This is a genomic window from Micromonospora sp. NPDC049662, from assembly GCF_040675055.1.
GTDB lineage: Bacteria > Actinomycetota > Actinomycetes > Mycobacteriales > Micromonosporaceae > Micromonospora.
In genome coordinates this window covers 32,377-90,047 of sequence record NZ_JBFAOC010000025.1, presented here as the reverse complement: position 1 = coordinate 90,047, position 57,671 = coordinate 32,377, and the positions used below count along the sequence as shown (strand labels likewise).

Here is a 57,671-nt window from a genome sequence, read left to right as displayed (position 1 = left end):
ACGGGGTCACCGAACTCCAGTAGGCGTGACCGCCGAGGCCGCGAGGGAGGAAGACGGCGCGTTGCTGGTAGCGGCTGTGGCCGTTCTCGGCCGGCAGCGCCCGCATCTCCAGCCAGGCGCGGCCGGGCAGCCGCATCTCCGCGCGCAGCCGCAACAACTCGCCCGGAATGATCTCCTCGACCCGCCAGAAGTCCAGCGCCTCGCCGACCTGGAGGCGGTGCGGGTCGCGCCGGCCCCGGCGCAGCCCCACACCACCGACCAGCCGGTCCAGCCAGCCGCGTACCGACCAGGCGAGGGGGAACGAGTACCAGCCGTGCTCGCCGCCCACGCCCTCGATGACCCGCCAGAGCGCGGCCGGCGACGCGTCCACCGCCCGTTCCCGTACGTCCGTGTACACCGTTCCGCCGGACCAGTCCGGGTCGCTGGGCAGCGGCTCGGCGGGCGCGTCGGTGCCGCTCGCGGTGGACCAGCGCGTCTCCACCTGGGCGTCGCGCACCTTGGCCAGCGCCAACCGCACGGCGTCGTCGAAGCCGGTGAGGCCGCCGGGCGGATCGGGCACGTACCGGGCGATGTCGTGTTCGTGGGCCACGGCCTCGTGGATCAGGCTCTCCACCAGCGGCCGGGCGATCTTGTTCGGTACCGGGGTGATGAGGCCGACCCAGTGCGACGAGAGCGACGGGGTGAGGGGCCGGACCGGCACGATGATCCGTCGTCGTAACCCGGCCACCCGGGCGTAGCGGTCCATCATGTCGCGGAAGGTCAGCACGTCCGGTCCGCCGATGTCGAAGCCGCGGTTGACCTCGGGCGGCAGGGTGGCACAGCCGGCCAGGTAGCGCAGCACGTCGCGGACCGCGATCGGCTGGATCCGGTTGCGGACCCACCGTGGCGTGACCATGGCGGGCAGCCGCTCGGTCAGGTAGCGCAGCATCTCGAACGACGCCGAGCCGGAGCCGATGATCACCGCGGCGCGGAGCACCGCCGTGGGCACGCCGCTGGCGAGCAGGATCCGGCCCACTTCGGCCCGGGACCGCAGGTGCGGCGACGGGACCTCCGCGTCGGCCGCCGGCTCCGGACCACCGAGGTAGACGATCCGGCGTACGCCGGCCGCGCGGGCCGCCGCCGCGAAGTTCGTCGCCGCCGTCCGGTCGGCCGCCTCGAAGTCCGCCCGGCCGAGCGAGTGCACCAGGAAGTACGCGACGTCCACGTCGGCGAAGGCGGCGGGCAGTGTCTCCGGCCGGCTCAGGTCACCCTCGACGATCTCGGCCGCCGCCGCCCACGGAACATCGCGCAGGCGTACGGCCTTGCGGGCGAGGCAGCGCACGGTGTGCCCGTCGGCGAGTAGCAGCGGCGTCAGTCGCCCGCCGATGTATCCGGTGGCTCCGGTGACGAGGCATCTCACGGGTCCCAGTGTGCGGCCCCGGAGGGCCTGTCGCACAGGAACTGGCCGGCCGCCCTTGTGCGACAGGCCCTAGACTCGTTCGCTGTGGAGACCGAGACGAGCACCTTCTGGGGGCCGGATTTCGCCCAGCTCAGGGCCACCGATCCGGAGATCGCCGGGGTGGTCCTCGGTGAGCTGGACCGGTTGCGGGGTGGCCTGCAACTGATCGCGAGCGAGAACCTGACCTCGCCGGCGGTGCTGGCCGCGCTCGGCTCGACGTTGACCAACAAGTACGCCGAGGGGTACCCGGGTCGGCGCTACTACGGCGGCTGCGCCGAGGTGGACCGGGCCGAGGAGATCGGCATCGCCCGGGCCAAGGAGCTGTTCGGGGCCGAGCACGCCAACCTCCAGCCGCACTCCGGGGCGAGCGCCAACCTGGCCGCGTACGCCGCGCTGGTGCAGCCGGGGGACACGGTGCTGGCGATGGACCTGCCGCACGGCGGGCACCTCACCCACGGCAGCCGGGTGAACTTCTCCGGCAAGTGGTTCCACCCGGTGGGCTACCCGGTCCGGCCGGACACCGAGCTGATCGACTACGACGAGGTACGCGATCTGGCCCGCGCGCACCGGCCCAAGCTGATCATCTGTGGGGCCACCGCGTACCCCCGGCTGATCGACTTCGCCCGGTTCCGGGAGATCGCCGACGAGGTCGGGGCGTACCTGATGGTGGACGCCGCGCACTTCATCGGCCTGGTGGCCGGTCGGGCCATCCCGTCGCCGGTGCCGTACGCCGACGTCGTCTGCACCACCACCCACAAGGTGCTGCGCGGCCCCCGGGGCGGCATGATCCTCTGCCGCGAGTCGCTGGCCCAGCGGATCGACAAGGCGGTCTTCCCGTTCACCCAGGGCGGCCCGCTGATGCACGCGGTCGCGGCCAAGGCGGTCGCGCTGCGTGAGGCGGCCCAGCCCGAGTTCCAGACGTACGCCGCCCAGGTGGTGCGCAACGCGCAGGCGCTCGCCGCCGGGCTGGCCGACGAGGGCATGCGCCCGGTGTCCGGTGGCACCGACACCCACCTCGCGCTGATCGACCTGCGGGAGCTGGGGGTGACCGGCGCGGAGGCCGAGGCCCGCTGCGACGCCGCCTCGATCACCCTGAACAAGAACGCCATTCCGTACGACCCGCAGCCGCCGTTGGTGGCCTCCGGTATCCGGGTGGGCACACCGAGCGTCACCACGCAGGGCCTGCGCGAGGGTGAGCTGCGGCAGGTGGCCGCCCTGATCGCCCGCGCGGTACGCACGAACCCGGGTGAACCGGGTGGCGCCGACGCGCTGAGCACGATCGGCGCCGAGGTGGCCGAACTGGTCGCGGCTTTCCCGGCGTACCCCCGTGGCTGAGCCCGGGGTGGTCGAGCCCGCGAGCGACGGGCGGTGGCGGCTGCGGCACCTGCCGGTGCTGCTGGCCGCGTCGGCGGCGCTGGCCGTGGTCGCGGCCGTGGTGGGCGGGGTGACCGGTGGCGCGACGGGCGCGCTCGGCGCGGCGGCCGGGGTGGGCGTGACGGTGCTCAGCTACACCCTCACGACGGTGGTGCTGGCGCGGGCCGACCAGGTCAACCCGCAGTTGCTGCTGCCGCTCGGGCTGGGGCTGTACGTGCTGAAGTTCACCCTGTTGGGTGTCGTCCTGGTGGCGGTGGCGTCGACCGGTTGGGCGGGGTTGGTCCCGCTCTGCCTCGGCATCGTCGCCGGGGTGGCAGTGTGGACAGCGGCGCACCTCTGGTGGCTGACCACGGTGCACGCCCGCCGCTCCGGCTGACCTGGTCGTCGACACGGGTGTCCCACCTAGCGGACGCGCGGCAATGTGTCGGCCTCCGGTCATTTTCCGACGGGCGGAAGGGGAGTAGCGTGCCCACAGACGACGGCGCCCACGAGAAGCCCACACAACGACGGTTGTGCGGGGGGTGAGGCACAGCCTCGTCTTCCCGGCTGATATCGTTCGCCCCGTCATGGCTGATGACCAAACCCCCCGTCCCGCCGGTCAACCGGACGACTATCCGTCCGGCGCCGGTCAGGGTTGGACCGCGCTCAGCTACCTCATCGGAGGCATGCTCGTGTGGGGTTTCATCGGCTGGCTGGTCGACCAGTGGCTCGACACCGGTGGCGTCGCCACCGGGATCGGCTTCGTGCTCGGCATGGCTGGGGGCGTCATCCTGGTCATCCGCCGACTCGGCACGCCTACTTAGGAAGGGACGCGGTGTTCGGACAGGCGAACGTCCTGGCAGCGGGCCAGGCGGCATTCCCACCCAGTGTGGAGGACTTCTACCTGCCCGCGATCGTGCCCTGGGGCGCGGAGAACGCTCCGTGGTTCACCAAGTTCACCTTGATGATCTGGATCGCGGTCGGCGCCTTGATCATCTTCTTCCTGGCGACCTACCGGAACCCGAAGCTGGTGCCGACCAAGAAGCAGTGGTTCGCCGAGTCGATCTACGGCTTCGTGCGCAACAACATCTCGGTCGACATGATCGGGCACCAGGGCGTGCGGTTCGCCCCGTACTTCACGACGCTGTTCTGCTTCGTGCTGGTGACGAACGCCTTCGCGATCATCCCGTTCTTCCAGATCTCGCCGAACTCGCACATCGCCTTCCCGGCGATCCTCGCGGTGATCAGCTACGTGCTGTTCAACTACATCGGCATCCGGCACCACGGCTTCGGCAAGTACTTCAAGCACGCCCTGATCCCGCCGGCACCCTGGTACATCCTGCCGCTGCTGATCCCGATCGAGGCGTTCTCGACCTTCATCATTCGGCCGTTCTCGCTGGCCGTTCGTCTCTTCGCGAACATGTTCGCCGGCCACATGCTCCTGCTGGTCTTCACGCTCGGCGGCTTCGCGATGCTCAACGCCAACGCCTGGTTGGCGCCGGTCTCGGTGGTCTCCTGGGTGATGACCGTGGCGCTGACCCTCCTCGAGGCGCTCGTCATCGTCCTGCAGGCCTACGTCTTCACGGTCCTGAGCGCCAGCTACATCCAGGGCGCTCTCGCCGAAGAGCACTGATCCACGCACCAACCGTTGTCGTCCCGCGTGAGAGTCACGCGTGATAACCAGGAGGAACCACACCAATGGACGTTAGCGTTCTCGCCGCGGTCAACGGCAGCACCGCCGCCATCGGCTACGGCCTCGCGGCCATCGGCCCGGGCATCGGCGTTGGCCTGGTCTTCGCCGCCTACATCCAGTCGACCGCCCGGCAGCCCGAGTCGTCGCGCATGACCCTGCCGTACGTCTGGATCGGCTTCGCCGTCATCGAGGCGCTCGCCCTGTTCGGCATCGCCTTCGGCTTCATCTGGGCCAAGTAGTACCCGCCCCTTCCGACCGGGAGGTCACCCATGTTGTTCCTCCTCGCCGCCGAGGGTGGTGAGTCAGACCACAACCCGATCATTCCGATCTGGCAGGAGATCGTGGTCGGCACGGTCGCCTTCGCCGTGCTCTGCTTCGTGCTGATGAAGTTCGTCTTCCCGCGTATGGAGCAGACGTTCCAGGCTCGGGTCGACGCGATCGAGGGCGGCATCAAGCGCGCCGAGGCCGCCCAGGCCGAGGCGAACCAGCTGCTTGAGCAGTACCGCGCCCAGCTCGCCGAGGCGCGGACCGACGCCGCCAAGATCCGTGACGACGCGCGGGCCGACGCCGAGGGCATCCGGCAGGACATCCTCGCCAAGGCGCGGGAAGAGTCCGACCGGGTCATCCAGGCCGGCAAGGACGCGCTCGCCGCCGAGCGGGCCACCATCGTGCGCGAGCTGCGCGCGGAGGTCGGCACCATCGCGGTGGACCTGGCCAGCAAGATCGTCGGCGAGTCGCTGGCCGACGAGGCGCGGCGCAAGGGCACCGTCGACCGGTTCCTGAGCGGCCTCGAGAGCACGGGGGCCCGCTGATGCAGGCCGCCAGCCGGGAGTCGTACAAGGTCGCGGCCGAGGGCCTCGACGCGTACGTCCGCGGCGCGGAGCCGTCGGCGGTGGCCTCCACCGCCGACGCCATCCTCTCCGTGGCGACCCTGCTGCGGCGTGAGCCGCGGCTGCGTCGGGCGCTGTCCGACCCGGCTCGTTCCGGCGCGGACCGCGGCGCGCTGCTCGGCGACATGCTGGGTGGGCGGATCGGCGCGGACGCGCTCGACCTGCTCGTCACGCTGGTCTCGGGCCGCTGGTCGGCACCGTCGGAGTTGCTCGACGGCACCGAGCGCCTCGGCGTGGAGGCGCTGCTGGCCAGCGCCGACTCCGCCGGTGAGCTGGGCGAGGTGGAGGACGAGCTGTTCCGCTTCGGTCAGGTCGTGTCCGGTCAGTCGGCGCTGAGCAACGCTCTCGCCGACCCGGTCGCCCCGGTCGAGCAGCGGGCCACCCTGGCTCGCGAGCTGCTCGCCGGCAAGGCCCGGCCGGTCACCGTCAGCCTCGTCGAGGCTGCGCTCGCCGGCTTCGGCGGGCGTTCCTTCACCGGAGCGCTCACCCGGCTGGTCGAGCTGGCCGCCGACCGGCGTGACCGGCAGGTGGCGTACGTGACCGTCGCGGCCCCGTTGAGTGACGAGGACGAGCGTCGACTGGGTGCGAGCCTCGCCGCGATATACGGTCGGGAGGTGTCCGTCAAGCAGACGGTCGACCCCGCCGTTCTCGGTGGCGTGAGCGTCCGGGTCGGTTCCGACCTGTACGACGGCACCATCCTGCGCCGCCTCAACGAGACACGCAACGCGCTCGCGAAGCGCTGAACGGCTCACCGCCAGCAATGCGGTGGTTCCGCCGCCTCACGTTGGGGCGGCTCCGCCGCCGCAGCGCCTGGATTGACAGACGCCATTCGGACCGGTTGGTACTAGGTATCCCGGGCCCCTGAATTTTAAGGAAGCAGAGGATGGCCGAGCTGACCATCTCGACGGAGGAGATCCGCGGCGCCCTGGAGCGCTACGTCTCCTCCTACTCGTCCGACGTCTCCCGCGAGGAGGTCGGCACCGTCGCCGACACCGGCGACGGCATCGCCCACGTCGAGGGCCTGCCCTCGACCAAGACCAACGAGCTCCTGGAGTTCGAGGACGGCACGCTCGGCGTGGCGCTGAACCTCGACGTGCGGGAGATCGGCGTGGTCGTCCTCGGTGACTCCGCCAAGCTGGAGGAGGGGCAGCGGGTCAAGCGCACCGACCGCGTGCTCTCGGTTCCGGTCGGCGACGCGTTCCTCGGCCGCGTGGTCAACGCGCTCGGCCAGCCGATCGACGGCCTCGGCGACATCGCCGACGAGGGCTACCGCGAGCTGGAGCTGCAGGCTCCGAACGTGATGTCCCGGCAGTCGGTGTTCGAGCCGCTGCAGACCGGCATCAAGGCGATCGACGCGATGACCCCGATCGGTCGGGGCCAGCGGCAGCTGATCATCGGTGACCGCAAGACCGGCAAGACCACCGTCGCCCTGGACGCCATCCTCAACCAGCGCGACAACTGGCGCACCGGCGACCCGAAGAAGCAGGTCCGCTGCATCTACGTCGCCATCGGCCAGAAGGCCTCCACCATCGCCTCGATCAAGGGGCAGCTGGAGGAGGCGGGCGCGCTGGAATACACCACCATCGTCGCCTCGCCGGCGTCCGACCCGGCCGGCTTCAAGTACCTCGCCCCGTACACCGGCTCGTCCATCGGACAGCACTGGATGTACGGCGGCAAGCACGTTCTGATCGTCTTCGACGACCTGAGCAAGCAGGCCGAGGCGTACCGTGCCGTGTCGCTGCTGCTGCGTCGCCCGCCGGGCCGTGAGGCGTACCCGGGTGACGTCTTCTACCTGCACTCCCGCCTGCTGGAGCGCTGCGCGAAGCTCTCCGACGAGCTGGGTGGCGGCTCGATGACCGGTCTGCCGATCATCGAGACGAAGGCCAACGACATCTCGGCCTTCATCCCGACCAACGTCATCTCGATCACCGACGGCCAGATCTTCCTGGAGACCGACCTGTTCAACCAGGGCGTTCGTCCGGCGATCAACGTCGGTACCTCGGTCTCCCGGGTCGGCGGCGCCGCCCAGGTGAAGCCGATGCGCAAGGTCGCCGGCTCGCTGCGGCTCAACCTGGCCCAGTACCGCGAGCTGGAGGCGTTCGCCGCCTTCGCCTCCGACCTGGACAAGGCCTCGCAGAACCAGCTGAACCGGGGTTCGCGTCTGGTGGAGCTGCTCAAGCAGCCGAACTACTCGCCGTACCCGGTGCAGGAAGAGGTCGTCTCGGTCTGGTCCGGCGTCGAGGGCAAGCTCGACGACATCCCGGTCGGCGAGGTGCGGCGCTTCGAGGCGGAGTTCCTCCAGTACCTGCGGCACAAGCACGAGGGTGTCCTCGCGTCGATCGCCGACAACCAGTGGGGCGATGACATCATCAACTCCCTGGACACCGCGATCGGCGAGTTCAAGCAGGTCTTCCTCAACAAGGAGGATGAGCGCAAGGTCAACGACGCGCCGGCCGCTCCGCTCGAGGGTGACGAGAACCGCGAGACGGTGACCCGCTTCCGCGACGGCGCGACCGACCGCCCGGCCGAGAGCTGATCTGATGGCGGCCCAGGTACGCGTTCTTCGTCAACGAATCCGCTCGGCGAAGTCGATGAAGAAGATCACCAAGGCGATGGAGCTCGTGGCGACGAGCCGGATCGCCAAGGCCCAGGCGCGGGTGCAGGCGTCCCTGCCGTACGCCGAGGCCATCACCGGTGTGCTCACGGCGCTGGCGTCCAACGCGCGGATCGACCACCCGCTGCTCACCCCGCGCGAGCGGGTGCGGCGGGCGGGCGTCCTGTTGGTCACCAGCGACCGTGGCCTGGCCGGCGGTTACAGCTCCAACGCGATCAGGATGGCCGAGTCGCTGATCGCCCGCCTCAGGGCGGACGGCAAGGAGCCGGTGCTCTACGTCATCGGACGTAAGGGTGTCGGGTTCTACCGGTTCCGCGACCGGCCGATCGAGGCGAACTGGACCGGGTTCAGCGAGCAGCCGTCGTTCGAGGACGCCCGCGCCGTGGGTGAGACGCTGATCAAGGCGTTCACGGCCGGCGCGGACGACGTCGACGGTGGCGCTGGCGCGGACGGGGTGCGGGGCGTGGACGAGTTGCACATCGTCTACACCGAGTTCCACTCACTGATGACGCAGAACCCGGTTACCAAGGTCATCGGTCCGATGCAGGTCGAGGACCGGCCGCGCTCCGAGGGGCTGCTGCCGGCGTACGAGTTCGAGCCGGAGGCGGAGGCGCTGCTCGACGCGCTCCTGCCGAGGTACATCAACACGCGGATCTACGCGGCGTTGCTGGAGTCGGCGGCGAGTGAGTCGGCGGCACGGCGGCGGGCGATGAAGAGCGCCACCGACAACGCCGAAGAGATGATCGAGAAGTACACGCGTGAGATGAACTCGGCCCGTCAGGCCGGGATCACCCAGGAGATCAGCGAGATCGTCGGCGGCGCCAACGCGCTTGCCGCGTCGGGAAGTGAAGTGTGATGACTGCACCAGTAGAGACCAAGACGGCCACGGGTCGCGTGGTCCGGGTCATCGGCCCGGTCGTCGACGCCGAGTTCCCGCGCGACGGCATGCCGGCCCTGTTCAACGCCCTGAACGTCACCGTGAGCCTGTCCGGCGGTGAGAAGACGCTGACCCTGGAGGTCGCCCAGCACCTGGGTGACAACCTGGTCCGCGCGATCTCGATGCAGCCGACGGACGGTCTGGTTCGCGGCGCCGAGGTTCGCGACTCCGGTAAGCCGATCACCGTTCCGGTGGGCGACGCGGTCAAGGGCCACGTGTTCAACGCGATCGGCGAGGTGCTCAACCTCAAGGAGGGCGAGACCCTCAACCCGGACGACCACTGGGGTATCCACCGCAAGGCCCCGGCCTTCGCGGACCTGGAGCCGAAGACCGAGATGCTGGAGACCGGCATCAAGGTCATCGACCTGCTCGCCCCGTACGTCAAGGGCGGCAAGATCGGTCTGTTCGGCGGCGCGGGCGTGGGCAAGACGGTGCTCATCCAGGAGATGATCACCCGGGTTGCCCGTAACTTCGGTGGTACCTCGGTCTTCGCCGGCGTGGGTGAGCGCACCCGTGAGGGCAACGACCTGATCGCCGAGATGACCGAGTCCGGCGTCATCGACAAGACCGCGCTGGTCTACGGCCAGATGGACGAGCCGCCGGGCACGCGTCTGCGGGTCGCGCTCTCCGCGCTCACCATGGCGGAGTACTTCCGCGACGTGAAGAAGCAGGAGGTGCTGCTCTTCATCGACAACATCTTCCGCTTCACGCAGGCGGGTTCGGAGGTCTCCACCCTGCTCGGCCGGATGCCGAGTGCCGTGGGTTACCAGCCGACCCTGGCCGACGAGATGGGCGAGCTCCAGGAGCGGATCACCTCCGTCCGGGGCCAGGCCATCACCTCGATGCAGGCGATCTACGTGCCGGCGGACGACTACACCGACCCCGCCCCGGCCACCACGTTCGCCCACCTCGACGCGACCACCAACCTGGAGCGGTCGATCTCCGACAAGGGCATCTACCCGGCCGTGGACCCGCTGGCGTCCTCGTCCCGGATCCTCGCCCCGGAGTTCGTCGGCCAGGAGCACTTCCAGGTCGCCACCGAGGTGAAGCGGATCCTGCAGCGCTACAAGGACCTGCAGGACATCATCGCCATCCTCGGTATCGAGGAGCTCTCCGAGGAAGACAAGATCACCGTGGCCCGGGCCCGGCGGATCGAGCGCTTCCTCTCGCAGAACACCTACGCGGCGGAGCAGTTCACCGGCGTGCCGGGCTCGACGGTCCCGATCAAGGAGACCATCGAGGCGTTCCGCAAGATCAGCGAGGGTGAGTACGATCACTTCCCCGAGCAGGCGTTCTTCATGTGCGGCGGTCTCGAGGACCTGGAAGCCAAGGCTGAGGAGCTGATGAAGGCCTGACAGCCCTCGTCGTACCTGTACCGCAAAAGACTGCCCCGGCAATGTCGGGGCAGTCTTTTGTTCATCTTCACGTCTTACCATCGTCGCGGTCCGTTACTCGTGGTCGTCACTCACGTGGCAGCCGAGATACGGTCGGTCCGCGCGTTCGCCATCACGAGCGCGGACGAGTGCAACCTTTCGACGACGTGAGCCCGTCTCCTCTGCGTGGGCGTAGCGAACGGAGATGAGTGTGGGTAAGGCCGGCAAGAAGGGCCGCAAGTCGTCCATGTGGCGGGGCGTGCCGCGCTGGGCCAAGGTGTGCACCGTGTTCGGCCTGGTGCTGACCATGCTCAGCGGCGGTGTGCTGGTCGGCACCGAGGTGCTGATGGCCCGCTACGAGGGCGCCGTCGGCAAGGCCGACCTCTTCGGTGACCAGGCGGCGGGCGCCAAGGAGAAGAAGAGCGACATCAAGGGCCCGCTCAACCTCCTGCTGGTCGGCATCGACCCGCGTACGCCGACGGCGGCGCCGCTGGCCGACTCGATCATGGTGCTGCACGTCCCGGCGTCGATGGACCGGGCCTACCTCTTCTCGCTGCCGCGGGACCTCTACGTCGACATTCCGGCCTTCAAGAAAGCCAACTTCAACGGCGAGTCGACGAAGATCAACGCAGCCATGTCGTTCGGCAGTCAGGTGCCCGGCAAGAACCCCGACGCGGCGCGGGGGTTCGAGCTGCTGGCCACGACGGTGCAGAACGTGACCGGCATCAAGCGGTTCGACGCCGGTGCCATCATCAACTTCACCGGCTTCCAGAAGATCGTCGACGCGATGGGCGGCGTCGACATGTACGTCGAGCGGGACGTGAAGTCGGAGCACAAGCAGCCGGACGGCAAGCCCCGGCCGGGCAACCCGCACGGCTACGGCTACATCGGCCCGCAGGCGGTCTACAAGAAGGGCAACCACCACCTCAGCGGGTGGCAGGCTCTGGACTACGTCCGGCAGCGCTACGAGCGCAACGGTGTCCCGGACGCCGACTACGGCCGGCAGCGGCACCAGCAGCAGTTCGTCAAGGCGATGGTCGGGCAGGCATTCAGCGCCGACGTGGTCGCCAACCCGATCAAGCTGGACAAGGTGCTGCGCGCCGCCGGCCAGTCCCTGATCTTCAACGGTCGGGGCAACAGCGTTGTCGACTTCGGGCTCGCCCTCAAGAACATCCGCCCGAACACCATCCAGATGATCAAGCTTCCCGGTGGCGGGCTCTTCGAGGGCAAGACCTACAAGGGTGAGCAGTTCCAGGCAGGCGTCCCGGACTTCTTCACCGCCCTGCACAATGAACAACTGGACCCGTTCCTGCTCGAGCACCCGGAATTCCAGAACAAGACCAAGTAGCCGTGGCGCAGCTCTCGCCACCCGCGTTGGGGGCGGCGCGGCGGCACGACTAGACTTTCGGCAATCCGCCGCCGCAGCAAGGAGACAGCGTGGCAAAGCAGCTTCACGTCGAGCTCGTCGCCGTCGAGGAGAAGGTCTGGTCCGGTGAGGCCGAGATGGTCGTCGCCCGGACCACCGAGGGCGAGCTCGGTGTCCTGCCGGGTCACGCGCCGCTGCTCGGCCAGCTCGCCGAGCCCGGTCAGGTCCGCATCAAGCTGGCCGGCGGCGAGCAGGTCTCGTACGAGGTGGCCGGCGGCTTCCTCTCGGTGAGCGCCGAGGGCGTCACCGTGCTGGCCGAGAGCGCGACCCCGGTTTCCGCGCAGAGCCGCTGAGTCACACCGGGGATGGAGATCGTCGAAGGGATCGGGGTCGGCGTCGCCGTCATACTCGTCGCGCTTCTCGTGCTCTTCGTCCGGCGGGCCCTCGTGACCCGCAGCGGTGGCATCATCCGGCTCAGCGTCCGGGTCACCACCGTGCTCGACGGGCGTGGCTGGTCGCCCGGCTTCGGCCGGTTCGCCGCTGACGAGCTGCGCTGGTATCGAATGTTCAGCTTCGCGATCCGCCCCAAGCGGGTTCTCTCCCGCAAGGATCTCGCGGTCGAGCGCCGACGGTTGCCCGAAGGGCAGGAACGGCTCTCCATGCCGGCCGACTGGGTGATCCTCCGCTGTACGAGTCACCACGCACCGGTGGAGATCGCCATGGCGCGATCGACCGTGACCGGTTTCCTCTCCTGGCTCGAGGCCGCCCCTCCGGGGGCGGTCTCGCCGCGTCTGGCCTCCCAGGACTGGCCGGCTGCCTGAGCCGTGCCGGCTGTCGGTGTCCCGCTCGAATGGATCCCGGAACGAAAAATTGGGCCACGGCAAGCCGTGGCCCAATTTGTTGCTGCGTGACTAGCAGCTCGAGGTCCGCCAGCGGTGCGATCGCAGGTTCTCGTAGATGTCGTTCATGAACTGGTCGTTCTGTCCGAGGCATCCGTACGTGCCGGTGTAGTTCGCGCCGGAGTAGAAGTACACGGACCGGTAGCTCGTGCTCCGGCCCCGGTTCTCGGCCGAGCGGACCACCTGGTTGTCCGCCCAGGAACACACGACGGGCGCGTTGAACCAGTCATTGTCTGCGTTGCTCCAGCTACACATCGAGCCGGTGGCGTTGCTGCCGCTCCAGACGCAGAAGTCCCCGACCGGGCACGTGGCGGCTGCCTGTGCCGGCAGGGCCATTCCGAAGACGAGTAGCGACATCATTCCGAGCGTGGCGACGAGCCTGCGTGCGATCCTCACAAATCTCCCCGTTCATCGGCAGTTCGCGGCAGCCGATCGATGCCGCCCCCCAGACCCTATACATAGGACAGTTGGACGTCGATAAATATCGAGTGACGGCGAAGCGAACCGGGCGTGATTCCACGCCTGGCCGGGTCAGGTGGGAGTGAGAGAACCGCCCCGACGTCGGCAAGTCGGCCGGCGTGCCGACGACGGTGGCGGGCCGGGTCGGAGGGGGCTGGTTGGGAATTCGCCGGGACCACGCGTGGTAGCCGCGAGATCGGGAACCCCACACCCGTACGACGCAGACGGTCAGCGGTTGCCGCCCGGCACCCATAGCACATCGCCCGCCGGATTTGCCGTTCTTGACAGGATAAAGAGCAGATCGGAGAGCCGGTTGAGATACTTTGCCGGGAGCGGGCTGGTCCGGTCCGGATCGTGGCTGACCAGCGCCCACGCTGCCCGCTCGGCGCGCCGGGCGATGGTCCGCGCCACGTGCAGCAGCGCCGCGCCGGCGGTGCCGCCGGGGAGGATGAAGGAGTCGAGCTTGCTCAGGCGCGCGTTGTACTCGTCGCACCAGCCCTCCAGGCGCTCGACGTACTCCTCGGTTACCCGCAGCGGCGGGTACTTCGGCTCCGGCTCGACGGGCGTGGACAGGTCGGCGCCGACATCGAACAGGTCGTTCTGTACCGACGCCAGGACGGCCCGCAGCTCCTCGTCGAGCTGGCCCAGGGCGAGTGCGACCCCGATCGCCGCGTTGCACTCGTCGACATCCGCGTACGCGGCGATCCGTGGATCGGTCTTCGGGACCTGCTCGTTGTTGCTCAGCCTGGTCATGCCGGCGTCGCCGGCCTTGGTGTAGATGCGCGTGAGGTGGACGGCCATGACGCACAGCCTACGGATACCGGAACTGACGATCCCCGCTCGGCCGGACACGACAGCCGGCTGGCCAGCGGTGGTGGGTCCGGGCGACGCCGGTGACACGGCGGTCAACGACGTCGACGTCATCCGGGTCTGCGGTGCGGCCCGGCTGGCGGGCACCGTGCACGTCGTCGGCGCCAAGAACTCGGCACTGAAGTTGATGGCCGCCGCGCTGCTCGCTCCCGGCCGCAGCGTGATCACCAACGTTCCGCGGATCACCGATATCGCGATCATGGGGGAGGTCCTGCGGCGGCTGGGCTGTGACGTCCGGTTCGACACGGACCACCCCGTCGATCCGATGGTGGCGCGGGGCGGCGTCGCCCGGTCCCGCTCGGTCACCATCGACGTACCCGAGCAGCCGGGCGCGGAGGCCGACTACGACCTGGTCCGGCGGCTGCGCGCGTCGATCTGCGTGCTCGGCCCCCTGCTGGCCCGTCGTGGCTACGTGCGGGTGGCCCACCCGGGCGGCGACGCGATCGGCTCACGTGGCCTGGACATGCACATCTCCGGGCTGACCCGGATGGGCGCGGAGATCTCCGGTGAGCACGGGTTCGTCATCGCCGAGGCCCCGCACGGGCTGCGCGGCGCCGACATCGTGCTGGACTTCCCGAGCGTGGGGGCGACCGAGAACCTGGTCATGGCAGCGGTGCTGGCCCAGGGCGCCACGACGATCGACAACGCGGCCCGGGAGCCGGAGATCGTCGACATCTGCACGATGCTCAACCAGATGGGCGCGCGGATCTCCGGCGCCGGCACGTCCACCCTGCGGATCACCGGCGTGCCCGGCCTGCAGCCGGTGCGGCACGCCACAGTGGGGGACCGGATCGTCGCCGGCACCTGGGCGTTCGGCGCCGCGATGACGCGTGGCGACGTGACGGTCACCGGCCTGGACCCGGCCTACCTGGAGGTCGCGCTGGACAAGGTCGTCGCGGCCGGCGGCCTGGTCGAGACGCGGGGCGACGGCTTCCGGGTACGCATGGACGACCGGCCCCGCGCGGTGGACGTGGTGACCCTGCCGTACCCCGGCTTCGCCACCGATCTGCTGCCGATGGCGATCGGGCTGGCCTCGGTCAGCGACGGCGCATCCCTGATCACGGAGAACATCTTCGACGGCCGGTTCATGTTCGCCAACGAGATGATGCGGCTCGGCGCGGACATCAAGACCGACGGGCACCACGCCGTGGTCCGGGGTCGGGAGCGGCTGTCCGGGGCGCCGGTACGCGCCACCGACATCCGCGCCGGCGCCGGGCTGATCATCGCCGGACTCTGCGCGGACGGACCCACCGAGGTCTCGCACGTGCACCACGTCGACCGGGGTTACCCGGACTTCGTGGCCGACCTGCGTGCGCTCGGCGTGGCGGTGGAGCGGGGCACCGCGCCCGAGGAGCCGTCGCTGGAGATCTGAGACCCCGCTGCGCCTCTCGCGGTCTCAGGTGGCCTGCAGCGAGGCGCGCACGTGCCGTCGGGCGTCGTGGATGCGTGACTTCAGGGTGCCGACCGGGATGGAGAGGTGGTCGGCGATCTGGTCGTAGGTCAACTGGCACAGGTCGCGCAGTACGAGCGGGGCGACCAGTTCGGGTCGGTGCGCCTCCAGCCGTTCCAGCGCGTCGAGCAGGTCGAGCCGGGAACCGGCGATCACGCTCGTGGTGCGGGGGTCGGCGGTGTCGAGCGGGAGCTGGGGCGTGGACTGCTCCTCGGCCCGACGCTTGAGGCTCCGATACGTCTGCCGGGCGCAGTTGGCGGTGACGATGTGCAGCCAGGTGGAGAACTTCGACCGGCCGGCGAAGCTGTCAATCTTGCGGGCGACCTGTAGAAGGGCGTCCTGGCACGCCTCCTCGGCGTCCTGCCGGCAGGGCAGGAGGCGTAGGCACTGCCGCATGACCTGCGGGCCGATCCTGATCAGCAACGCGTCGAGTGCGGCAGCGTCCCCTTTGGCGGCACGATCGGCCAGCTCCTCGATATCAAGATCGTCTGGCATGCTCAGGCCCCGTTCCTCAGCGTTTAGTCGGCCATAATACGGGCGTGTCAGTACCCGGCAGGATCGGCCGATACCGCGTTGTAGGGCGTATCGGATCCGGAGCGTTCGCCACCGTGTGGCTCGGCGCCGACGATGCTCTGGACGCCTCCGTCGCGATCAAGGTGCTGGCCGACAACTGGTCGTACCACTCCGATCTGCGGGAGCGGTTCGAGCAGGAGGCGCGGATCATGCGCCGGACGGACTCGAGCCTGCTCGTGCGTGTGCTCGACGTCGGTGAGCTGCCGGACGGACGCCCGTACCTGGTGATGCCGTACGCGGCCGGTGGCACCCTCGCGGATCGACTCGCTGCGGGACCGATGTCCGTCCGGGAGGCGCTGCTCGTCGCCTCCGACATCACCCGCGCCGTCATGGTGCTGCACGAGGCCGGCGTGCTGCACCGGGATCTCAAGCCGTCCAACGTGTTGTTTCAACCGGCGGCGGGTCGGGATCGGGTGCTCGTCGCCGACCTTGGCCTGGCCAAGGCGCTCGCCAACGCGTCCGGCTTCACGATCGCGGCCGGCACACCCGGCTACATGCCGCCCGAGCAGGCCACCGCCGGTGGCGGTCTGGACATCCGCGCGGACGTGTACGCGATCGGCGCGACGACCTACCACATGGTGACCGGCCGCCCGCCCGACCCGGCATGGTCCGCTGGCAGCCGATCGGGCCGGGCCGGACGTTCTCTCCCCCGTCCGTCCCAGCTTCGGCCCGGAGTCCCCTCCGAAGTGGACGACCTGGTGCGGCGTGCGCTGCATCCCGACCCGCGGCAACGCTGGGCGTCCGCCGCGGTGATGCTCGAGGAACTCCAGCGGGTCATCGCGTCGACGGAGCGGGAGGCCGGCCGTGGTCGGTTCGTGCGGCAGTTGGGGAGGGTCGTCGGCGTCGGGGTCGCCCTGGGCGCCCTGCTGGCGACGACCGGTTCCAGCTCCACCTTGTCGGAACGGTCCGGGTGGGTTCGCGTACACGATGTCTCCGGCGCCCTTTCGGTCGCGGTGCCGGCGAACTGGGCCGGCCAGGTGAAGGACGCCGGCTGGGACCCTTCGGTGCTGCGCCTCGCGGCCGGCCAGGCGCCGGGTCTCGTGGTGGCCCCGGATCTCGCCGTCTGGCCGGATCCGGCGAGTGGGATGCCCGGTGTGTTCGTCGGGGTGAGCAGGGCCCTGCTCGGCGGCGACCTGGCGCCGGCGTTACCCAGCCACGCCTCCTGTGTCCAGCAGCCCGACCGGACCTTGGACGTGGGCGGCGACCGGGCGCTGGTACGGCGGTGGACCTCGTGTGCCGCCTCCGTCTCGTTCAGCGAGGTCGTGATCGCCGTGCCGCAGCGTCGCTACGGCGTCTACCTGCAGATCAAGCAGGTCGGCGACGCGGACCTGACCGACGAGATCCTGGCCGGCCTGCGGTTGTCCAGCGCGCTGGCGCCGCAGGCCGGCCGTTTCGGGTCCGTCTACTCGTAGCAGTCCTGGTTCGCGTACTGGAGGGTCAACTGGACGACCTTGCCCTTGATCGTCTCGATGCGGTAGACGGCCTTGCTGTTGCCGGGGGTCTTCGCGAAGCCACGACCGTTCGTCGCGTCTCCGTCGGCCGCCGTCCAGGCCGGGTAGATCCGCAGCATCTCGGCGCTCGACATGCCGATGCGTGCTCCCTCGGGCGTCTTGATCCCCTCGTACGCGTCGATGGTCGCGATACCCAGCGTCGACGAGAGAAGGACGGCCCCCTCCTCGCTGCGGGCGGCGCGCAGGTACGACGGCGTGCAGCCGCCCGTGTTGCTGGCGAACGCCCGCAGCAGTCCCGTCCCGGTGGCCTGCTGGCGGGTCATGCCGAGCTTGAGTGAACCGATGCCGTTCGGACCCAGGACGAGCGACGTGGGGCGGGTCGCGGTGCTGGACGGCCGGGCGGACGGCGTCGAGGAGGGAGAGGTCGAGGAGGGAGAGATAGGCGGCGGGATGGGGCTGCCGGTGGTGACCGCGCTGGTCGTCGGTTCGGGCGAGCCGGCCGGCGCGGCGTTGCCGTCCTGGTGTGCGGGCGACGAGCACGCCGCGACGAGCAGGAGGCAGGTGAGGGTTCCGACCATGGACGTTGCGCGCATCATGAGCTCCAGGCTGTTGCCACTTGTTGGTTGTCGTAGGGTTCGATGCACCCACTCGGGAGTTTGTTCGCTCCGGCGAGTCGCGAATTCGTCACCTGCCCTTAGTCATCGTTCAGGCTCGCCGACTAGGGTGCAGGCAGGCACTCAATCGCAGTGAGGGAGAAGCAGATGGCGGGTCGACTCGCGGTCGTCGGGGCCGGGCTGATGGGCTCCGGCATCGCCCAGGTGGCGGCGCAGGCGGGCTGGCAGGTGACGCTGCGCGACCTGGACGACGCGGCCACCACCCGGGGGCTCGGCGGCATCCGGAAGTCGCTGGAGAAGTTCGCCGAGAAGGGCAAGATCGAGGCGTCCGACGTCGAGGCGACCCTCGCGCGGATCACCCCGACCACCGACCTGGAGGCGGCGGCGGACGCGGACATCGTGGTCGAGGCGGTCTTCGAGCGGCTGGAGATCAAGCACGAGGTGTTCCGGGCGCTGGACAAGATCTGCAAGTCCGACGCGGTGCTCGCCACCAACACGTCGGCCATTCCGGTCACCCAGATCGCGGCGGTCACCGAGCGGCCGGAGGCCGTCGTCGGCACCCACTTCTTCTCCCCGGTGCCGATGATGCAGCTCTGCGAGCTGGTGCGCGGCTACAAGACCAGCGACGCCACGCTCGACACGGCGCGCGCCTTCGCCGAGGAGATCGGCAAGACCGTCGTCGTGGTCAACCGCGACATCGCCGGCTTCGTCACCACGCGGCTGATCTCCGCCCTGGTCATGGAGGCGGTCAAGCTGGTCGAGTCGGGCGTGGTGTCCGCCGAGGACCTGGACACCGCCTGCCGGCTCGGCTTCGGGCACGCCATGGGTCCGCTGGCCACCACCGACCTGACCGGCGTGGACGTGCTGCTGCACGCCTCGAAGAACATCTACACCGACACGGCCGACGAGAAGTTCTTCCCGCCGGAGCTGCTCCAGCGCATGGTCACCGCCGGTGACCTGGGCCGCAAGACCGGCAAGGGCTTCTACACGTACTGAGCGGGTGACGACCGGGGCGGGGCTGCCCGCCCCGGTCGGCCCGCTCAGCCGTCGCGCTTGGTGGTCCAGCGGAAGGTGGTCAGGCAGAGCACGAGCCCGATCACACACCACAGGGCCAGTACCAGGGCGACCCGCCCCAGCTCGAACGAGCCGCCCGGCTCCTGCGCCCCGAAGCTCTCCGGCAGGAACACCGACCGCAGGCCCTGGCACATCCACTTGAGCGGGAAGAACGCGGCGACCTGCTGCATCCAGGTGGGCAGGTCGGTGAAGACGAAGAACACCCCGGAGATGAACTGGAGCACCAGCGCGACCGGAGTCACCACCGCCGAACCGCTGCGGGCGGTGCGGGCCAGCGACGAGATGGCGATGCCGCACAGGGTGCAGGCGGTCACCCCGAGCACGGAGACCCAGCCGAAGGTGAACCACTTCCCGGCGGTGCCCGGCAGGTTCAGGTCGAACAGCGCCACCGCGACGGCCAGCAGCAGCGCGGTCTCGGCGATCCCGATCGCCACCACCATGATCACCTTGCCGGCGAACCAGACCCACTTCGGCATCGGCGTGCCCCGGTAGCGCTTGAGCACCCCCCGGTCCCGCTCGATCGGGATCCAGATGCCCAGGTTCTGGAAGCTCACCGTCATCAGGCCGGTGGCGATCATGCCGGTGATGAAGTACTGGGTGAACCGGACCCCGCCGCCGATCGTCCCGTGGAAGATCGACGCGAAGATCAGGATCATGATGATGGGGAAGCCCATCGTGAAGACCACGGACTCCCGGCTGCGCAGGAACTGGGTGATCTCCAGTCGGCCCTGGCGCAGGGCGAGCGTGCCGACGCCCGGCCGTCGGCCCGGGGTCGCGGCGACCGGCGTCGCCGGCTTCGTCGTGGTCGTCATCGCGAATGTCCGATCATCGTGAGGTAGACGTCCTCCAGGGTCGGCCGGGTCACCGTGAGCCCGGGGACCTCGCCGCCGTAGCGCGCGGCCAGGTCGGCCACGAGGGCCGTCGGCGTCGCGCTCTGCGCTCTCTCCCACGTCCCTTCCGGGGTACGCCAGGAGACCGTCGCGAGCGCATCCTGGCGGTTGCCCAGCCGGTTGGGCGCGGCTACCTCGACCAGCCGGCCGCCGGCGATCACGCCGACCCGGTCGGCGAGCGCCTCCGCCTCGTCCAGGTAGTGCGTGGTGAGCACGATCGTGGTGCCGGCTGCGGCGAGGTCGCGGATCAGCTCCCAGAACTCGCGGCGGGCCTCCGGGTCGAAGCCGGTGGTCGGCTCGTCGAGGAAGAGCAGCTCGGGGCGGCCGATGATGCCCAGCGCCACGTCGAGGCGGCGCTTCTGCCCGCCGGAGAGGGTGTGCGTACGAGCCTTCGCCTTCGCCGCCAGCCCGACCCGTTCGATCACCTTGGCGGGGTCGTCCGCGTCCGGATAGAACCCGGAGAAGTGCCGGACCACCTCGGCCACGGTCAGCTCGTCGAACTCGCCGGTGCCCTGGAGCACGATGCCGACCCGGGAGCGCCAGTCGGCGTCCGGTCGGGCCGGGTCAACGCCGAGCACGGACACCTCACCGGCGTCCCGGTGCCGGTAGCCCTCCAGGATCTCCACGGTCGTGGTCTTGCCCGCGCCGTTCGGGCCGAGCAACGCGAACACCTCGCCCCGGTGGACGTCGAGGTCCACGCCCGCCACCGCCACGTTGTCGCCGTACGCCTTGCGCAGCCCTCGGACGGAGATGGCCAGCTCGTCATCCATGCGTCCAGTGTGCGTCCTGGTGGCCACCGGTCGACGCCCGGGGTGTGGCGGTGCCGGCCACGGCGGGCGCTTCGCACCCGGCCGTCCTCGACATGGACCTGTGTGGTTTTCCACAACGTCTTCTACTGAACGGTAACTTAGACTCCGGCCATGGATGAGACGCCGACCCGGCTGCCCGAGCGGGACCGCCCGTGGGTCATGCGCACGTACGCCGGCCACTCGTCGGCCGCCGCGACCAACGCGCTCTTCCGCCGCAACCTCGCCAAGGGGCAGACCGGCCTGTCGGTCGCCTTCGACCTGCCCACCCAGACCGGCTACGACCCCGACCACGAGCTGGCCGCCGGTGAGGTGGGCCGGGTCGGCGTGCCGGTGGCCCACCTCGGCGACATGCGGGCGCTCTTCGACGGCATCCCGCTCGCCGGGACGAACACCTCGATGACCATCAACGCGCCGGCGATGTGGCTGCTCGCCCTCTACGCGGCCGTGGCCACCGAGCAGGGGTCGAGCGCCGACCTGCTCGCCGGCACCACCCAGAACGACATCATCAAGGAGTACCTGTCCCGGGGGACGTACATCTTCCCGCCGGCGGCCTCGCTGCGGCTGACGGCGGACGTCATCGCGCACACCCTGACGACGATGCCGAGGTGGAACCCGGTCAACGTCTGCTCGTACCACCTTCAGGAAGCTGGCGCGACACCCGTGCAGGAGGTCGGCTTCGCGCTGGCCACCGCCGTCGCCGTCCTCGACGCGGTCCGCGACTCCGGTCAGGTGCCCGCCGAGCGGATGGGTGACGTGGTGCAGCGGGTCTCGTTCTTCGTCAACGCCGGGGTGCGTTTCGTCGAGGAGATCGCCAAGATGCGCGCGTTCGGCGTGCTGTGGGACGGGATCACCCGGGAGCGGTACGGCGTCACCGAGGCCCGGCAGCGGCGGTTCCGCTACGGCGTACAGGTCAACTCGCTCGGCCTCACCGAGGCACAGCCGGAGAACAACATCCAGCGCATCGTGCTGGAGATGCTCGGCGTGACGATGTCCCGCGACGCCCGAGCCCGTGCCGTGCAACTGCCGGCCTGGAACGAGGCGCTCGGCCTGCCCCGGCCCTGGGACCAGCAGTGGTCGCTCCGGATGCAGCAGGTTCTGGCGTACGAGTCGGACCTGCTCGAATACCCCGACCTCTTCGCCGGTTCGCACGTGATGACCGCACTCGTCGACGAGATCGTCAGCGGGGCGCGCGTGGAGCTGGACGCCGTGTTGGAGATGGGCGGTGTGGTGGCCGCCGTGGAGACGGGCTATCTCAAGAGCGCGCTGGTCGCCTCGCTGGCCGAGCGCCGTCGCCGGATGGAGTCCGGACTCGACGTGGTGGTCGGCGTCAACCGCTTCGCCGAGACCGAACCATCCCCGTTGACGGCGGCGGGCGCCGAGGCCGTCGAACAGGTCGATCCCATGGTCGAGGCGGTCGCCGTCGCCTCCGTACGCGAGTGGCGTGCCGGGCGGGACGGCGCGGCGGTCGACGCGGCACTGGCCCGGCTCCGCGCGGACGCCGCGACCACCGCCAACCTGATGCCGGCGACCCTGGAGTGTGTACGGGTCGGGGTGACCACCGGGGAGTGGGCCGGCGCGCTGCGCGACGTCTTCGGTGAGTACCGGGCGCCGACCGGCCTGTCCGGCGCCACCGGCAGCGGCGGCGACGCGGGTCTCGCGGCGGTCCGCGAGCGGGTGGCCGCCACCGCCCGCGAGCTGGGCAGCGGACGGCTGCGGTTGCTGGTCGGCAAGCCCGGCCTGGACGGGCACTCAAACGGCGCCGAGCAGATCGCGGTACGCGCCCGCGACGCCGGCTTCGAGGTCGTCTACCAGGGCATCCGGCTGACCGCCGGCCAGATCGTCGCCGCCGCCGTCGAGGAGGACGTCGACCTGGTCGGGCTGTCCGTGCTGTCCGGCTCACACCTGGCGGCCGTGCCCGCGGTGCTCGACGGGCTGCGGGCCGCCGGCCGGGCGGACCTGCCCGTGGTGGTGGGCGGCATCATCCCCGCCGGTGACGCCGACACCCTGCTCGCCGCCGGGGTGGCCCGGGTCTTCACCCCGAAGGACTTCGCCCTCACCGGGATCATCGATGACCTGGTGACGGTCATCCGGCGGGCCAACGACCTGCCCTGACCCGGTCCCGTCGGAGTCAGCGACCGGCGTACGTCATGCAGTCGGCCAGGTCGTTGTCCGGCCCCACCTTGATCGACGAGGCGTGGCACTCCAACTGCTCGTTGTGTCGGCAGTCGGAACGCTGGCAGGCGCCCACCTGCGCGGTGAGGCCGTCCAACCCGCCCCGCACGGGCGACTCGACGAAGGTGTGGCAGTGCGCGTGGTCCATGCTGCCGATGGTGATGGCGAAGGCGTGGCAGTCACCGCCCTGGTTGTACGCGCATGCCGCGACGACGCATTCCTGGACTCGGGGCATCTCCATTGCAGTGGTCATGCCAACCTCCTCTAGGCTCCTGCCCCGATATTAGGCATTTGCCGGCCTGCGCTCACCCCGATACGCCCGTCTGGCCACCCCGGCGCGTGATCGGCGATGCCAGGCGTGATCGGCGATGCCCGGCGTGATCGGCGATGCGGGCGTGATCGGCGAGGTCGGCGTGATCGGCGATGCCGGCATGATCGACACGAGATCACCGATATCGCGGTGTCAATCGGCCCCGGATACCCCGACTTCGGCGATGTCGAGTCGATCATCGCTCGGATGCGCCCCCGCCGGTCCCCGTCGGCCCCGCCGCCCCCGCTGGCCGCGGCGATCGCTGGCCGCGCCGATCGCGCTGGCCCCTGCGCCCCGCCGATCGCGCTGCCGGCCGGGGTTATGTCCCGTTTTGGACTCTGCGCGAGGTGGCCTCGTGCGCAAGACCCGGATCATCGCCCCCCGGGAATGACCCCGGGCCGCAGGTCGTTGGACCCGGACTCGGCGCGACGGGCCCCGCCCGTTCGCGGGCCTGCCGGTCTGCGGGAATGGCCCCGGGCCGCAGGTCGTTACACCCGGTCCCGGCACGGCGAGCCCCGCTCCCCGCGGATCGTCAGCCCCCGGGAATGGCCCCGGACCGCGGGTCGTTACACCCGGTCCCGGCACGACGAGCCCTCGCGGATCGTCGGCCCCCGGGAATGGCCCCGCCCCCCGGGTCGTTACACACGGACCGGCCGCCACGAGCCCCCCCCGCTCGCAGGCCGCCCCCCAGACTTTGAGCGCCCGGACGAGGTGCTGACACCCCCGTCACCTGATCCCCCGAACGGTGACAGGTGGATGTTTCCTACCCCCGAAGGAGCAACCCCCATGAACACGATCTTCCGCAAGAGCATGCTGTCCATCGCTGGTCTCGCGTTCGCCGGTGGCGTCTTCGCCGGCCCCATCGCCGCCCACGCCAACCCGGTCGACGCCAAGCCCGCCGCCGCCGCGGTGCAGACCACCGCACCCAAGCCGCAGGGCGACCAGTCCCACATCGACCTCAACGGCGAGCAGACCGCCAACGCCAAGGCCATCATCGCCGCCACCAAGAAGGCCGGCCTGCCCGAACGGGCCGCGGTCATCTCCATCGCGACGAGCCTGCAGGAGTCGAAGCTGGAGAACCTGGGTCACCTCGGCGACGCCAACGACCACGACTCGCTGGGTCTGTTCCAGCAGCGCCCGTCGAGCGGTTGGGGCACCCCGGAGCAGATCACCAACCCCGAGTACTCCACCACCGCGTTCCTCAAGGGCCTGCGTCAGGTTGACGGCTGGCAGGACATGCCCCTGACCGACGCCGCCCAGACCGTCCAGGTCTCCGCCTACCCCGACGCCTACGCCCAGTGGGAGCAGCAGGCCACCGACCTGGTCGCCCACAACTGGAACAGCTAAGAACACGCAGATGGCCGGCACCCCGACAACGGGTGCCGGCCATCGCCGTACCTTCGGATTGCCCCTCAGACGCGGAAGCCAGCGGCGCGGGCCGCCTGACGTTCTCGGCGGCGTTCGGAGCGTCGACGCAGGAACCAGTAGACGAAGCCGACCAACCCCACCAGGAAGGCGAGTACGAGCACCGGCAGGATGACCGCGACCAGGGACATGACCACGCTCGTCGCGTCCTCGGCGGTGCTGGCCACCGGGGCGCCGAACCCGGCGGTGGTCGCGTTGATCACCGGGCGTGCGGCGGACTTGAGCAGGTGTACACCGAAGGCGAGGAGTACGCCGGTGGCGACCGGCACCCACTGGTGGCTGGAGAAGAAGCTCCCCGGGTCGCTGACGGTCACGGTCTCCGACGACGAGCCGGCCCCGAAGGCGAGGCCACCGGCGGTGGGCCGGACGACGGTCTGCACCACGTCGTTGACGTGGTCGACGACCGGCACCTTGTCCGCCACCATCTCGACGGCGAGCAGGACGGCAAGGATGACGATGACCCAGCCGTTGCCGAGCCACGTCCAGCCGCTGGGCAGGTCGATCAGGTTGGTGTAGCGGCCGAGCAGGCCGAGGACGAGCAGGGGTATGTAGGCGTTCAGCCCTGCCGAGGCGGCGAGGCCGGTGCCGGTGAGAACTTCGAACACGGTCTCAGCATCGCACCGACGCGCCAGTGCCGCTCGGTGGCGGTGGCGGACTGCTCGGCTACCCTCGTCGGGTGCGGTTGGTCATTGCGAAGTGCTCGGTGGACTACGTCGGACGGCTCTCGGCTCACCTGCCGCCGGCGACTCGGCTGTTGATGGTGAAGGCGGACGGGTCGGTGTCGATTCACGCCGACGACCGTGCGTACAAGCCGCTGAACTGGATGAGCCCGCCGTGCCGGCTGGAGGAGGCCCCCGGCGTGTGGCGGGTGGTCAACAAGGCCGGCGAGGAGTTGCGGATCACCCTGGAGGAGGTCTTCCAGGACACCTCGTACGAGCTGGGTGTCGATCCCGGCCTGCGTAAGGACGGGGTGGAGGCACACCTGCAGGAGTTGCTGGCGGCCAACCCGACCGTGCTGGGCGAGGGGTTCACGTTGGTGCGCCGCGAGTACATGACGGCGATCGGCCCGGTGGACCTGCTCTGCCGGGACGCGAACTCCGGCGCCGTGGCCGTCGAGATCAAGCGGCGTGGCGAGATCGACGGCGTGGAGCAGTTGACCCGCTACCTCGAACTCATGAACCGTGACCCGCTGCTCAGCCCGGTCACCGGCGTGTTCGCCGCGCAGGAGATCAAGCCGCAGGCCCGGGTGCTCGCCGCCGACCGGGGCATCCGGTGCGTCGTCGTCAACTACGACCGGCTGCGGGGCATCGAGAAGGACGAACTGACCCTCTTCTGACCCGGCTCACCGCCCGGTCCGTACGGCGATCAACGACTTCGGCAGGCCGAAGACCCGCTCGACGAGCATTGTCGAGTCGGGAAAGTAGTGGCGCATCTGCGAACGGTCCAGCAGTTCGGTCCAGAGCACCTGGTGGATGGCGGCTTCGTGGCTGCGGGTCGGTTTGTGGCCGAGGGGCCAACGGCGAGCGAGCGCCGTGCGCATCCGGATCGGTAGGAACTGCATGCCGGGCGCGATCCAGTGCGGCTCGATGGGAAAGTAGCGGTAGGGCGTCTGCACCCAGTGCCGATCGGCCAGCGAACGGGCCGCGGCGGCGAACCGAAGTCGGCGCTCGTGCCCACCGACGTGTTCCAGCACGGAGTTGGAGAAGACCAGGTCGTAGGCGCCCTTGGTGACACGGGGTGGCAGGTCGCAGGCGTCGGCCTGCTCGACGTGGGCCCACTCGGGTACGGCTGCGGGCGGCTGTTCCAGGTTGACCACGGTGACGCGGGCCGGCCGGACGGTGGCGCGGTGCCAGGTGCCGAGCCGGCCGCCGAGGTCGACGACGTGCATGTCGCCGATGTCGGGGAAGGTGCGCGCCAGCCACTCCGAACGACGACGCCGCTGCCGAGCGCTCCACGACTGGTCACTGTCGACAAGGCTGTGTCGCAATCGATTGTGGCCCATTTAACGCAATGTACCGCCGTGCCTACGACGTATAAACATGTGGATACGCCGATCACGGCGCAGATCGGCTATCCGACACTCACCTGCCGTACATCACCTTGATGGCTTTGACGAGACGTGCCACGTCGGTCGGGGTGCGGTCGAACGTCATCGACGGCAGCAGTGAGCGCGCTCGACGCCGGGTGATGGCCTTGGCGCGGGCGAACTCGCGGAGGCCGTCCTCGCCGTGGATCCGCCCGAAGCCGGAGTCGCCGACGCCGCCGAACGGCAGCGTGGACATCCCGGCGAAGGTCAGCGCGGAGTTGACCGAGGTCATCCCCGAGCGCAGGCGTCGCGCGATGCTCACGGCACGCTGCCGGCCGAAGACCGAACCCCCCAGGCCGTACGACACGGCGTTGGCGCGGGCGACGGCCTCGTCGACGTCGCGGACCCGGCTGATGGTCACCGTCGGACCGAAGGTCTCCTCGCGGACGGCGGCCGACTCCTCCGGTACGTCCACCAGCACGGTCGGATGCACGTACGGTGGCTGCACCGCGTCCGGGCCGCCGACCAGGGCGCGACCGCCGGAGCTGACCGCGGCCTCGATGTGGCGGCGGATCACGTCGATCTGGCCGGGCATGGTGATCGGGCCGATGTCCGCGCCGTCGGGGCCGACGGTCAGCCGGCCGGCGCGGGCGACGACCTTGTCGACGAAGGCGTCGAAGACCGTGTCGACGGCGTAGACGCGCTCGATGCCGATGCAGGTCTGGCCGGCGTTGGTCATGGCGCCCCAGACGCACGCCTCGGCGGCGGCGTCCAGGTCGGCGTCGCTGTCGACGATCATGGCGTCCTTGCCGCCGCCCTCGATCAGCACCGGCGTCAGCGTCTCGGCGCAGGCGGACATCACCTTGCGGGCGGTCGCGGTCGAGCCGGTGAAGGCCACCTTGTCGACCCCGGAACGGCACAGCGCGGCACCGACGTCGCCGAGCCCGTGTACGGCGGTGAACACCGGCTGCTCGGGGACCACCTCCGCGAACGTGTCCACCAGCCACTGGCCGACGACGGGCGTGTACTCGCTGGGCTTGAGCACGACGGCGTTGCCGGCGGCCAGGGCGTACGCGGCGGAGCCGAGCGGGGTGAGGACCGGATAGTTCCACGGCCCGATCACACCCACCACGCCGTGCGGTTGGTATTCCAGGTGCGCGGAGAACTCGGCGAGGACGAGCCGGGACCGTACCCGGCGTGGGCCGAGCACCCGGCGCGCGTTGCGGGCGGCCCAGTCGACGTGTTCGATCGCGCTGGCGATCTCGACGATGGCGTCGGCGGCCGGTTTGCCGCCCTCGACGTGCATCAACTCGGCGAGCTGCTCGACCCGCTTGGCGAGCAGCGCCCGCCAGCGCAGCATCCGCTGGCGACGGCCGGCGAAGCCCAGACCGGCCCACCACTCGGCGGCGGAACGCGCGCGCTCGACGGCCTGCCGTACGTCCGCGTCGCTGGCGACGGGGAGGCGGCCGGCCTCGACGCCGGTGGCCGGACTGGTGGAGACCAGCTGGTGCGCCTCGATGAGGGGGGTGCCGGGGACATGCACAGCCGTCATGGCGGAAGTCTAGACCCGAAGATTACTCACCGGTAGGCCGCGATCTCGGGGTGCCGGGGCGGGAGTCGCGTCCACCCACCCGCTCGTTGATCAGTGCAGGTCAGGACCCGGTTGCCGAAGGGTGACCATCCGAATCGTCGAACAGCGGGTGACCGGGAGGTGACGAGGAGCTGACCGGCCGGTCGGTATTGACGATTACCGTCTGATGGCAGGCTGACGCGCGGAGTAACGGTGTGGGGTGGAGGGCTGACTGTCCATGGAGGAACATCCGGAACTGATGCCGTTGTTGACGGTCGCAGGTGGGCCGATGCGCGGAGCAAGCTTTCGCCTGCGGGGTGAGCCGCAGGTGATCGGCCGGGCGCCGACCGGCGACGTGGTCATCAGCGACCCGCATCTGAGTCGCCGGCACGCCGAGGTGTGGCTGGCTCCCGAGGGCGCGTCGCTGCGCGACCTGGGCTCGACCAACGGCACCTGGCTCAACGACCGCCGGATCACCGAGGTGGAGCGCCTCAGCGACGGCGACGTGATCCGGCTCGGCCGCACCGAGCTGCGCCTGTTCGATCCGGGGGTCGCCCACACGGATCCGGTTGGGCTCAGCTTCGGGGTGTCCCGACGCGATATCCGACCGACGCTGCCACTGCCGCTGGCTTCGCCACCGGGCGCCCGCCGCTGACCCCGCCGGGGCGGCCACTGGCCGTCGGCCACACTCCGGCGGTGCCGACGGGTGGCTGTCCGACACCTGGACCCCCGTGGACCGACGTGGCAGCATGCCGCGGATGGAGACCGAGCAGCGGGTCGTGACGGCGAACGGTATACGCCAGGCGGTACGGGTGGCCGGTCCGCCGGACGGAACTCCGTTGCTGCTGGTCCACGGCAACTGCTCCTCATCGCTGTTCTGGGAGCCGTTGATCCGACGGCTGCCACCGACGCTGCGGGTCGTCGCTCCCGACCTGCGGGGGTTCGGCGACTCGGCGACCGCCCCGGTGGACGCCACCCGCGGCCTGCGGGACTTCGCCGACGACGTCGCCGCCCTGCTGGACGACCCGACGCTCTTCCCCGACGTCGACGGCAGCGGCGCTGACCGCCGCGGCGCTGACCGCCGCGGCGCTGACGGCAGCGGCGCTGACGGCAGCGGCGTCGACGGCAGCGGCGTCGACGGCAGCGGCGTCGACGGCAGCGGCGCTGACGCCGGTGGTGGGGTCCGGCCGGTCGTGGTCGGGCACTCCCTCGGTGGGGGAGTTGCCATGCGGCTGCTGGTCGACCATCCGCACCGGGTGGGGGCGCTACTGCTGGCCGCGCCGGTGTCGCCGTACGGCTTCGGTGGCACGCGCGACCTGAGCGGTACGCCGACCACGCCCGACTTCGCCGGTACCGGTGCTGGCACCGCCAACCGGGACTTCGTGGCCCGGCTCGCCGCGGGCGATCGGGGCACCGAGGGCCCGGCCAGTCCGCGTGAGGTGCTGCGGGCGACCTACGTGGCCGATTCGGCCTCGCTCGGCGTCGACGAGGAGCTGCTGCTCGACAGCGTGCTGTCCACGGCGATCGGCGAGGACAACTACCCGGGCACGTCGGCGGAGTCGGAGAACTGGCCCGGCACCGTGCCCGGGAAGCGGGGCGTGCTGAACGCGCTCGCGCCGACCTGGTTCCGGGTCGCCGACGAGCTGGTGGCCGTCGCCGAGAAGCCTCCGGTCACCTGGGTACGCGGCGACGCCGACGTGATCGTCTCGGACACGTCGCTGTTGGACCTGGCGTACCTCGGTTCGCTGGGTGTCGTGGCCGGATGGCCGGGGGCGCAGGACTGCCCGCCGCAACCGATGGTCGGCCAGACCCGGGCGGTGCTGGAGCGGTACGCGGCGGCCGGCGGCGCGTACCGTGAGGTGGTGTTGCCCGGCTGCGGGCACAGCCCGCACCTGGAGCGCCCGGGGGAGTTCGTGGCGGAGCTGCTGGCGCTGACCGACGGGCAGGCCGGGTAGGGCCGCGTCGTGGGTGAAATATCCCACGGCGTCTCGACAACCCTGCGGCACGTGGCAGACTCGCGCGCATACCTTAGCGGCCGTTCAGTGGCCGTGCGGAGTGTCTGGGGAGGCCGGTCGTGGCGCGGGAGTTCAGCACCGTCGGTGTCGTGGGGCTGGGCACCATGGGTGCCGGCATCGTCGAGGTCTTCGCCCGCAACGGCATCGACGTCCTCGCGGTCGAGATCGCCGAGCCGGCGCTGGAGCGCGGTCGGGCCACCCTGAAGGGCTCCACCGACCGGGCGGTCGCCAAGGGCAAGCTCGCCGAGGCGGACCGCGACGCCCTACACGAGCGGGTGCGCTTCGCGGTCGGACTGGACGCGCTGCACTCGGTGGACCTGGTCATCGAGGCGGTGCCCGAGCACCTGGACCTCAAGCAGCGGATCTTCGCTGAGTTGGACCGGGTCTGCAAGCCGGAGGCCATCCTCGCCACCAACACCTCGTCGCTGAGCGTCACCGAGATCTCGGTGGCCACCAGCCGGCCCAACCAGGTGATCGGCATCCACTTCTTCAACCCCGCCCCGGTGATGAAGCTGGTCGAGGTGGTCCGCACGGTCGTCACCGCCCCCGAGGTCGTGGCCGACGTCGAGGCGCTGTGCGCCCGGCTCGGCAAGGTCGACGTCACCATCAACGACCGGGCCGGCTTCATCGCCAACGCGCTGCTCTTCGGCTACCTCAACCACGCGGTCGGGATGTTCGAGTCGCACTACGCGACCCGGGAGGACATCGACGCCGCGATGAAGCTCGGCTGCGGGCTGCCGATGGGCCCACTGGCGCTGATGGACCTGATCGGCCTGGACACCGCGTACGAAATCCTGGACACCATGTACCGGCGGGGCGGCCGGGACCGCCGACACGCCCCGGTGCCGCTGCTCAAGCAGATGGTCACGGCGGGGCTGCTGGGCCGCAAGTCCGGACGGGGTTTCTACACCTACGAGCGGCCCGGTTCGCCGAAGGTCGTACCCGATGAAACGACGCCGCCGGCGGCGGACGCCGCGCTCGCCGACGGCGCGCGCGCCATCACCAAGGTGGGCGTCGTGGGTTCCGGGACGATGGCCACCGGGATCGTCGAGGTGTTCGCCAGGGCCGGGTACGAGGTCGTCTCGGTGACCCGGGGCGCGGAGAAGTCCGCGTCGGTCTGCGAGGCCGTGAAGACGTCGCTGAACAAGGGCGTGGTCCGGGGCAAGCTCGCCGAGGCCGACCGGGACGCGGCGCTGGGCCGCATCACCTGGACGGCGACCCTCGACCATCTTGCCGACGTCGACCTGGTCGTCGAGGCGGTCGTCGAGGAGTTGAGCGTCAAGAAGGCGCTCTTCGCCAGCCTCGACGAGATCTGCAAGCCGGGCGTGGTGCTGGCCACCACCACCTCGTCCCTGCCCGTGATCGACGTGGCGATGGCCACCCAGCGCCCGGCCGACGTGGTGGGCCTGCACTTCTTCAACCCGGCGCCGGTCATGCCGCTGGTCGAGGTGGTCCGGACCATCCGTACCTCACCGGAGACCACCGCGACCGCGCGGGCCGTCTGCGCGGCGCTCGGCAAGACCGGCGTGGTCTGCGGCGACCGGTCCGGCTTCATCGTCAACGCGCTGCTCTTCCCGTACCTGAACGACGCGGTCAAGATGCTGGAGGCCAGCTACTCCACGGCCGACGACATCGACCACGCCATGAAGCTGGGCTGCGGCTACCCGATGGGCCCGTTCGAGCTGCTCGACGTGGTGGGGTTGGACGTCTCGCTGGCGATCCAGCGGGAGCTGTACCTGGAGCTGCGCGAGCCGGGCTTCGCGCCCGCGCCGTTGCTGGAGCACCTGGTCACCGCCGGCTACCTGGGTCGCAAGACCCGTCGCGGCTTCCGCGACCACTCGCACCGCTGACCGCGTCAACGCCGGGCACCGGCGACGGCGTCTGAGTGATGTGACCTTCGAGGAGTACGTCAGCAGTCGCGGGCCAGCGCTCGTCCGGCTGGCTCGACTGCTGACCGGTGACGAGCACCGGGCCGACGACCTTACCCAGGAGGTGCTGTCCCGGGCGTACGTGCACTGGCGGAGGATCTCCCGTGCTGACCGCCCGGACGTCTACGTGCGCCGGATGATGGTCAACGCCAACACCTCCTGGTGGCGTCGCCGATCCAGCCACGAGATGGCCACGGCGGAGTTCGCCGACCGGCCGGGGCGCGGCGACTTCAGCAGCGACTCGGCCGACCGGGACGAGATGTGGAGACTGATCCTCGGTCTGCCGGACCGGCAGCGTGCGGTGCTCGTGCTGCGGTACTACGAGGACCTCGACGACCTCACCATCGCCCAGATCCTCGGCTGTTCACCGGTCACCGTCCGCACTCATGCGATGCGGGCGCTCAGTCAGCTGCGGGAGCGCCACGGCGTTTCCACGACGAACGGGAGCCGGCCGTGACCGACCTCGACGAGTGGATCGCACGGGCACTGCGGGAGCACGCCGACGGGCACGTGGACACCGATCGCCTGATGACGGCGGCGGTGAACGGGGGACGGGCCCGTCGACGGCGGCGACGTGCCGTCATCGGGGCCGCGCTTGGCGTCGCGGTGGTACTCGGGACCGGCGTGGCACTGCGCATGCCCTCGGCCGCACCGCCACAGCCGACCGTCACGCCCAGTCCCGTCGTGGTCACGCCACCGCTGGCGCCGGGGGTCCCCGGGGCAGCGACGCGTCCTGACCTGGTTGGCACGGACCCGGGGCTGCTGCACTTCGGCATCGACCCGACGGTCGCGAAGCCGGTTGCCTGGCGCTCGGCGGGCCAGGCCGAGAGCATGCGACTGGACCTGGGGGGTGGCGTGCAGGCCATGGCGATCGTGGCCGCCGACCCGCAGTCGGCCGAGATCGGCGACCCGAGCCAGCTTCATGACATCGGCCCCGACCGGACGGGCGACTCCACCAGTGACACGGATCCTGACCGGACCGGCCGGTCCGACCCCGGTTCAAGGTACAACGGGGTGATACGTCGGCTGGACCAGCCCGCGCGGGGTTGGGTCCTGCGCTGGCAGCCCGCCCCGGGCCTGTACGCCCGGGTCTCGGCACTCGGGGACACCGACGCCGAGATCCGCCGGACGGCGGCGGCGCTTCGGTTCGACGAGGCCCGTCGCTGTGTCGCGCCCATCCGGTTGACCGCTCTGCCGCAGGGCGCCCGGATCAGCGAGTGCGACGTGTCGGTACGGCGGCTGGCCTGGCCACGCACTGCGAACGTGACCGGAACCACAACTCCTACGCAGATGCCGGGAGGCGTTTCGGACCAGACCGAGGTGGCGTTGATCGTCAAGCTCGACGGCAAGGCCACCCTGCCCGTACGGCTGTACTACTCACCCCGTCCGCCCTCCGGCGACCGAGGGAAAGCCAACCGCGAGATCGCCGGCAGGCCGGTGTTCGACATGGGCGACTTCTGGCACGTCCTCGGCATCCCCAACACGCTGCTGTCGATGGGGTACGAGAACCGCTGGGAGCGGTCCCCCACGGACGCGGAGGTCAGCACGGTGATCGGTGGGCTCCGGGTGGCCGAGGACCTTGGCGAGCCGGCCAGCTGGGAGTGACCGTAACCTTGGGTGCGTGAGCCCCCGTCGCAATCGCCCTCGCCGGGACGAGAACGCCAACCTGGACGCCGACCGGGCTCGCCAGGGTGTCGCCTCGGTGCAGCAGTGGACCGACGGCGCCTGGCAGGTACGCGGGATCGGGGCGGGCGCGTCGGTCAAGACGTACCGCTGCCCCGGTTGTGACCAGGAGATCCGCCCCGGGGTGGCGCACCTGGTGGCCTGGCCGGCCGACGGCCTGGGTGACCTGACCGACCGTCGGCACTGGCACAGCGGCTGCTGGCGTGCCCGGGAACGGCGCGGGCCGGCGGTGCAGCGCGGCCGGGGCACGCCGCGCTACTGAGCGATCTGGATCACCCTGTTCGTGCCTCGGTGGGCGGCGGCGGCGACTTCGCGACAGACTTGGGCGGTGAGCACAGCGATCCGCGCGTCGTCGATCCTGCCCGGCCGCCGGGAGGACATCGAGCTACACACCGCCGACGGGCTGCGGCTGGTCGGCGAGCTGGCTCTGCCGGCCGACCGGCCCCCGGTGGGCACCCTGGTCTGCCTGCACCCGCTGCCCACGCACGGCGGGATGATGGACAGCCACGTGTTCCGCAAGGCGGCCTGGCGGCTGCCGGCGCTGGCCGACCTGGCCGTGCTGCGGTTCAACACCCGGGGCACCAGCAGCGTGCGCGGCACCAGCGAGGGCGCCTTCGACGGCGCGGTGGGCGAGCGGTACGACGTGGCCGCCGCCATCGAGTACGCGGAGTTCGCCGAACTGCCCAACATCTGGCTGGTCGGGTGGTCGTTCGGCACCGACCTGGCCCTCAAGTACGGCTGCGACCCGGCCGTGGCCGGAGCGATCCTGCTCTCCCCGCCGCTGCGCTTCTCGACGCCGGACGACCTGGCGACCTGGAGCACGTCCGGTCGGCCGCTGGTGGCGCTGGTGCCCGAGTTCGACGACTACCTGCGTCCGGTCGAGGCGCGGGAGCGGTTCGCGGCGGTGCCGCAGGCCGAGGTGGTCGGGGTGCCCGGTGCGAAGCACCTCTGGGTGGGCGACGCGGAGACGGTGCTCGACGAGATCGTCAAGCGGGTCAACCCCGGGGTCGACGTGCCCCTGCCGACGACCTGGGACGGGCCGATGGAGACCGGCGACGTCAGCGCGTACGCCGACCGGACGGTGGCCGCCTTCGCCGACACGCCCGTACCCCGCCCGGCCGACTGATTCCGCGCAGTTCCGCTTTCGGGCGGCGTCAGTTGCGTTCCGGCGGCGTCAGTTGCGTTCCGCTTCGGGCGGCGTCAGTTGCGTTCCGGCGGCGTCAGTTGCGCTCCTGGCGGGGGAGCACCACCTCACGCAGGATCAGTTGCAGCGCGGCCACCGTGGGAATGGCGATCAGCGCGCCCACCACGCCCAGCAGCGCCACGCCGAGCAGTGCCGCCAGCAGGGCGGCGACCTCGTTGACCTCGACCGAGCGCCGCATCACCTTCGGGTAGATCAGGTAGTTCTCGATCTGCTGGTAGATGAGGAAGAACACCGCGCAGGCGATGCCGGTGGGCAGGTCGGCGGCGAAGCCGACCAGGCTCACGATCACCGCGCCCAGGGTCGCGCCGATCTGCGGGATCAGATCGGTGACGGCGACGACCACGGCCAGCGCGAACGGGTACGGCAGGCCGACGATCAGCGCGAAGACGAACGTGGTCGCGCCGGCCAGGACCGCGATGCTCAACGCGCCGACCATGTACGCGCCCACCTTGGCCAGGATCTCGTCACCGATCAACTCCGCCCGTTCGCGGCGGGACCGGGGCACCAGCGCGTAGCCCAGGGAACGCAGCCGGTTGAAGTAGGCCAGGAAGTAGATGGTCAGCACGAGCACGGTCAGCGTCCGGAACACCGTGCCGAAGATCAGTTGGGCGCCACCGAGGACCCCGCCGAGGACCCCGCCGAGGGCCCGGCCGATGGTGTCGGCGTTGGCCGCGCCCTGCACCCGCTCCACCACGTCGTACCGCTCCACCAGGTCGTTGACCGTGGGATTGCGACGCAACTCGTCGAGCAGGCTCGGGATCTGGTCGATGAACTGCCCGGACTGCGTCACGATCGGCGGGACCAGCGCCACGATGCCGCCGCAGAGCAGCAGCACCACGGTCAGCGCCACCACCGCCACCGCCAAGCCGTGGGGCACACCCCAGGTGCGCAGGCGCACCACCGCCGGGTTGAGGCCCACCGCCAGGAAGAGCGCGATCACCACCAGCACCAGAATGCCGCCGGCATTCCGGATCCCCAGATAGAGGGTGTACGCCAGCAGCACGCCCAGCGCGCCGGTGAAGCCGATCAGGAAACTGCTGCGCCGTAGCGGACGCCCCGGCGTGCCGAACTTCCCCGACGGGACCGCTGGAGGCTCGTCCGGGTCGAATCCCGGGGCTGGCACCGGGACCGGCGGTGGCGTCTCCGCTGGTGGTGGCGTCTCCGCTGGTGGCGTCTCCGCTGGTGGCGTCTCCGCCGGCGGTGGCGTTCTCGCCGGTGGAGGTGTCCCCGCTGGTGGTGGCGTCTCCGCTGGTGGCGTCTCCGCCGGCGGTGGCGGTTTCGCGGACGGGGGACCAGGGGGCATGGCCGGGTCGTCGCCGGACGGGCTCTCGGCCGGCGGGCGGTATGCGCTCAGGTCCGGATCCTCGGCCGACGGATCGTGCTGCGGCACCAGGACCTCCCGGTCGGGCGGTGGGAACGGGCGACGGCAGTGGCGGTGCGGTGGTCGCTGTCGACCACAACACCGTCAATGGTGCTCCACTCGTGTCGTCGGCCGCTCAGCGACCCACCCTCTTTCCGGTGAACGGCAATGGTCCACTCCAGATCCCTGATGTCGGGGTGTCTTGGGCAGCGGGACAGCCCGACATCAGCGATGTCGAGTCGATCACGAATCTGTCGGAGGCGTCCCGTCAGTCCTTCTCGATGGTGACCTTGCTGGGCTTGGCGCTGCGCTCGTCGGTGGTCGGCTTGGTGGGCCGCTTGCCGTTCTCACCCGTACTGGTGATCTTGGTTGGTTTGGCGCCCCGGCCACCCTCGCCCGGAACGGCGGCCACCGTCGGCTCGCCGTCCACCCCGGCGCTGGCCGTGCCGCCGTCGACAGTCGTCATCGGCTCGGCCACCGGTCGAGTGCCGGCCTGCCCGGCCTCATCGGCGCTGGCGTTCGCCGGCTGCCGGACGTCGGCGGGCGCGGCCTTGAGGCCACCCGCCGCATCGCTACCGCCAGCACCGTCACCCGCCGCTCCGCTACCGGCCGTACCGTCACCGGCAGTGGCGTCGTCACTGTCGCCCGGGCCGCTGCCCCCGCTGGCCGACACGGTCGCGGCCTTGGCCGGCACGGCGGAACCGTCGCTGTCGCCCGGACCGGTCCCGCTGCCCGCCGTCACGGTCGCGGCACTGCCGTTGGCCGCCACGGTCGCGGCACTGGCCGGCGCGTCGGGGCGGTCGCCGGTCGCCGGCGACGTCGGACCGTCGACCGGGCCGGTGATGGTGCGCAGCCGCAGCTCGGCCATCTGGCGCTCGATCTCGTCGGACTCCTGCCGGGCCTTCCAGGTCTCCTGCCGCAGGTCGGCGAGCTGCTGCTGGGCCTGCGCGATCTCCAACATCACCTGAGCGAGCTGCTGCCGACCCGCCGCCGCCTCCTGCTGCGTCGCCGCCAGGTGCTGCTGCGTGGTCGCGAGATGCTGCTGGGTGGTGGCCGCGTACTCCTCGAACTGGCGGCGTGAGGCCGCGACGTGCTCGTCGGCCTTGCGCCGCTTGTCGCCTGCCTCGGTCTCGGCGCGGCTCAGCATCTCGGCGGCCTCGGTTTCGGCGCGCTGGCGCAGGGTCGCCGCGTCCGCCTCGGCCGCCTGCCGGATGGCGTCCGCGCCCTGCTCGATCTCGTTCTTGCGGCTGGTGTACTCGGTCTCCAGCTCGTCGCGGCGCGCGGTGTACTCGGTCTCCAGCTCGTCGCGGCGCGCGGTCCAGCCCGACTCCAACTCCTGCTGGCGGGACTCGTGCTGCTTGTCCAGCTCGTCGCGGCGCTTGGCGAACTCCTGCTCGGCGGTGGACCGGCGCTGGGCCAGCTCCCGATCGGCCGCCTCGCGCCGCGAGTTGACCTCCTGCTCCACGCCCGCCCGCCAGGCGCCGAGTTCCTGCTGCGTCTGCGCCCGGGACTGCTGCACGTACGCCTCGGTCTCGCCGCGCATGCGCTGCACGTACGCCTCGGTCTCGGCCCGGCTGCGCTTGGACGCCTCGGACGCCTGCGTGGTGAGCCGCTCCGCCTCCTGCTGGGCCTTGGCCCGGGTGGCCCGGCCGGCCATCGACGCGTCGTCGATGATCTGCTTGGCCTCCTGCTGGGCCTTGGCGTGGGTCGCCCGGCCCGCCTCGGTCGCGGTGTCGGTGAGCCGCTTGGCCTCCTGCTGGGCCTTGACGTGCACTTCCTTGGCCGCCTCGCGCAGCTCCGCCGCCTCCTGGCGGGCGGTGGCCAGCGCCTCGCGGGCCTCCTCGCGCAGCTTGGTGGCCTCCTGCTGGGCCCGGGTGTGAATCTCCTTGGCGGCGTCCCGCAGCTGGGTGGCCTCCTGCTGGGCCTTGGCCAGCTCGTCCTGCGCTGCCTTGCGCAGCTTTGCCGACTCGTCCTTGGCCGAGCGCAGGGTCGCGTCCGCCTCCGCGCGGCGGGAGGCGCTGTGCCGCTCCTCCTCCTGGCGCCGGGCGGCGAGAGCGATCTCGAAGTCCTTCAAGGCCCGGGCGGCCTGCTCGCGGGCTTCCTCGATGATGTGCTCGGCGGCGGCCCGACGGGCGTCGATCTCCTCGTTGGCCGCGGACAGGATCTGCTCGGCCTGCTCCTCGGCGAGGGTGAGGATCGACTCGACCCGGGGACCCAGATGCCGGAAGGAAGCCCGGTCGACCACGTTCATCTGCTTGCGGACCTGGGTCAGATCCCGCTGCAGCACCTCGACCTGGCCGGCGAGCTTGTGGATCTGTGTATAGGCCTGTTCCCGTTCGGCGGCGAGGGTCGCGATCTCGTGCTCGGCACGTGCGACGTACCGGTCAACCTGTTTCTTCTCGTACCCCCGGAGAGCGGACTCGAAGCTGGGCTCCGTGGTCACGTCCCCGCCGAGAGCGAACAGTTCCTCGCCGTGCGACATGCCCCCATCCTCACACGCATCGCCCGCGGCTGGGGCGATACGGACGCCGCTTGTGGGACCTACTTCACTCCGTGGCGAGGGCACCACACCAAGGGTTGGGAAACGCACACGGCGCGAGGTCACACCGGTTACCCGGTGTCACCTCGCGCCGTCGATGCCCCAACCTGACGCCTCGCGTCAGCCGGCGGTCTCCGCGGTGACCCGCTCCTGAGCGCCGTCGGTCTTCTTCGTCTCGGGCTTCGCCGCCGCGGCGGGCGGCGACGAGGGAACGCCGGGCACGATGCCGGCGAGCCCGGAGAGCATCTGCCCGAGCTGCGAGGTGACCGCGTCCTTCTGCCGGGTGAGGTCCTCGACCTCGCGGCGGGCGGCCTGCGTGGTCAGCTCGGCCTCGGTGCGGGCCTCGGTGAGTAGACGCTGCGACTCGGCCTTGGCCTCGTTGAGCATCTTGTCGGACTGGGCCTTGGCCTTGTCGACCGTCTCGGCGGCGTTGCGCTCCGACTCGACGCGACGGGCCTCGGCGCGCTGCTCGATCTCCTTGGCGCGCTCCTGGGCGGCGCGGGCGCGCTGCTCGGCCTCGCTGACCATCTTCTGGGTCTGCGCCACCTGGGCGGCGTGCCGCTCGGACTCCTCGCGCTCGGCCTTCTCGCGCCGCTCGGCGAGTTGCAGCTCCAGGGCCTGGAGGTCCTTGTCGCGCTTGTCCCGCGCGTCGGTCAGCAGCTTGGTGGCCTCGGCGCGCTTCTCCTCGGCCTCGCGGGCGGCCTTGGCCCGCTGCTGGGTGATCTCCCGCTCGGCGGTGGCGCGCAGGGTGGCCACCTCCCGCTCCACGGTCGACTTCAGCTCGGCCACCTCGTGTGCCGTGACCGTCCGGAGCTGCTTGGTCTCGCGGTCAGCGTCGGCGCGCAGCGTGTCGGCCTCGCGGCGGGCCTGCACCCGGACCTCGGCGGCCTCCCGCTCGGCGGCGGTACGCAGGTTGCCCGCCTCGCGTTCCGCAGTGGCCTTCATCGCGGCGGCCTCGGCGCGGGCCTTGTCCGTGATCTCCCGCGCCTCGAGGCGGGCGGCGGAGAGGATGCCCTCCGACTCGCGCTTGGCCTCGTTGCGGTGGTCGTTGGCCTGCTCCTCGGCGAGCCGGAGGATCTGCTCGACGCGGGTGCCGAGCCCGGAGAGGGTGGGCCGGCTGTTCTCTTCGAGCTGCTTGTTGGTGTCGGTGAGCTTCTGCTCCAGCGCACTCATGCGCTGCTCGGCCTGGCGGAGGCGACGCTGGGCGTCGTTCATCCGCTGCTCGGCCTCGGCACGGGCCTGCTCGGACTGGGTCAGCGCGGCGGTCATCCGGCCGATGAAGTCATCGACCTGGTGAGTGTTGTATCCGCGCAGGCCAACGGTGAAATCTGGCTGCGAGTTCGCGTTATCGAAGAACGCGAGAGGGGAGGACTGCTGCTGGGGCATTGGGACATACTGGCAGACGCCCCAGGGTGCTTCGCAAGAGCGGTACGCAGCTTTCGTCTCCTCTTTACATGGTCAACTGCCCTGGCCCCCGGGGCCGGACCAATCGGCGATCTTGGCAGGTCCCGGGCCGGACGGACGCCACGCAGCGTGACGCGAAAAAGGGCCACGGGGTGTCTCCCGTGACCCTTTGTTCGACCCGCATGGGTTCGGGCTAATGGGGGTGGAAGAACAATGGCCGATCACCGCATTGGCCATCGGGTGCTCATCCGTCCGGCCGGTGTCCCGCTCAGTGCCCCCGGAAGTGTCCCGCTCAGTGCCCCCGGAACCGGTTGATCGCCGCTTCGTGCCGGGCCCGCAGCTCCCCGTCCCGGACACCCAGCCCGTCCGACGGCGCGAGGCAGCGCACGCCGACCTTGCCCTGGTGCGCGTTGCGGTGCACCTCGTACGCGGCCTGACCGGTCTGTTCGAGGGAGTAGGTGCGGGACACCGTCGGGTGCACCTTGCCGAGCGCGACCAGCCGGTTGGCCTGCCACGCCTCGTGGTAGTTGGCGAAGTGGCTGCCCACGATCCGCTTGAGATGCATCCAGAGGTAGCGGTTGTCGTACTGGTGCTGGAAGCCGCTCGTGGACGCGCAGGTGACGATGGTGCCGCCGCGCCGGGCCACGTAGACGCTCGCGCCGAACGTCTCCCGGCCGGGGTGCTCAAAGACGATGTCCGGGTCCTCTCCACCGGTGAGTTCGCGGATCCGCTCACCGAACCGCCGCCACTCGTCCGGGTCCTGGGTCTGGTCGTCCCTCCAGAACCGGAAGTCCTCGGCGGCCCGGTCGATGACCAGCTCCGCGCCCATGCTGCGGCACAGCTCGGCCTTCTCGGGCGAGGAGACGACGCAGACCGGGATCGCGCCGCCGTTGAGGGCCATCTGGGTGGCGTACCCGCCGAGGCCACCGGACGCGCCCCAGATCAGCACCACGTCGCCCTGCTTCATGTTGGCGCCGTGGTGGGAGACCAACTGCCGGTACGCGGTCGAGTTGACCAGCCCCGGGCTGGCGGCCTCCTCCCAGCTGAGGTGGCGCGGCTTGGGCATGAGCTGGTTGGCCTTGACCACGGCGAGCTCGGCCAGCCCGCCGAAGTTGGTCTCGAAGCCCCAGATCCGCTGCTGCGGGTCGAGCATCGTGTCGTCGTGCCCGGCGGCGTCCTCCAGTTCGACCGAGAGGCAGTGCGCGACGACCTCGTCACCGGCCACCCACCGGGTCACCCCGGGACCGGTACGCAGCACCACGCCGGCCGCGTCCGAACCGACCACGTGGTACGGCAGGTCGTGCCGACGGGTCAGCTCGGAGACCCGGCCGTAGCGCTCGAGGAACCGGAAAGTGGATACGGGTTCGAAGATGCTGGTCCACACCGTGTTGTAGTTGATCGCGCTGGCCATCACGGCGATCAGCGCCTCGCCCGGTCCGAGTTCCGGCGTCGGCACCTCCTGCACGTGCAGCGCCTTGCGGGGGTCCTTGTCCCGGGTGGACATGCCGTCGAACATCCGGGACTCCTCGGCGCGGACGACCACGCCCCGGTAACTCTCCGGTACGGGAAGTCCGGCGACGCCGGCCAGTTCCCGGTCCGGGTCGTTGGATTCCTCCGCCGCCATGATCGCTTCGAGGATGTCCTGCACGGTGACCTCCGGTTCGTCCCACACCCGCGCGGGCCCGGGTGCTGCCATCGTCGGCGCCGGTGGGACGCGACCGCCATGTCGGCATTCGACACATCCGGCACCGGCCGCGCTCCTGTGGGGCGGGACGTTACTGAACGGTAGCTAAAGCCGGAAGTCCTCTGTGAAAAACTGCATCCGCCGATGCGTGAAGCTGCCCGACCAGCGCGAGAAGCGCGCACGGACGTGCGTGTGAGCGCGCCCTCGCCAGGCGTTAGGAAGGGCCCCCTGCTATACGCGAGGCGTTAACAAAGGGCCCTTCCTTCAAGCCGTCAATGCGTGGCGGCGGGTTGGACCAGTTCGATCAGGACGCCGCCGGCGTCCTTGGGGTGGACGAAGTTGATCCGGCTGTCCGCGGTGCCGCGTCGCGGCTCGTCGTAGAGCAGCCGCATCCCCCGCTCACGCAGCGCCGCGCAGGCCACGTCGATGTCCGCCACGGTGTACGCGACCTGCTGCACGCCCGGCCCGTTGCGATCCAGGAACTTCGCGATCGTCGACTCCGCGGTGAGCGGGGCGAGCAACTGCACGCAGCCGCCCTCGGCGGTCGGCCCGACGGCCAGCATCGCTTCCCGTACGCCCTGTTCGGCGTTGGTCTCGACGTGTACGCAGCGCATCCCGAAGGTCCGCTGGTAGAAGTCGATCGCGGCGTCCAGGTCGGCGACGGCGATGCCGACGTGGTCGATCTTGCGAAGTCCGATGTCTGTGACGTAGTCCGCACCGGGCTCGACGGGGGAGTTCTCTGTCATGGCGCTAGTCTGGCCGAACCATCGTTCAGGCGTACAGCTCGGCACCCCCCCTCGGAGGCAGGCATGGCTTCGGTGATCGTCAGCGGCGCGCGGACCCCCATGGGCCGGCTGCTGGGCAACCTCAAGGATCTCCCGGCCACCAAGCTCGGCGGGATCGCCATCAAGGCGGCCCTGGAGCGGGCGGGTGTCAGCCCCGACCAGGTCCAGTACGTGATCATGGGTCAGGTTCTCCAGGCCGGTGCCGGTCAGATCCCGGCCCGGCAGGCGGCGGTCGAGGCCGGCGTGCCGATGTCGGTGCCGGCGTTGACCATCAACAAGGTCTGCCTGTCCGGCCTGGACGCGATCGCCCTCGCCGACCAGCTCATCCGGGCCGGCGAGTTCGACATCGTGGTGGCCGGCGGGATGGAGTCGATGACCAACGCGCCGCACCTGCTGATGGGTCAGCGCACCGGCTACAAGTACGGCGACGTGGTGGTCAAGGACCACATGGCGCACGACGGGCTCAGCGACGCCTGGGACTGCTGTTCGATGGGCGAGTCGACCGAGCGGCTCGGCGCGCGGCACGGCATCACCCGCGAGGAGCAGGACGCGTTCGCCGCGACCAGCCACCAGCGGGCCGCCGCCGCGCAGAAGAACGGCCACTTCGCCGAGGAGATCACCCCGGTGCTGATCCCGCAGCGCAAGGGTGACCCGTTGGTGATCAGCGACGACGAGGGCATCCGGCCGGACACCACCGCGGAGTCGCTGGCCAAGCTGCGGCCCGCCTTCGCCAAGGACGGCACCATCACCGCCGGCAGTTCCTCGCCGATCTCCGACGGCGCCGCCGCGGTGGTCGTGATGAGCAAGGCCAAGGCCACCGAGCTGGGCCTGACCTGGCTGGCGGAGGTCGGCGCGCACGGCAACGTGGCCGGCCCGGACAACTCCCTGCACTCGCAGCCGTCCAACGCGATCAACCACGCCCTCAAGAAGGGCGGCCTGAGCGTCGAGGACCTGGACCTCATCGAGATCAACGAGGCCTTCGCTCAGGTCGGCATCCAGTCCACGCGTGACCTCGGCATCAGCCCCGACAAGGTCAACGTCAACGGCGGCGCGATCGCCCTGGGCCACCCGATCGGCATGTCCGGCGCGCGTCTCGTACTCACTCTCGCCCTGGAGCTGAAGCGTCGCGGCGGTGGCACCGGCGCGGCGGCGCTGTGTGGCGGCGGTGGCCAGGGTGACGCGCTGATCATCCACGTTCCGGCACAGTGAGCGAGACGACCGGGCACGCTCCGGCGGCGGGAGCCACGTCGGTGCGCCGTAGCCGGGACGTACCGCTGCTGGTCGAGCGGGCCCGCGCCGGTGACCCCCGGGCGGTGGCCCGCCTGATCACCCTCGTGGAGAACGGCGACGCGCTGCTGCCGGCGATCGCCGCCGCGCTGGCGCCGTACGCCGGTCAAGCCCAGGTGGTCGGGCTGACCGGCTCGCCCGGGGTGGGCAAGTCGACCACCACCAACGAGCTGGTCCGCGCGCTGCGGGCGCGGGGCCATCGGGTCGGCGTGTTGGCGGTCGATCCGTCCAGCCCGTTCACCGGCGGGGCGATCCTCGGCGACCGGGTGCGGATGCAGGACCACGCCACCGACCCGGGTGTCTACATCCGGTCGATGTCCAGTCGGGGGCATCTCGGCGGGCTGGCGGCGGCGACGCCGCAGGCGGTCCGGGTGCTGGAGGGCGCCGGCTGCGACGTGGTGCTGGTGGAGACCGTCGGCGTCGGGCAGGCCGAGGTGGAGGTGGCCTCGCTGGCCGACACCACGCTGGTGCTGCTCGCCCCGGGCATGGGCGACGCGATCCAGGCCGTCAAGGCCGGCATCCTGGAGATCGCCGACGTGTTCGTGGTCAACAAGGCCGACCGGGACGGCGTCGACGCCACGGTCCGCGACATCCAGGGCATGATCGCGCTCGGCGAGCGCGGGCCGGGGCAGTGGCGGCCGCAGGTGGTCCGCTCGGTCGCGGCCCGGGGCGAGGGCATCGACGACATCGCCGCCGCCCTCGACAAGCACCGCGGTTGGCTGGTCGAGCACGGCGAGCTGCGTCGCCGGCAGGAGGCGCGGGCCGCCGCCGAGATCGAGGCCATCGCGCTCGGCGCCCTCCGCGCCAGGATCGGCTCACTGCGCGACGGTACGGAGTTGAGCACGCTCGCCGCCTCCGTCGCTGCCGGTGACCTCGACCCGTACGCGGCTGCGGACGAGCTGCTCGCCCAACTCGCGAACTGACCCGGCGTCAACGGCCGCGCGATGCGCGCGCCTGGACGCGAAGCGCCCTCCGGTTTTAGTAGGCTCGCGGCCGGCAGCGACCTGCCACGCGGCGGACCGACGATCAGGTCGGTCCACAGTGCACCGGGACCAGGGGAGACGTGAGCATGACGGACGCGGTGGAGAACGCCGGCACGACGCAGCCGACGACGGGCGCGGCCCGGGGTGTGACGTCGGTGTCCGACGAGGTGGTGGAGAAGATCGCCGGTGCGGCCGCTCGCGCGGTTCCCGGTGTCGCCGACCTCGGCGGTGACGTGGCCCGGTTCTTCAACAGCGTGCTCGACAAGGTCGGCCTGGACGAGGTGGGCGACGCCCGCCGGGGCGTCTCGGCCGACGTGAAGGGCACCTCGGCCGTCGTCAACGTGGTTCTGGTGATCGACGCCGGTTCCGTCGTGGCCGACGTGACCGAGGCGGTGCGGGCCGCGGTCATCGAGGCGGTGGAGAAGTACGGCCTGTCGGTCACGCAGGTCAACGTCACGGTGGACGACATCGAGCTGAACCAGCCGGGCGCCGCCGGTTGATCGTGGCTCGTCTGGTTACCCGCCGGTATGGCCTGACTTAGCGATCGTTCAGGCAAGGGCTCTACACTCGGTGTGCTGGTCGAGCAACCGAGGAGGAGCCCCGCGCATGGACGCCGACGAGATCGCCGCCGGACGGGCACGCTGGCAGGCCCGGTACGACTCCGCGCGCAAGCGGGACGCCGACTTCACCACGCTCTCCGGGATGACCGTCGACCCGGTCTACGGGCCGCCCGAGGGCACCTCCTACCCGGGCTTCGAGCGCATCGGCTGGCCGGGCGAGTACCCGTACACCCGGGGTCTGTATCCCACCGGCTATCGCGGTCGGACCTGGACGATCCGGCAGTTCGCCGGCTTCGGCAACGCGCGGCAGACCAACGAGCGTTACAAGATGATCCTCGGCGCCGGCGGCGGCGGCCTCTCGGTCGCGTTCGACATGCCGACGCTGATGGGCCGCGACTCGGACGACCCGCAGTCGCTCGGCGAGGTCGGGCACTGCGGCGTCGCCATCGACACCGCCACCGACATGGAGGCGCTCTTCGACGGCATCGACCTGGCCGGCGTCACCACCTCCATGACGATCTCCGGCCCGGCCGTGCCGGTGTTCTGCATGTACCTGGTCGCCGCCGAGCGGCAGGGCGCCGACCTGTCCACGCTGGACGGCACGTTGCAGACCGACATCTTCAAGGAGTACATCGCGCAGAAGGAGTGGCTGTTCGACCCCGAGCCGCACCTGCGCCTGATCGGCGACCTGATGGAGTACTGCGCGGCCGAGATCCCGCGCTACAAGCCGCTGTCGGTCTCCGGCTACCACATCCGCGAGGCCGGCTCGACCGCCGCGCAGGAGCTGGCGTACACCCTCGCCGACGGCTTCGGCTACGTCGAGCTGGGTCTCTCGCGCGGACTCGACGTGAACGTGTTCGCGCCCGGACTGAGCTTCTTCTTCGACTCGCACCTCGACTTCTTCGAAGAGATCGCCAAGTTCCGCGCCGCCCGCCGGATCTGGGCCCGCTGGCTGCGCGACGTCTACGGCGCGACCAGCGAGAAGGCGCTCTGGCTGCGCTTTCACACCCAGACCGCCGGCGTGTCGCTGACCGCGCAGCAACCGGTCAACAACGTCGTGCGGACGGCCGTCGAGGCGCTCGCCGCGGTGCTCGGCGGCACCAACTCGCTGCACACCAACGCGCTCGACGAGACCCTCGCGCTGCCCACCGACGAGTCCGCCGAGATCGCCCTGCGGACGCAGCAGGTGCTGATGGAGGAGACCGGCGTGGTCAACGTGGCCGACCCGCTCGGCGGCTCCTGGTACGTCGAGGCGCTGACCGACAAGATCGAGGCCGAGGCGGAGGAGATCTTCGCCCGCATCCGCCAGCTCGGCGGGGAGGGGCCGCACCAGATCGGTCCGATGACCTCGGGCATCCTGCGTGGCATCGAGGACGGCTGGTTCACCGGGCACATCGCCGAGTCGGCGTTCGTCTACCAGCAGGCCCTGGAGAAGGGCGACAAGAAGATCGTCGGCGTCAACCGCCACACCGGCACGGTCGCCAAGGAACTGGAGATCCTGCGCATCTCGCACGAGGTGGAGCTGGAGCAGCGCCGGGTGCTCGCCGAGCGCAAGAGCGCGCGGGACGAGGCCGTGGTGCGCGCGGCGGTGACCCGGATGGTCGAGGTCAGCCGCACCGACGGGAACATGATCCCCGCCATGCTCGACGCCGTCCGTGCCGAGGCCACGCTCGGCGAGATCTGCGACGCCCTGCGAGCCGAGTGGGGCACCTACCGCGAACCCGCCCGCTTCTGACCCCCCGGCCCCTCAGCCCCGTCGATCTTGCGGTTTCTGTGGCGGCATAAGCCGCAAAAGCGACGTAGCGGCAACCGAAAGCGCAAGATCGACGGGGCTGGGAACGGGGGGCCGTTTCGCGTTGTCCGATAGGCGTGAGAGTTGCGACGTTGGAGTTGTGGGTGAGCCGGGAATGCGGGCCCACGTGCGAGACTAGGTAACCATGAGCGACCCACGGATCACCTCGTCGATCTTTACCCGCGGCGCGGTCGACCTCAGCACGCTGCGTGGCCCCGCACCAGCCGGTACCCGCCCCGGCGCACCCCCGCAGGGCGGCCCGTCCGCCGGCACACCGGGCGCACCGACCGCCGACAACGCCCCCATCGTCGACGTCACCGAAGCGACCATCCAGTCCGCGGTGCTCGAGCAGTCGATGGCCATGCCCGTCATCGTCTTCTTCGGCGCGGCTGGCTTCCCCGAGAGCGACGAGTTCGCCCCGGTGCTCGAGCGGCTGGCGGTCGAGGGCGGCGGCGCCTGGTTGCTGGCCCGGGTCGACGTGCAGGAAAACCCGCGGATCGCCCAGATGTTCCGGGTCCAGGGCGTCCCGACGGTCTACGCGGTCGTCGGCGGCCAGCCGATCGACGCCTTCTCCGGTGTGGTGCCCGAGGCCCAGCTCCGCCAGTGGATCCAGGCCGTTCTCAAGGCCGGCGGCGTGACCGTCGCCGAGCCGGAGGACCCGCGCCTCGACGAGGCGGACGACGCGCTCATGAGCGGCGACCTGGACGCCGCCGAGCAGGCGTACCGCAAGATTCTCGCCGACGCCCCCGCGGACGCCGCGGCCACGGCGGGCCTCGCCCAGGTCGGCGTGGCACGCCGGGTGGCGGGCGCCGACCCGGCCACCGCGCTGGCCGCCGCCGAGAGCGCCCCCGACGACGTCGCGGCCCAACTGCTGGCCGCCGACATCGAGGTGCTCAGCGGGCTGGCCGAGCAGGCGTACGCCCGCCTCGTCGGCCTGGTCCGGCGCACCGCCGGTGAGGACCGCGAGACGGTCCGCCAGCACCTGGTGTCGCTCTTCTCCATCGCCGGCCCGGACGATCCGGCGGTCGCCTCGGCCCGTAGGGCACTGGCCAGCGCCCTGTTCTGAGTCCGCAGCACGACTGTGAGTGCGTAGTACGCCAGCGCGGGCCGGCGTTCGCCGGCCCGCCCGACCACCGGGGACGGGAGCTCATGATGCGCCGGATCGCCGTCCTCGACGCGCCGACAAACCTCGGCCTGCGACCGCCGACGTCCACCTCCGTGCCGGGCTGCGCCAAGGCGCCCGGCGCGCTGCGCGACCACGACCTGCTGGCCCGGCTGCGGGCCCGCGACGCCGGGTGCCTCACCCCACCCCGGTACGACCCCGGTGACTGGCGGCCCGGGGACGGCGTGTGCCACGCCCGGGAGATCGCCGACTACTCGCTCGCGCTCGCCGAGCGGATCGGCTCGATCATCGACCGGGGTGAGTTCCCGGTGGTGCTGGGTGGCGACTGTTCCGTGCTGCTCGGTTCCGCGCTCGCCATGCACCGCCTCGGTGAGGCGGTCGGCGGGCGGATCGGACTGGTCTTCGTCGACGGGCACTCCGACTTCCGGCACCCCGGCAACGCCTCCTACGTCGGCGCGGCCGCCGGGGAGGACCTGGCCCTGGTCACCGGGCGCGGGCAGGCCGACCTGGCCGCCCTGGAGGGTCGCCGGCCCTACTTCCGCGACATCGACGTGGTGGTGCTCGGCATCCGTGCGCAGGACGAGTACCGCCTCGACCTCCAGGCCGCCGGCATCACCACCCGCCCGGTCCCCGCGCTGCGCGCCGAGGGCGCCGCCCGGACCGCCCAGTGGGCACACGAGCAGCTCGCCGACTGCGCGGGCTACTGGGTGCACATCGACGTCGACGTCCTCGACCCGGCGGTGATGCCGGCCGTCGACGCCCCCGACCCGGGCGGCATCGCCTTCGCCGAGCTGGAGATCCTGCTCGCCGGCCTGGTCGACACGCCACACTGCCTCGGCGTTGAACTGACCGTCTTCGACCCCGACTACGACCCGGACGGCTCGTACGCCGCCGAGATCGTCAACACCGTGGTCGCCGGTCTGGCTCCCGTCACTGCCCCGGAGGCGATGCCGCCGCGGCTGCTGTCGCCCCGGCCCACGACCGCCGCGAGACGTGCCACCGAACGGACGACGGCCGCCGGCCGGTCCGACCGCGCCGAGCGCCACGGCGGGCCCGCCGGGCTTGCTCGTGCCGCGGGGGTGCCGGGCTCTGCCAGCCCTGATCGCGGTGCGGGCACCGTCGCCGACGCTGCCCGGTTCGATGAGTTCGACGGCGAGGGCCTCGACGAGGACGACACGTCCGGCGCAGCCTCTCCCGGCCTCGGCTCCTCCCGCCTCCCGGTGTCGAGGAGTGAGGCGGCCGACGAGGTCGCGGCGGAGGCCGAGCCATCCGTGATCCGCGACCGGTCCCCGTCCGAGCCTTCCGGCCTCGCGGCGCAGATCGCGGCGACGGTCGAGCCGTCGGGGCTCGCGGCGCAGATCGCGGCCACGGTCGAGCCGTCGGGCCTCGCGGCGACGGTCGAGCCGTCGGGCCTCGCGGCGACGGTCGAGCCGTCGGGGCTCGCGGCGCAGATCGCGGCCACGGTCGAGCGCGAACCGGTCGGTCCGCCCGCGTCGGCCGGCCCGGGTCTGCTGCGGCGGCCCTCCCCGCCGGCCCAGAACGCACCCGAACGGCCCCAGACCGACACCGCCTGACCCGCTCGCGGCCACCCGACTCGTGATCCACTCGGTATCAGCGAAACCGGGGTGTCCGGACGGCTTGGACGCCCCGGTTTCAGTGAAACCGAGTGGATCAAGGGTCGGGTGGGTCAGGGGGTAGGCAGGGCGCGGAGGAAGCGTTCGGCGATCGGGACGGCCGAGGCGGTGCTGGCGCCGCCCTTCTCCACGAACACGGCGAATGCGACGTCACCCCGCCAGCCCACGAACCAGGCGTGCGTGTGGGCCGGGTTGTCGTCGAACTCGGCGGTGCCGGTCTTGCCGTACACCTCGCCGCCCGGGACGTCCTTGAGCGCGCTGGCGGTGCCGGCGGTGACCACCTCGCGCATCATCGTGCGCAGCGCCGTGACGGACTCCGGCTTGAGCTGCCCACCGGGCGGGGCCGGCTTGGCCGGCGCCGGGTCGACCAGCAGTTTCGGCTGCTCGAAGCGGCCCCGGGCGACGGCCGCCGTGGCACCCGCCATGGCCAGGGGGCTGACCAGCGTGGTGCCCTGGCCGAACGACGCGGCGGCCTGCTCGGCGGGGCTGCCGCCGGTGGAGACCTTGCCGGTGAAGACATCCACGCCGAGGTCCCACTGCCCCTCCAGCCCCAGGGACCGGCCGGCGGCGGCCAGCCCGTCGCCGCCGAGCTTCGGCGCCAGCGAAGCGAAGGCCGTGTTGCAGGACTTCGCGAAGTCGGTGCGGAACGGCACCGAGCCCAACTCGAAGTTGTCCGAGTTCTTGAAGGACCGGCCGTCGACGGTGAAGGTCTTCTTGCACTCCACCGGGCCGTCCAGAGTGACCGCGCCCCGGTCCAGCAGGCCCAGCGCGCTCACCATCTTGAAGGTGGAGCCCGGCGGTACCTGTGCGCTGAACGCCAGGTTCTCGCCGGCCGGGCCGGGACCGTTGGCGGCGGCGAGTACCGCGCCGTCGCTGACCCGTACCGCGACCAGGGCGGAGCGGAGCGGCTCCGCGCGCAGTGCCCCGTCGGCCGCGTTCTGGGTGGCCACGTCCAGGGTGGTCTTCAGCGCCTGGCCCGGCTGGGGATCGCGGCGGAACAGCTCGGTGCCGGTGGGCGCGAGCTTGCCGTCCTCGGTGGGCCGTTCGACCAGGACGGTCAGCCCGGGGGCGCCGCGCAACCGCTCGTCGTAGCGGCCCTGCAGGCCACCGTGTCCGACGAGGTCGCCGGCGACGTACCTGTCGGGGTGGGCAGTGAGGTCGTCGGCCTGCGCCTGGTCGACACTGCCGAGTAGCGCGCGGGCGAACTCGCGGGTGGGTGCGAGGTCGAGCTTGTCGGAGATGAACTTGGTGCCGGGCAGGTCGTAGATGCGAGGTTTGATCTGCTTGTACGCGTCCTCGCGCAGGGTCACCACCTCGACGAACGCACCCGGATCGGCCTCGGCGACCCGCTTGGGAAGGTCGGCCAGGTCGACGCCGGGGACCAGAGCCGGACGGATCGCCTTGAAGGCGGCGTCGAGATCCTTGACCAGCTTCTTGATGTCGGTGACCTGGTTGGGCTGCACGCCCACCCGCACGATCGGGCGCGGTGACACGATCGGCGTGCCCGCCGCGTCCAGCACGCCGGCACGCGGGCCGGCGTCGCGGCGCAGCGCCAGCCGGTCGCCCCTGGTGAGCTGCTCGTGGAGGACCCGCGGCTCCCACATCACCCGCCACTGGTCGTCGTCGCCCTGGATGAGCCGCAGCTCCCGGTCGTACGTCCAGTGGGTCTGGCCCGGCAGCGTCCAGTCCACCCGGATGGTGGTGGTCGCGATGTTCTTCGTGATCTTCGGCTCGCCCTGCCGGGTCAGCGTGGGCGGGGTGCTGGCCAGCTCGCCGGACAGCTCCTTGATCTCCTTGCTCACCTCGGCCGCCGGCGTCTTCGCGCCGGTCGAGTCGACCATGGCGACTGCCTGCAGGTCGCCGCTGCGCCAACCGGCGAGGAAGGCGTCGGCGCTGCGCTCCGGCCCGTCGTCTCCGGAGCACGCCGCCAGCACACCGGCGGTGAGCAGGGACGCGGTGAGCGCGGCCACTCGGCGCGCGCGGTTCGACCGGTTTGGGCGGGGGTAGGACAAGGTCATGAAGCGGTCCTTCCGATCTCGTGCTGCTCTGCACGGTAGTACGCGAACGCTGTCCCCAACGCCCCGGGAAGTCCTCGACGTGCGGAAAGACGGACCGAGCCGGTGTGATGAACATCGCGCGGCGGGGTATCCCGCAACCGGCCAACCTCGGACCCGCAACGGGTGAAAGGACGAAGTCCCGATCCGGACGCCCTGCCAGTGGTCCGCCGACGAAGGCGGCAAACGGCAGGCCTAGGCTGGGCGGCAGAGTGACCCACAACGCGGTGGGTCGAGGGGAGTGGCACCGATGGACCGGCGTCCGGCGATCAAACCGGAACCCGACCTCCGACCGGATAACTCCGGGCGGGACGAGGACAGCTTCGATTCGGCGACCGACGGGGACGGCTACGGCCGGCTCGACACCGGCGTCACAGGGCTGACCGGGTCGAGCATCGACACCATCTACGATCTGGGTCTGCCGAGCGAGGCGTTGGCCGACGACGTGGAGGACGCCGAGCTCGACGAACCCGTACCCAACGCGGAGCGGCTGGTGGCCCAGGCCGTCGCGCTCGCCGGGGACGACCATGACGCGGCGACCCTGGTCGGCCGTTTCTGGCGGTTCGCCCCGGACGAGGAGCTGGTCGGCTTCACGGCGGAGGAGATGCTCGACGCGGCCCGGGCGCACCGGGACCTCGCGCAGCAGCGGGTGCCCGGCGAGTTGAAGCTGCGCATCCACGAGCCGCACGCCGACCAGCACCACACCGTCGTCGAGATCGTCACCGACGACATGCCGTTCCTGGTCGACTCGGTGACCGCGCTGCTCAACTCGTACCACCTCGACGTACACCTGCTGGTGCACCCGCTGGTGGTGGTCCGGCGCGAGCCGCTGGGCCAGCTCACCGAGGTTTCGGCGGACGTGGAGCCGGACGACGCGATCGCCGGTGACATCGTCGAGAGCTGGATGCGGATCGAGATCGACCCGGTCCGGGACGCGGCCGAGCGGGACCGGTTGCGGCACGAGCTGCAACGGGTGCTCACCGACGTACGGGAGGCCGTGGAGGACTGGCCGAAGATGCGTCAGCGGGCCCTCGCGCTCGCCGACGAGCTGGCCTCGGCCCGTACCTCGGACAACCGCCCGCCGGTGCCGGAGAAGGACATCACCGACTCGGTGGAGCTGCTGCGCTGGCTCGCGCACGACCACTTCACGTTCCTCGGCTACCGCGAGTACCGCCTGGTCGACGCCCCAGACGGAAACCCCGCGGACCCGGTGGACGGCAAGGCCCTCGAAGCGGTGCTCGGCACCGGGCTGGGCATCCTGCGCTCGGACTCCCCGGACGCCCGGTCGCTGGCCTCGATGACGCCCGAGGCGCACGAGAAGGTGCTGGAGAAGCGCCTCCTCATCATCACCAAGGCCAACTCGCGGGCCACCGTGCACCGCTCGGCGTACCTGGACTACATCGGCTTCAAGATCTTCAACGAGGCCGGCGAGGTCATCGGCGAGCGGCGTTTCCTGGGGCTGTTCTCCACCGCCGCGTACCGGACCAGCGTCCGGGAGCTGCCGGTGGTGCGACGCAAGGTCGCCGAGGTGCTCGACCGTTCCGGCCTGAGCCGGCGCAGCCACTCCGGCAAGGACCTGCTCCAGATCCTGGAGACCTACCCGCGCGACGAGCTGTTCCAGATCAAGACCGACGACCTGTACCACGCGGTGATCGGCGTGCTGCGGATGGCGGGTCGCCGGCAGCTGCGGGTGTTCCTGCGCCGTGACGCGTACGGGCGGTTCATCTCCTGTCTGATCTACCTGCCCCGCGACCGGTTCACGACGCAGAACAGGCTGCGCATGCAGGACATCCTGCTGCGCGAGCTGAACGGTGTCGGGGTGGACTACACGACCCGGGTCACCGAGTCGATGCTCGCCCGGATCCACTTCATCGTCCGTACCGATCCGACCCGGCCGCCCGGCGAGATCGACGCCGACCTGTTGGCCGAGGAGCTGGCCGACGCGACCCGGCTCTGGGACGACGACTACCGGCTGGTGCTGGAGCGCAAGCTCGGCGACGAGCAGGCCAAGCACCTGTTCGCCCGGTACGCCGACGCGTTCCCGGAGGGCTACAAGGACGGGCACACGCCGTACGAGGCGATGAAGGACCTGGCCAAGCTGGAGCTGCTGGAGGAGCCCGGCCAGCTCGAGATGCACCTGTTCCGCAAGCAGCTCGCGCCCCGGCCGGGCACCCGCGTGCCGGGCGCCGACGTGCCCGACGACATGAACGTGCGGTTCAAGGTCTACCGGTACGGGGAGCCGATGATGCTCTCCGCCGTGCTGCCCGTGCTGCACTCGCTCGGCGTACGGGTGGTCGACGAGCACCCGTACGAGGTGGACCGGATCGACGGTCGGGTCTACCTGTACGACTTCGGCCTGATGCTGCCCGAGGGGCACCACGAGCTGGCCGAGGTCCGTCCGCACGTGGAGAACGCGTTCGCGGCGGCCTGGCGCGGCGAGGCCGAGGTGGACCGGTTCAACGAGCTGGTGCTGCGCGCCGGACTGACCTGGCGGCAGGTGGTGGTGCTGCGGGCGTACGCGAAGTATCTGCGGCAGGCCGGCACGGTCTTCTCGCAGGACTACATGGAGCAGACCTTCATCGCGTACCCGAAGCTCGCCAGCCTGCTGGTGGAGCTGTTCGAGACCCGGTTCGCGCCGGGTGACCTGAGCGCCGAGCAGCGGCGGCAGCGCAGCGGCGAGCTGGTGGAGACGATCCGGGGCGCGCTGGACGACGTGGCCAGCCTCGACCAGGACCGGATCCTGCGCTCGTACCTGACGCTGATCGAGGCGACCCTGCGGACCAGCTTCTACCAGAAGCCGGTCGGCGGGCGGCCGAAGGCGTACGTGGCGTTCAAGCTGGACCCGCAGGCCATTCCGGACCTGCCGGCGCCCCGGCCGAAGTTCGAGATCTTCGTGTACTCGCCCCGGTTCGAGGGTGTGCACCTGCGGTTTGGGCCGGTGGCCCGGGGCGGGTTGCGCTGGTCCGACCGTCGGGAGGACTTCCGCACCGAGGTGCTGGGCCTGGTCAAGGCGCAGATGGTGAAGAACACGGTGATCGTGCCGGTGGGCGCCAAGGGCGGCTTCGTGCTGAAGCAGAAGCCGGGGGACCGGGACGAGGCGGTCGCCTGCTACCAGGAGTTCGTCGGCGCGATGCTCGACGTCACCGACAACATCGTCAGCGGGCAGATCGTGCCGCCGGACGACGTGGTCCGGCACGACGGCGACGACCCCTACCTGGTGGTCGCCGCGGACAAGGGCACGGCCACGTTCTCGGACATCGCCAACGAGATCTCGCTGGCGCACAACTTCTGGATGGGCGACGCGTTCGCCTCCGGCGGTTCGGCCGGGTACGACCACAAGAAGATGGGCATCACCGCCCGTGGCGCCTGGGAGTCCGTGAAGCGGCACTTCCGGGAGCTGGGCCTGGACACCCAGACCCAGGACTTCACGGTGGTCGGCGTCGGCGACATGTCCGGCGACGTGTTCGGCAACGGGATGCTGCTCTCCGAGCACATCCGGCTGGTGGCCGCGTTCGACCACCGGCACATCTTCCTGGACCCGGACCCGGACGCCGCCACCTCGTACGCGGAGCGTCGGCGGCTGTTCGACCTGCCCCGCTCCTCCTGGGAGGACTACAACGAGGAGCTGATCTCGGCCGGGGGCGGCATCTTCTCGCGTACCGCGAAGTCGATTCCGATCACGCCGCAGGTCCGGGCGGCGATCGGCCTCGACGACGACGTCACGCAGATCTCGCCACAGGAGCTGATGAAGGCGATCGTCACCGCTCCGGTGGACCTGTTCTGGAACGGCGGCATCGGCACGTACGTCAAGGCCTCCACCCAGACCAACGCGGAGGTGGGCGACAAGTCCAACGACGCGATCCGGGTGGACGGGCGCAGCCTGCGCTGCCGGGTGGCGGGCGAGGGCGGCAACCTGGGCTGGACCCAGCTCGGCCGGATCGAGTACGCGTTGACCGGTGGCCGGATCTACACCGACTTCATCGACAACGCGGCCGGTGTGGACACCTCCGACCACGAGGTGAACATCAAGATCCTGCTGAACACCGCGGTGGCCGACGGCGAGCTGACCACCGCCGAGCGGGACGATCTGTTGGCCGGGATGACCGACGAGGTCGCCGAACTGGTGCTGCGCGACAACTACGACCAGGCTCGGGCGATCAACAACGCCCAGGCCCAGGCCGCCTCGCTGCTCCCGGTGCACCGCCGGATGATCAACGAGTTGGAACGTTCGGGCGGGTTGGACCGCGCGTTGGAGGCGCTGCCGCCGGACGAGGAGTTGGCGGTCCGGAGCGAATCCGGCCTGACCGCGCCGGAGTTCGCGGTGCTGCTCGCGTACGTGAAAATCGTCCTTGAGCGGGAGATCCTCACCGAGGGGCTGGCCGACGAGGAGTGGACGACCGACGTTCTGGTCAACTACTTCCCGACGCCCATGCGTGAGCGGTTCGCCGACCGGATGGGCCGGCACCGGCTGCGCCGGGACATCGTCACCACCGTGCTGGTCAACGAGGCGATCAACCGGGGTGGCATCTCGTTCATCTTCCGGGTGGTCGAGGAGACGGCGGCCAGCGCCGCGGACGTGATCCGTGCGTACGTGGTGGTCAGTGAGGTGTTCGGCCTGCGCGACCTGTGGGACGCGGTCGAGGCGCTGGACAACAAGGTTGCGCCGGAGTTGCAGACCAGCGTCTACCTGGACACCCGCCGGTTGCTCGACCGGGCGGTGCGTTGGCTGGTCTCCAACCGGCGCTCGCCCATCGACGTGCCGGCCGAGATCGCCCGACTGCGCGACGGGGTCACCCGGCTGCTGCCGGGTCTGGAGGAGCTGTTCTACGGCGGCGAGCGGCAGGCCATCGCGGCGCACATCGACTCGATGACCGAGCGCGGGCTGCCCCGCGAGCTGGCCGAGCGGGCGACCCGGCTGATGTACAGCTTCGGTCTGATGGACGTGGTGGAGACCGCGAACGCCAGCGGGCGGGACGTCAGCGAGGTGGCCTCGGTCTACTTCGTGCTCTCCGACCTGTTCCGGGTGGACTCGCTGCTGTCGAAGATCTCCCTGCTGCCGCGGGAGGACCGCTGGCAGACCCTCGCGCGGATGGCGCTGCGGTACGACCTGTACGCGGCGTTGGCCGCGCTCACCGCCGAGGTGCTCGACTCGACCGGGGACGAGTTGCCGCCGCACGAGCGGGTGCAGCAGTGGGAGCAGTCGAACGCCACGTCGATCCACCGGGCCCGCCAGGCGATGGGGGAGTTCGACGAGTCGCGGGCGGATCTCGCTGCCCTGTCCGTGCTGCTGCGCCAGATCCGCACCCTGGTGCGGACCTCCGCCGCCGCCTGAGTCACTACGCCGGACGCGGTCCGGCCGGTCGGGGTGACCCGACCGGCC

Annotated in this window: 49 protein-coding genes and 1 pseudogene (1 of these 50 running past the window's edge); 33 read left to right on the top strand and 17 right to left on the bottom strand. The window is 70.8% G+C overall.

All coding sequences use genetic code 11. From position 1 onward, the window contains the following. Positions 1-1,399 carry the 5' portion of an SDR family oxidoreductase gene (locus AB0J36_RS19950; RefSeq protein WP_357174580.1) on the bottom strand. The gene continues 65 nt to the left of window position 1, outside the view, so only the first 1,399 of its 1,464 coding nucleotides appear in the window; the start codon lies at positions 1,397-1,399; the stop codon falls past the left edge of the window. Positions 1,400-1,483: 84 nt separating this feature from the next. Between AB0J36_RS19950 and glyA the strand changes: the two genes are divergently transcribed. The 13 genes from glyA to AB0J36_RS19885 all read left to right on the top strand — a co-directional run bounded on the left by glyA (position 1,484) and on the right by AB0J36_RS19885 (position 12,485). Further along, positions 1,484-2,773 carry a serine hydroxymethyltransferase gene (gene glyA / locus AB0J36_RS19945; protein WP_363660972.1) on the top strand — a complete coding sequence of 430 codons (1,290 nt, stop codon included), beginning with the start codon at positions 1,484-1,486 and terminating at the stop codon, positions 2,771-2,773. Further along, positions 2,766-3,188, top strand: coding sequence for a hypothetical protein (locus AB0J36_RS19940; RefSeq protein ID WP_357133967.1), 423 nt, complete (start codon positions 2,766-2,768; stop codon positions 3,186-3,188). Before glyA ends, AB0J36_RS19940 begins: the two co-directional genes overlap by 8 nt. Before the next feature lie 190 nt (positions 3,189-3,378). After that, positions 3,379-3,615 carry a hypothetical protein gene (locus AB0J36_RS19935; RefSeq protein ID WP_355052858.1) on the top strand — a complete coding sequence of 79 codons (237 nt, stop codon included), beginning with the start codon at positions 3,379-3,381 and terminating at the stop codon, positions 3,613-3,615. 11 nt (positions 3,616-3,626) lie between these two features. Continuing rightward, positions 3,627-4,424: a F0F1 ATP synthase subunit A gene (atpB, locus tag AB0J36_RS19930; protein WP_357133971.1), complete on the top strand. Its 798-nt coding sequence runs from the start codon at positions 3,627-3,629 to the stop codon at positions 4,422-4,424. Positions 4,425-4,489: 65 nt separating this feature from the next. Continuing rightward, entirely contained in the window at positions 4,490-4,723 is a 234-nt protein-coding gene (locus AB0J36_RS19925) for an ATP synthase F0 subunit C (RefSeq protein WP_357133974.1), read from the top strand. Positions 4,724-4,756: 33 nt separating this feature from the next. Further along, a complete protein-coding gene (locus AB0J36_RS19920) occupies positions 4,757-5,296 on the top strand; it encodes a F0F1 ATP synthase subunit B (protein WP_112584053.1) in 540 nt (179 codons plus the stop codon). After that, entirely contained in the window at positions 5,296-6,117 is an 822-nt protein-coding gene (locus AB0J36_RS19915) for a F0F1 ATP synthase subunit delta (RefSeq protein ID WP_357133977.1), read from the top strand. The genes AB0J36_RS19920 and AB0J36_RS19915 overlap by 1 nt, the downstream gene beginning before the upstream one ends. Positions 6,118-6,257: 140 nt before the next feature. Further along, positions 6,258-7,910: a F0F1 ATP synthase subunit alpha gene (atpA, locus tag AB0J36_RS19910; protein ID WP_357133980.1), complete on the top strand. Its 1,653-nt coding sequence runs from the start codon at positions 6,258-6,260 to the stop codon at positions 7,908-7,910. Positions 7,911-7,914: 4 nt separating this feature from the next. Further along, entirely contained in the window at positions 7,915-8,844 is a 930-nt protein-coding gene (locus AB0J36_RS19905; protein ID WP_357133983.1) for a F0F1 ATP synthase subunit gamma, read from the top strand. Continuing rightward, on the top strand, positions 8,844-10,280 hold the full coding sequence (gene atpD, locus AB0J36_RS19900; RefSeq protein ID WP_357133986.1) for a F0F1 ATP synthase subunit beta: 1,437 nt from the start codon (positions 8,844-8,846) through the stop codon (positions 10,278-10,280). The genes AB0J36_RS19905 and atpD overlap by 1 nt, the downstream gene beginning before the upstream one ends. Positions 10,281-10,503: 223 nt before the next feature. After that, the gene (locus AB0J36_RS19895; protein WP_357133989.1) at positions 10,504-11,646 is read left to right on the top strand and encodes an LCP family protein; all 1,143 of its coding nucleotides are present in this window, start codon (positions 10,504-10,506) and stop codon (positions 11,644-11,646) included. A gap of 89 nt (positions 11,647-11,735) precedes the next feature. After that, the gene (locus tag AB0J36_RS19890) at positions 11,736-12,017 is read left to right on the top strand and encodes a F0F1 ATP synthase subunit epsilon (protein WP_355052864.1); all 282 of its coding nucleotides are present in this window, start codon (positions 11,736-11,738) and stop codon (positions 12,015-12,017) included. 12 nt (positions 12,018-12,029) lie between these two features. Further along, positions 12,030-12,485 (top strand): DUF2550 domain-containing protein, encoded by a 456-nt coding sequence (locus AB0J36_RS19885; protein ID WP_357133993.1) that lies wholly within the window; start codon positions 12,030-12,032, stop codon positions 12,483-12,485. 90 nt (positions 12,486-12,575) lie between these two features. Here the strand turns inward: AB0J36_RS19885 and AB0J36_RS19880 are convergent, their stop codons facing one another. Together AB0J36_RS19880 and AB0J36_RS19875 are read right to left on the bottom strand one after the other, a co-directional pair. Next, complete coding sequence (locus tag AB0J36_RS19880; protein ID WP_357133996.1) at positions 12,576-12,920, bottom strand: peptidase inhibitor family I36 protein; 345 nt, start codon at positions 12,918-12,920, stop codon at positions 12,576-12,578. A gap of 330 nt (positions 12,921-13,250) precedes the next feature. Next, the gene (locus tag AB0J36_RS19875) at positions 13,251-13,823 is read right to left on the bottom strand and encodes a cob(I)yrinic acid a,c-diamide adenosyltransferase (protein ID WP_357133999.1); all 573 of its coding nucleotides are present in this window, start codon (positions 13,821-13,823) and stop codon (positions 13,251-13,253) included. Here AB0J36_RS19875 and murA point away from each other — a divergent pair. Beyond that, entirely contained in the window at positions 13,822-15,264 is a 1,443-nt protein-coding gene (gene murA / locus AB0J36_RS19870) for a UDP-N-acetylglucosamine 1-carboxyvinyltransferase (RefSeq protein ID WP_357134005.1), read from the top strand. The two genes, AB0J36_RS19875 and murA, sit on opposite strands and share 2 nt — an antisense overlap. 24 nt (positions 15,265-15,288) lie before the next feature. On the opposite strand, the gene AB0J36_RS19865 is transcribed toward murA, so the two are convergent. Continuing rightward, a complete protein-coding gene (locus AB0J36_RS19865; protein ID WP_357134008.1) occupies positions 15,289-15,837 on the bottom strand; it encodes an RNA polymerase sigma factor in 549 nt (182 codons plus the stop codon). On the opposite strand from AB0J36_RS19865, the gene AB0J36_RS19860 reads away from it, so the two are divergent. Beyond that, entirely contained in the window at positions 15,774-17,327 is a 1,554-nt protein-coding gene (locus AB0J36_RS19860; protein WP_357421902.1) for a serine/threonine-protein kinase, read from the top strand. The genes AB0J36_RS19865 and AB0J36_RS19860 overlap by 64 nt on opposite strands. On the opposite strand, the gene AB0J36_RS19855 is transcribed toward AB0J36_RS19860, so the two are convergent. Then, positions 17,318-17,962, bottom strand: coding sequence for a hypothetical protein (locus AB0J36_RS19855; RefSeq protein WP_357134014.1), 645 nt, complete (start codon positions 17,960-17,962; stop codon positions 17,318-17,320). The genes AB0J36_RS19860 and AB0J36_RS19855 overlap by 10 nt on opposite strands. Positions 17,963-18,127: 165 nt before the next feature. On the opposite strand from AB0J36_RS19855, the gene AB0J36_RS19850 reads away from it, so the two are divergent. After that, on the top strand, positions 18,128-18,976 hold the full coding sequence (locus AB0J36_RS19850) for a 3-hydroxyacyl-CoA dehydrogenase family protein (protein WP_357134017.1): 849 nt from the start codon (positions 18,128-18,130) through the stop codon (positions 18,974-18,976). Between the two features lie 44 nt (positions 18,977-19,020). Here AB0J36_RS19850 and AB0J36_RS19845 read toward each other — a convergent pair whose 3' ends face one another. Together AB0J36_RS19845 and AB0J36_RS19840 are read right to left on the bottom strand one after the other, a co-directional pair. Further along, on the bottom strand, positions 19,021-19,866 hold the full coding sequence (locus tag AB0J36_RS19845) for an ABC transporter permease (RefSeq protein WP_357134019.1): 846 nt from the start codon (positions 19,864-19,866) through the stop codon (positions 19,021-19,023). Next, the gene (locus AB0J36_RS19840) at positions 19,863-20,714 is read right to left on the bottom strand and encodes an ABC transporter ATP-binding protein (RefSeq protein ID WP_357134022.1); all 852 of its coding nucleotides are present in this window, start codon (positions 20,712-20,714) and stop codon (positions 19,863-19,865) included. The genes AB0J36_RS19845 and AB0J36_RS19840 overlap by 4 nt, the downstream gene beginning before the upstream one ends. Before the next feature lie 150 nt (positions 20,715-20,864). Here AB0J36_RS19840 and AB0J36_RS19835 point away from each other — a divergent pair, with 150 nt between their 5' ends. Next, positions 20,865-22,865, top strand: a complete 2,001-nt coding sequence (locus tag AB0J36_RS19835) for a protein meaA (RefSeq protein WP_363660971.1) — start codon at positions 20,865-20,867, stop codon at positions 22,863-22,865. A gap of 16 nt (positions 22,866-22,881) precedes the next feature. Here AB0J36_RS19835 and AB0J36_RS19830 read toward each other — a convergent pair whose 3' ends face one another. Further along, positions 22,882-23,178, bottom strand: a complete 297-nt coding sequence (locus AB0J36_RS19830; protein ID WP_363660970.1) for a DUF1540 domain-containing protein — start codon at positions 23,176-23,178, stop codon at positions 22,882-22,884. Between the two features lie 843 nt (positions 23,179-24,021). On the opposite strand from AB0J36_RS19830, the gene AB0J36_RS19825 reads away from it, so the two are divergent. Then, positions 24,022-24,582 carry a hypothetical protein gene (locus AB0J36_RS19825; protein WP_363660969.1) on the top strand — a complete coding sequence of 187 codons (561 nt, stop codon included), beginning with the start codon at positions 24,022-24,024 and terminating at the stop codon, positions 24,580-24,582. A gap of 65 nt (positions 24,583-24,647) precedes the next feature. On the opposite strand, the gene AB0J36_RS19820 is transcribed toward AB0J36_RS19825, so the two are convergent. Continuing rightward, entirely contained in the window at positions 24,648-25,265 is a 618-nt protein-coding gene (locus AB0J36_RS19820; protein ID WP_357134167.1) for a DUF4126 domain-containing protein, read from the bottom strand. A gap of 71 nt (positions 25,266-25,336) precedes the next feature. On the opposite strand from AB0J36_RS19820, the gene nucS reads away from it, so the two are divergent. Next, on the top strand, positions 25,337-25,996 hold the full coding sequence (gene nucS / locus AB0J36_RS19815; protein ID WP_357134169.1) for an endonuclease NucS: 660 nt from the start codon (positions 25,337-25,339) through the stop codon (positions 25,994-25,996). Positions 25,997-26,002: 6 nt separating this feature from the next. Here nucS and AB0J36_RS19810 read toward each other — a convergent pair whose 3' ends face one another. Continuing rightward, positions 26,003-26,662 (bottom strand): class I SAM-dependent methyltransferase, encoded by a 660-nt coding sequence (locus tag AB0J36_RS19810; protein WP_357134171.1) that lies wholly within the window; start codon positions 26,660-26,662, stop codon positions 26,003-26,005. A 79-nt stretch (positions 26,663-26,741) separates the two neighbouring features. Continuing rightward, positions 26,742-28,238, bottom strand: coding sequence for an aldehyde dehydrogenase family protein (locus AB0J36_RS19805; RefSeq protein WP_357134173.1), 1,497 nt, complete (start codon positions 28,236-28,238; stop codon positions 26,742-26,744). A gap of 307 nt (positions 28,239-28,545) precedes the next feature. On the opposite strand from AB0J36_RS19805, the gene AB0J36_RS19800 reads away from it, so the two are divergent. The 7 genes from AB0J36_RS19800 to AB0J36_RS19770 all read left to right on the top strand — a co-directional run bounded on the left by AB0J36_RS19800 (position 28,546) and on the right by AB0J36_RS19770 (position 35,008). Next, complete coding sequence (locus AB0J36_RS19800) at positions 28,546-28,911, top strand: FHA domain-containing protein (RefSeq protein WP_357134175.1); 366 nt, start codon at positions 28,546-28,548, stop codon at positions 28,909-28,911. Positions 28,912-29,005: 94 nt separating this feature from the next. Next, positions 29,006-30,211, top strand: coding sequence for an alpha/beta hydrolase (locus tag AB0J36_RS19795; RefSeq protein WP_363660968.1), 1,206 nt, complete (start codon positions 29,006-29,008; stop codon positions 30,209-30,211). Positions 30,212-30,330: 119 nt separating this feature from the next. Beyond that, entirely contained in the window at positions 30,331-32,121 is a 1,791-nt protein-coding gene (locus AB0J36_RS19790; protein ID WP_357134179.1) for a 3-hydroxybutyryl-CoA dehydrogenase, read from the top strand. Positions 32,122-32,161: 40 nt separating this feature from the next. Next, on the top strand, positions 32,162-32,656 hold the full coding sequence (locus tag AB0J36_RS19785) for a SigE family RNA polymerase sigma factor (RefSeq protein ID WP_357134182.1): 495 nt from the start codon (positions 32,162-32,164) through the stop codon (positions 32,654-32,656). Then, on the top strand, positions 32,653-33,804 hold the full coding sequence (locus tag AB0J36_RS19780; protein ID WP_363660967.1) for a hypothetical protein: 1,152 nt from the start codon (positions 32,653-32,655) through the stop codon (positions 33,802-33,804). Before AB0J36_RS19785 ends, AB0J36_RS19780 begins: the two co-directional genes overlap by 4 nt. Before the next feature lie 16 nt (positions 33,805-33,820). Further along, positions 33,821-34,144, top strand: a complete 324-nt coding sequence (locus tag AB0J36_RS19775; protein ID WP_237747203.1) for a hypothetical protein — start codon at positions 33,821-33,823, stop codon at positions 34,142-34,144. Positions 34,145-34,210: 66 nt separating this feature from the next. Next, positions 34,211-35,008, top strand: a complete 798-nt coding sequence (locus AB0J36_RS19770) for an alpha/beta hydrolase (RefSeq protein WP_357134187.1) — start codon at positions 34,211-34,213, stop codon at positions 35,006-35,008. Positions 35,009-35,102: 94 nt separating this feature from the next. On the opposite strand, the gene AB0J36_RS19765 is transcribed toward AB0J36_RS19770, so the two are convergent. From AB0J36_RS19765 to mce, 5 genes are all read right to left on the bottom strand, one after another. Continuing rightward, the gene (locus tag AB0J36_RS19765) at positions 35,103-36,476 is read right to left on the bottom strand and encodes an AI-2E family transporter (protein WP_363660966.1); all 1,374 of its coding nucleotides are present in this window, start codon (positions 36,474-36,476) and stop codon (positions 35,103-35,105) included. Positions 36,477-36,714: 238 nt separating this feature from the next. Next, entirely contained in the window at positions 36,715-38,928 is a 2,214-nt protein-coding gene (locus AB0J36_RS19760; RefSeq protein WP_357393861.1) for a hypothetical protein, read from the bottom strand. Between the two features lie 177 nt (positions 38,929-39,105). Continuing rightward, positions 39,106-40,371 carry a cell division protein DivIVA gene (locus AB0J36_RS19755; protein ID WP_357134193.1) on the bottom strand — a complete coding sequence of 422 codons (1,266 nt, stop codon included), beginning with the start codon at positions 40,369-40,371 and terminating at the stop codon, positions 39,106-39,108. Between the two features lie 310 nt (positions 40,372-40,681). Beyond that, on the bottom strand, positions 40,682-42,037 hold the full coding sequence (ccrA, locus tag AB0J36_RS19750) for a crotonyl-CoA carboxylase/reductase (RefSeq protein WP_357134257.1): 1,356 nt from the start codon (positions 42,035-42,037) through the stop codon (positions 40,682-40,684). 308 nt (positions 42,038-42,345) lie between these two features. Continuing rightward, positions 42,346-42,819, bottom strand: a complete 474-nt coding sequence (gene mce, locus AB0J36_RS19745; RefSeq protein WP_357134195.1) for a methylmalonyl-CoA epimerase — start codon at positions 42,817-42,819, stop codon at positions 42,346-42,348. A gap of 63 nt (positions 42,820-42,882) precedes the next feature. Here mce and AB0J36_RS19740 point away from each other — a divergent pair, with 63 nt between their 5' ends. The 6 genes and pseudogenes from AB0J36_RS19740 to AB0J36_RS19715 form a co-directional block, all read left to right on the top strand. Beyond that, on the top strand, positions 42,883-44,067 hold the full coding sequence (locus AB0J36_RS19740) for an acetyl-CoA C-acetyltransferase (RefSeq protein WP_357134198.1): 1,185 nt from the start codon (positions 42,883-42,885) through the stop codon (positions 44,065-44,067). Further along, entirely contained in the window at positions 44,064-45,068 is a 1,005-nt protein-coding gene (gene meaB, locus AB0J36_RS19735) for a methylmalonyl Co-A mutase-associated GTPase MeaB (protein ID WP_357134200.1), read from the top strand. The genes AB0J36_RS19740 and meaB overlap by 4 nt, the downstream gene beginning before the upstream one ends. A 146-nt stretch (positions 45,069-45,214) precedes the next feature. Continuing rightward, positions 45,215-45,628 (top strand): Asp23/Gls24 family envelope stress response protein, encoded by a 414-nt coding sequence (locus AB0J36_RS19730; protein ID WP_357134201.1) that lies wholly within the window; start codon positions 45,215-45,217, stop codon positions 45,626-45,628. Positions 45,629-45,734: 106 nt separating this feature from the next. Next, on the top strand, positions 45,735-47,423 hold the full coding sequence (locus AB0J36_RS19725; protein ID WP_357174630.1) for a methylmalonyl-CoA mutase family protein: 1,689 nt from the start codon (positions 45,735-45,737) through the stop codon (positions 47,421-47,423). Positions 47,424-47,625: 202 nt separating this feature from the next. Then, positions 47,626-48,546: a tetratricopeptide repeat protein gene (locus AB0J36_RS19720; protein WP_357174632.1), complete on the top strand. Its 921-nt coding sequence runs from the start codon at positions 47,626-47,628 to the stop codon at positions 48,544-48,546. Positions 48,547-48,629: 83 nt separating this feature from the next. After that, positions 48,630-49,799, top strand: a pseudogene (locus AB0J36_RS19715) (arginase family protein); the annotation flags it as partial. 491 nt (positions 49,800-50,290) lie between these two features. On the opposite strand, the gene AB0J36_RS19710 reads toward AB0J36_RS19715, so the two are convergent. Continuing rightward, positions 50,291-52,255, bottom strand: coding sequence for a penicillin-binding transpeptidase domain-containing protein (locus tag AB0J36_RS19710; RefSeq protein ID WP_357393859.1), 1,965 nt, complete (start codon positions 52,253-52,255; stop codon positions 50,291-50,293). Between the two features lie 286 nt (positions 52,256-52,541). On the opposite strand from AB0J36_RS19710, the gene AB0J36_RS19705 reads away from it, so the two are divergent. After that, positions 52,542-57,623: an NAD-glutamate dehydrogenase gene (locus AB0J36_RS19705; protein ID WP_357134209.1), complete on the top strand. Its 5,082-nt coding sequence runs from the start codon at positions 52,542-52,544 to the stop codon at positions 57,621-57,623. Positions 57,624-57,671 lie beyond the last annotated feature (48 nt).

Excerpts from the sequence above, each read along its gene's own strand:
- AB0J36_RS19935 (WP_355052858.1), top strand. The coding sequence starts at position 3,379 with ATGGCTGATGACCAAACCCCCCGTCCCGCCGGTCAACCGGACGACTAT.
- AB0J36_RS19925 (WP_357133974.1), top strand. The coding sequence starts at position 4,490 with ATGGACGTTAGCGTTCTCGCCGCGGTCAACGGCAGCACCGCCGCCATC.
- AB0J36_RS19915 (WP_357133977.1), top strand. The coding sequence starts at position 5,296 with ATGCAGGCCGCCAGCCGGGAGTCGTACAAGGTCGCGGCCGAGGGCCTC.
- atpA (WP_357133980.1), top strand. The coding sequence starts at position 6,258 with ATGGCCGAGCTGACCATCTCGACGGAGGAGATCCGCGGCGCCCTGGAG.
- AB0J36_RS19905 (WP_357133983.1), top strand. The coding sequence starts at position 7,915 with ATGGCGGCCCAGGTACGCGTTCTTCGTCAACGAATCCGCTCGGCGAAG.
- atpD (WP_357133986.1), top strand. The coding sequence starts at position 8,844 with ATGACTGCACCAGTAGAGACCAAGACGGCCACGGGTCGCGTGGTCCGG.
- AB0J36_RS19895 (WP_357133989.1), top strand. The coding sequence starts at position 10,504 with ATGAGTGTGGGTAAGGCCGGCAAGAAGGGCCGCAAGTCGTCCATGTGG.
- AB0J36_RS19885 (WP_357133993.1), top strand. The coding sequence starts at position 12,030 with ATGGAGATCGTCGAAGGGATCGGGGTCGGCGTCGCCGTCATACTCGTC.
- AB0J36_RS19880 (WP_357133996.1), bottom strand. The coding sequence starts at position 12,920 with ATGTCGCTACTCGTCTTCGGAATGGCCCTGCCGGCACAGGCAGCCGCC.
- murA (WP_357134005.1), top strand. The coding sequence starts at position 13,822 with ATGACGCACAGCCTACGGATACCGGAACTGACGATCCCCGCTCGGCCG.
- AB0J36_RS19875 (WP_357133999.1), bottom strand. The coding sequence starts at position 13,823 with ATGGCCGTCCACCTCACGCGCATCTACACCAAGGCCGGCGACGCCGGC.
- AB0J36_RS19865 (WP_357134008.1), bottom strand. The coding sequence starts at position 15,837 with ATGCCAGACGATCTTGATATCGAGGAGCTGGCCGATCGTGCCGCCAAA.
- AB0J36_RS19855 (WP_357134014.1), bottom strand. The coding sequence starts at position 17,962 with ATGATGCGCGCAACGTCCATGGTCGGAACCCTCACCTGCCTCCTGCTC.
- AB0J36_RS19850 (WP_357134017.1), top strand. The coding sequence starts at position 18,128 with ATGGCGGGTCGACTCGCGGTCGTCGGGGCCGGGCTGATGGGCTCCGGC.
- AB0J36_RS19845 (WP_357134019.1), bottom strand. The coding sequence starts at position 19,866 with ATGACGACCACGACGAAGCCGGCGACGCCGGTCGCCGCGACCCCGGGC.
- AB0J36_RS19840 (WP_357134022.1), bottom strand. The coding sequence starts at position 20,714 with ATGGATGACGAGCTGGCCATCTCCGTCCGAGGGCTGCGCAAGGCGTAC.
- AB0J36_RS19835 (WP_363660971.1), top strand. The coding sequence starts at position 20,865 with ATGGATGAGACGCCGACCCGGCTGCCCGAGCGGGACCGCCCGTGGGTC.
- AB0J36_RS19830 (WP_363660970.1), bottom strand. The coding sequence starts at position 23,178 with ATGACCACTGCAATGGAGATGCCCCGAGTCCAGGAATGCGTCGTCGCG.
- AB0J36_RS19825 (WP_363660969.1), top strand. The coding sequence starts at position 24,022 with ATGAACACGATCTTCCGCAAGAGCATGCTGTCCATCGCTGGTCTCGCG.
- AB0J36_RS19810 (WP_357134171.1), bottom strand. The coding sequence starts at position 26,662 with ATGGGCCACAATCGATTGCGACACAGCCTTGTCGACAGTGACCAGTCG.
- AB0J36_RS19805 (WP_357134173.1), bottom strand. The coding sequence starts at position 28,238 with ATGACGGCTGTGCATGTCCCCGGCACCCCCCTCATCGAGGCGCACCAG.
- AB0J36_RS19800 (WP_357134175.1), top strand. The coding sequence starts at position 28,546 with ATGCGCGGAGCAAGCTTTCGCCTGCGGGGTGAGCCGCAGGTGATCGGC.
- AB0J36_RS19795 (WP_363660968.1), top strand. The coding sequence starts at position 29,006 with ATGCCGCGGATGGAGACCGAGCAGCGGGTCGTGACGGCGAACGGTATA.
- AB0J36_RS19760 (WP_357393861.1), bottom strand. The coding sequence starts at position 38,928 with ATGTCGCACGGCGAGGAACTGTTCGCTCTCGGCGGGGACGTGACCACG.
- AB0J36_RS19755 (WP_357134193.1), bottom strand. The coding sequence starts at position 40,371 with ATGCCCCAGCAGCAGTCCTCCCCTCTCGCGTTCTTCGATAACGCGAAC.
- mce (WP_357134195.1), bottom strand. The coding sequence starts at position 42,819 with ATGACAGAGAACTCCCCCGTCGAGCCCGGTGCGGACTACGTCACAGAC.
- AB0J36_RS19740 (WP_357134198.1), top strand. The coding sequence starts at position 42,883 with ATGGCTTCGGTGATCGTCAGCGGCGCGCGGACCCCCATGGGCCGGCTG.
- AB0J36_RS19730 (WP_357134201.1), top strand. The coding sequence starts at position 45,215 with ATGACGGACGCGGTGGAGAACGCCGGCACGACGCAGCCGACGACGGGC.
- AB0J36_RS19725 (WP_357174630.1), top strand. The coding sequence starts at position 45,735 with ATGGACGCCGACGAGATCGCCGCCGGACGGGCACGCTGGCAGGCCCGG.
- AB0J36_RS19720 (WP_357174632.1), top strand. The coding sequence starts at position 47,626 with ATGAGCGACCCACGGATCACCTCGTCGATCTTTACCCGCGGCGCGGTC.
- AB0J36_RS19710 (WP_357393859.1), bottom strand. The coding sequence starts at position 52,255 with ATGACCTTGTCCTACCCCCGCCCAAACCGGTCGAACCGCGCGCGCCGA.
- AB0J36_RS19705 (WP_357134209.1), top strand. The coding sequence starts at position 52,542 with ATGGACCGGCGTCCGGCGATCAAACCGGAACCCGACCTCCGACCGGAT.